The organism is Agrococcus lahaulensis DSM 17612 (assembly GCF_000425105.1).
Lineage (GTDB): Bacteria > Actinomycetota > Actinomycetes > Actinomycetales > Microbacteriaceae > Agrococcus > Agrococcus lahaulensis.
This window is the reverse complement of sequence record NZ_KE384304.1, coordinates 147,361-203,932: the sequence shown is the minus strand read 5'-3', so window position 1 is coordinate 203,932 and position 56,572 is coordinate 147,361. Positions and strand designations below refer to the sequence as shown.

Below are 56,572 nucleotides of genomic sequence, written 5' to 3'. Positions count from 1 at the left end.
AGAGCACGCCGGTGCCCTCCCAGTCGCCGACGAGCCACTGGAGCGGGCCGAGCTCCGCGGGCAGCGTGGGGTCGAGCTCGAGCACCGCGCTAGCGCTGGCCCTTGAAGAGGTTGCGGATCACCACGTAGGAGACGCCGAGGATCGCGACCATGGCGAGCCCGAGCAGGCCGAGGTAGAAGATCTCGAAGGCGATGATGGGGATGGCGTCCATGGCTCGATCCTACCCCCGCGCCCCGAGCGCGCGCGGGCGCTAGAGCAGGTGGGTGAGCGGCACGAGCACGGCGGAGGCGATCGCGAGCACGACGACCGAGCCGAACACCGCCGCCGAGAGCCGCGCGACGAGCCCGGGCTCCGTCGGCCCGCCGAGCTGGATCGCGAAGGCCGTGAGCGTGCAGAAGCCCAGCACGATCGGCATCCACACGATGCCGTCGGAGGGCTGCAGGACGCCGACCGCGATCGCGCCGATGGCCGCGAGCAGCCACACGGGCCACACGCTCCCCCACCGCCACGACGTGGCCCTGCTCGCCATGGCCTCATCATGCCGCAGTCGCCTGTGGCGGTCGAACAGGGGCCGGCCGGCGGCCGCGGCGGCGCCGTCGGGAGGCGCTCCGCGCAGACCCTAGGATCGGAACCGGCAGGAGGCTTGATGGCGCACGTCGTGATCTTCACCCGCCGCGATCGGGGAGCGCTGCCCAGTCTCGAGCTGCTGGAGCACCGCGTGACGACGCTCCCCGGCACGGCGGAGGCCGTCGCGCACGCGCCCGCCGCCGACGTGCTCGTCGTCGACGGCGCGGTCGAGCTCGCGAGCGCGAAGGCGCTGTGCCGGCTGCTCGACCGCGACGCGGCGCCCGTGCTGCTCGTGCTCTCCGAGGGCGGCTTCGCGGCCGTGAGCGGCGAGTGGGGCGTGACCGACGTCGTGCTCGACTCCGCCGGTCCCGCCGAGCTCGAGGCGCGCATCCGCCTCGCCCTGAGCGCCCGCGCCGAGGCCAAGCCCATCGTCGCGAGCGGGCTCACCATCGACGAGGCGAGCTACCAGGCGCGCGTCGACGGCCGCCCCGTCGACCTCACCTACAAGGAGTTCGAGCTGCTGCGGTTCCTCGCCGCGCACCCCTCGCGCGTCTTCACGCGCGAGCAGCTGCTGAGCGAGGTGTGGGGCTACGACTACTTCGGCGGCACGCGCACCGTCGACGTGCACGTGCGGCGGCTGCGCGCGAAGCTCGGCGACCTCGAGGGGCTCATCGGCACCGTGCGCGGCGTCGGCTACCGATTCGACCTGGAGACCGCATGATCGACATCGCCCGCGCCCTCGGCGCCGCGTGCGCCGCGCACGACGGCATGCCGCCCTTCAACGACCAGGCGCTCGTCGAGCTCGCCCGCGGGCAGCGGCGCGCCATCGGCGACGAGACCGCGCTCGCGGTCGTGAGCGACGCCGACCGCGAGGTCGAGCTCGCCGTGCACCCCGAGCACCGCGGCCGCGGGCTCGGGCTCGCGCTCGCCGAGCGCGTCGCCGCCGAGCTCGGCGACTTCGACGCGTGGGCGCACGGCGACCTGCCCGCGGCGCGCGCGATCGCCGAGCGGCTCGGCATGCGGCGCGTGCGCGAGCTGCTGCAGCTGCGCTCCCCCGTGCCGCCCGCCGCCGACGGCGCGGCGCCCGACCGCCTGCCCGACGGCGTGCGCGCGTTCGAGCCCGACGACGCATCCGCCCTGCTCGCCCTCAACGCCGCCGCGTTCGCCGACCACCCCGAGCAGGGGCGCATGAGCGCGAGCGACCTCGCCGACCGCATGGCCGAGCCGTGGCACGACGACGCGAACCTCGTCGTGCTGCCGGGCGTGGCGGGCCTCGACGGCTTCGCATGGGTCAAGCCCGACGGCGACGTCGCCGAGCTCTACGTGCTGGGCGTCGCGCCCGGGCGGCAGGGCGCGGGCATCGGGCGGAGGATGCTCGAGGCCGCGTTCGCGCGGATGCGCGCGGTGGGCGCGACGACGGCCCACCTGTACGTCGAGGGCGACAACGAGGCTGCGCTCGGGCTCTACCGGCGGGCAGGATTCTCGCAGTGGGCGATCGACGTGCGATGGCGGCGCCGGGCGACCACCCAGGACGATGGCACCTCGGGTTGAGAGGATGGCGCCATGACCGACAGCACCGCGACCAGCGCTCCCGCGAGCTCCGAGGCGCTCCGCGAGCGCCCGGCGCGCATGCTCGGCGAGGAGCGCAGCTTCCACGACGCCAACAAGGCGGACTTCGACGACTACGACGACGAGTCGAGCTGGTCGGCGGAGCTGCAGGGCACCGCGACCGAGGACGGCCTGCCCGCCGACCGCTTCCTCGACCGCGAGCTCTCCTGGCTCGCCTTCAACGAGCGCGTGCTCGAGATGGGCGAGGACCCGCGCGTGCCGCTGCTCGAGCGCGCCAACTTCCTCGCGATTTTCGCCTCGAACCTCGACGAGTTCTTCATGGTGCGGGTCGCGGGCCTCAAGCGCCGCATCGCGACGGGGCTCGCCGTGCCGACGAACGTGGGCCGCTCGCCGCAGGAGCTGCTGCACGCCGTCGTGCAGCGCGCGCACGAACTGCAGCTGCGGCACGCGCTCGCGGCGCGCGAGTCCTTCCAGGTCGACCTCGCCGAGGCCGGCATCCACGTCGTCACGTGGCGCGACCTCACCGACGCCGAGCGCGCGGCGATGTCGGCGCGCTTCGAGGCCGAGATCTTCCCCGTCCTCATGCCGCTCGCGGTCGACCCCGCGCATCCGTTCCCCTACATCTCCGGGCTCTCGCTCAACCTCGCGGTGCGCGTGCAGGTGCCGGGCGAGGACGAGCCGCAGTTCGCGCGGCTCAAGGCGCCGGCGGTGCTGCCGCGCTTCATCGAGCTCTCGCGCGCGCCCGACGGCGCGCAGCGCTTCCTGCCGCTCGAGGAGCTGATCGCGAACAACCTCGACGAGGTCTTCTCGGGGATGAGCATCATCGACCACCACGTCTTCCGCGTCACGCGCAACGAGGACGTCTCGATCGACGAGGACGACACCGAGAACCTCATCAGCGCGCTCGAGGAGGAGCTCTCGCGGCGCAAGTTCGGGCCGCCCATCCGGCTCGAGGTCGCGGAGGACATCGACGCAGACACGCTCGACCTGCTCGTCGACGAGCTCGGCATCACCGAGCACGAGGTCTACCGGCTGCCGGGGCTGCTCGACCTCACCGGGCTCTTCCAGCTCGCGGGCATCGACCGGCCCGACCTGCGCTACACGAAGCGCGTGCCCGTCACCGCGGCGCCGTTCCTGCCCGGCGACCAGGACGAGAAACCCGACCTCTTCGCGGCGATCACGCGCAAGGACGTGCTCGTGCACCACCCCTACGAGTCGTTCGCGACGAGCGTGCAGGCGCTGCTCGAGCAGGCGGCCGACGACCCGGACGTGCTCGCGATCAAGCAGACGCTCTACCGCACCTCTGGCGACTCCCCCGTCGTGGCGGCGCTCATCCGCGCGGCCGCGGCCGGCAAGCAGGTGCTCGCCCTCGTGGAGGTGAAGGCGCGCTTCGACGAGCAGGCGAACATCCGCTGGGCGAAGCAGCTCGAGCGCGCGGGCGTGCATGTCGTCTACGGCATCGTCGGCCTCAAGACGCACTGCAAGCTCATGCTCATCGTGCGCCGCGAGCAGGGGCGGCTGCGCCACTACTGCCACATCGGCACCGGCAACTACAACCCGAAGACGAGCCGCATCTACGAGGACTTCGGGCTCTTCACCGACAACGACCAGGTCGGTCGCGACATCACGCGGCTCTTCAACGAGCTCTCCGGCTACGCGAAGGAGAAGTCGTACCAGCGGCTGCTCGTCGCCCCGCGCCACTTGCGCAAGGGGCTGCTCGACCGCATCGAGCGCGAGACGGAGGCCGCCGAGGCCGGCCGGAAGGCGCGCATCCGCTTCAAGATCAACGCGATCGTCGACGAGCAGCTCATCGACGCGCTCTACCGCGCGAGCCGCGCGGGCGTCGAGGTGCAGATCTGGGTGCGCGGCATCTGCTCGATCAAGCCGGGCGTGCCGGGGCTGAGCGAGAACATCACGGTGCGTTCGATCGTCGGGCGCTACCTCGAGCACTCGCGGGTCTTCGCCTTCTGGAACGACGGCGCCGAGGAGGTCTTCATCGGCTCGGCCGACATGATGCACCGCAACCTCGACCGCCGCGTCGAGGCGCTCATCCAGCTCACCTCGACCGAGCACATGCGCGACATCTCGCAGCACTTCGACCGCGCGATGTCGCCGCAGACGGCGTCGTGGTGGGCGGAGGCCGACGGCACGTGGACGCGCCGCTTCTACGACGACGACGGCGCGCCGCTCGACGACCTGCACCGCGACCGCATGATCCAGATCCAGCGCCGCAAACGCGCGGGCAGCCGGTGAGCCCGGCTCCGGCCGGCCCGCCCGTGCTCGCCGCAGGCGCCCTCGTCTGGCGGCGGGGCGAGCACGGCGTCGAGGCGCTGCTCGTCGAGCGCACGCAGCACCGCGACCTGTCGCTGCCGAAGGGCAAGCTCGACCCGGGCGAGTCGCTGCCGGAGTGCGCCGCGCGCGAGATCGAGGAGGAGACCGGCTGCGCCGTGATCCTCGGCGCGCCGCTCGGCACGAGCGAGTACCGGCTGCCCGACGGCCGCGACAAGGTCGTCTACTACTGGCAGGCGCCGCTCGGCGACGCCGGCCCGGGGCCGTTCGAGCCGAACGACGAAATCATGGCGCTGCACTGGCTGCCGCTCGCCGAGGCGCGGCGGCGCGTGAGCTACGAGCACGATGCCGCGATCATCGCGCGCTTCGAGGAGCGCCTCGCGCGCGGCCAGGAGCGCACGTTCCCGATCGTCGCGCTGCGGCACGGGAAGGCCGCGGATCCCTACTCCTTCGACGGCGAGGATGCCGCGCGTCCGCTCACGTCGCGCGGCGAGCGCCAGTCGGCGTCGATCGCGCGCGGGATCGCCGCCTTCGGGCCCGAGCGCATCCTCTCGTCCGACGCGCTCCGGTGCCTGCAGACCGTCGAGCCGCTCGAGGCGGTGCTCGGGGTCGAGGCGAAGGCGCGGCACGAGCTGAGCCAGGAGTGGCCCGTCGGCCAGCGCGAGGAGATCGAGCGACGCATCGCGAAGGCGGTGCGGAAGCGGCGCGGCACCGTGCTCTGCAGCCACGCGCCGGTGATCGGCGACATCGTGTCGGCGGTCGTGCACGTGACGGATGCGGCGGAGACGGAGCGCACGCACCGCGCGTCGATGCTGCACACGGCCGAGTTCACGGTGCTCCACGTGAGTGCGGGCTCGGAGCCGTCGCTCGTCGCCCTCGAGACGCACGGCCCGCCGGCCGACTGACGGCCCGCTCCCCCGCGCTCAGCCGAGCGCAGAGTTCCGGCACTCTGCGTTCGCCGCGGCGGGCGAGGCGCAGAGTTCCGGCACTCTGCGGTTCTGCGCGCTCGGACGCGCAGAGTGCAGGCACTCTGCGGCGGGCGGGTGATCAGCCGAAGCGACCGGAGACGTAGTCCTCCGTCGACTGCACCGACGGGTTCGAGAAGATCCTGGTCGTCTCGTCGTACTCGATGAGCTTGCCCGGCTTGCCCGTGCCGGCGATGTTGAAGAACGCCGTCTTGTCGGAGACGCGGCTCGCCTGCTGCATGTTGTGGGTCACGATCACGATCGTGTACTCCTGCTTGAGCTCCTCGATGAGGTCCTCGATCGCGAGCGTCGAGATCGGGTCGAGCGCCGAGCACGGCTCGTCCATCAGCAGCACATCGGGGCTCACCGCGATGGCACGCGCGATGCAGAGGCGCTGCTGCTGGCCGCCGGAAAGACCCGAGCCCGGGATGCCGAGGCGGTCCTTCACCTCGTTCCAGAGGTTCGCGCCGCGCAGCGAGCGCTCGACGAGGTCGTCCTGGTCGCTCTTCGACATGCGGCGGTTGTTGAGCAGCACGCCGGCGAGCACGTTCTCGCGGATCGTCATCGTCGGGAACGGGTTCGGGCGCTGGAAGACCATCCCGATCTGGCGGCGCACGTTGACCGGGTCGACGCCCGAGCCGTAGAGGTTGGCGCCGTCGAGCAGGATCTCCCCGTCGACGTAGGCGCCGGCGATCACCTCGTGCATGCGGTTGATCGTGCGCAGCACGGTCGACTTGCCGCAGCCGGAGGGGCCGATGAACGCCGTGACCGAGCGGGGCTCGATCTCGAGCGAGACGCCCTCGACGGCCTTGAACGAGCCGTAGTAGACGTCGAGGTCGTTGATCTCGATGCGCTTGGACATGTGCGGGTTACCTTCCGGCCTTCGGAGCGAAGAAGTGGGCGATGAGTCGCGCCACGATGTTGAGGATCATCACGATGAGGATGAGGATGAGCGCCGCGGCCCACGCGCGGTCGAAGTACGCCTGCTCCTGGACACCGGGGCTGACGTACTGGTTGTAGGCGAACACGGGCAGCGTCATCATGCGACCCTCGAACACGTTGTAGTTCATGTTCGTCGTGAAGCCGGCGATGATGAGCAGCGGCGCGGTCTCGCCGATGACGCGGGCGACGGCGAGCGTCACGCCCGTCACGATGCCGGCGAGCGCCGTCGGCAGCACGACCTTCGCGATCGTCAGCCACTTCGGCACGCCGAGGGCGAGGGATGCCTCGCGCAGGTCGTTCGGGACGAGCTTGAGCATCTCCTCGGTCGAGCGCACGACGGTCGGGATCATGAGCAGGCTGAGGGCGACGGCGCCGCCGATGCCCGAGCGCACGCCCTCGCCGAAGAAGAGGGCGAAGAGCGCGTAGGCGAAGAGCCCCGCGACGATCGAGGGGATGCCCGTCATGACGTCGACGAAGAACGTGATCGCCTTCGCGAGCCTGCCCTTGGCGTACTCGACGAGGTAGATCGCGGTGAAGATGCCCACCGGCACAGAGATGATCGCGGCCCACAGCGTCACGAGCAGCGTGCCGATGATGGCGTGCAGGACGCCGCCGCCCTCGCCGACGACGTTGCGCATCGAGTAGGTGAAGAGCTCGACGTCGAAGCGCGCCATGCCGTTCGCGACGACCGTGATGACGAGTGAGACGAGCGGGATGAGGGCGAGCAGGAACGCGCCGGTGACGAGCCCGGTGACGAAGCGGTCGGTGGCCTTGCGCCCGCCCTCGATGAGCTGGCTCACGACGGTGATGGCGACGAGGTAGAGCACGAAGCCGATCACGGCGGTCGCGACGATGCTGAACTGGGTGCCCGAAGCGCCTGCGACGAGACCCGCGACGGCGGCGCCGACGAGGAGCGCGCCGAGCAGGGTCGCCCAGGGGCTCCAGCGCGGCAGCTGGCCGGCGGTGAGCGGGTTCTGCGCCTGTCGGGGCGCGCTGATCGTGGTGGTCATGGTCTAGCGACCTCCGTCGACGGTCGTCTTGGCGATGATCCAGCGCGAGAGCGCGTTGACCAGCAGCGTGATCGCGAAGAGCACGAGGCCGGAGCCGATGAGCATGTTGACGGTGATGCCGTGCGCCTCGGGGAAGCGCAGCGCGATGTTCGCCGCGATCGTCGAAGGGTTCTGCGAGCCGACCACGACGAAGGTGACCGCGCCGGCGGAGGCGAGCACCATGGCGACCGCCATCGTCTCGCCGAGCGCGCGGCCGAGGCCGAGGATCGAGGAGGCGATGATGCCCGAGCGGCCGTGCGGCAGCACCGCCATGCGGATCATCTCCCAGCGGGTCGCACCGAGCGCGAGCGAGGCCTCCTCGTTCAGGCGCGGGGTCTGCAGGAAGATCTCGCGGCAGAGGGCGGTGATGATCGGCAGCACCATGACCGCGAGCACGATCGCCGCGGTGAGGATCGTGCGGCCGGTGCCGGAGGCGGGCGGCGAGAAGAGAGGGATCCAGCCGAGGTTGTCGGCGAGCCAGGTGTAGGCGGGCTGCATGAAGGGGGCGAGCACCGCGATGCCCCACAGCCCGTAGATGACCGACGGGATGGCCGCGAGCAGGTCGATCGCGTAGCCGAGGATCGAGGCGAGGCGGCGCGGCGCGAAGTGCGTGATGAACAGCGCGATCGCGATCGCCATCGGCACCGCCATCACCATCGCGAGGAACGCCGACCAGAGGGTGCCGAACGTCAGCGGCCACACCCACGCCCAGAAGCTGTCGTCCTCCGGGAGCGGCCCGATGATCGCGGGCACGGCCTGCGCGACGAGGAAGATGGCGACGCCGGCGAGGGCGATGAGGATGAGCACGCCGGCGGTCGTCGAGACCGCCTTGAAGATGACGTCGGCCGGACGGTTGGGGGCGGATGCTCTCGTCGCGGCCGGTGCTGCGGTGGTCATGGGGCTCCAGCGAATCGGGATGGGCCGGTCATGGGTGACCGGCCGGGGCGACGAGCGCCCCAGCCGGTCGAGTGCGGCGTTGCCGCGGGGTCTGAGACCAGTATGACTACTGGATCGAGCCGACGACCGCGAGGATCTCCTCGCGCAGCTCATCCGAGATGGGGGCGTTGCCGGCGTTCGCCTCACCCGCCGCCTGGCCCTCCTCCGACGCGACGTAGGAGAGGTACGCCTTGACGAGCTCGCCCGCCTCGGCGTCCTGGTACTCGGTGCACGCGATCGCGTAGGAGATGAGCACGAGCGGGTAGACGCCCGCCTCGGTCGTCGTGCGGTCGAGCTCGACGGCGATGTCGCCGTCGTGGCGACCCTCGACGCGCGGCGACGCGTCGACCGCGGCGGCAGCGGCGTCGGCCGTGAACGGCACGTACTCCTCGCCGACCTTGAGCGCGACCGTGCCGAGGTCACCGGCGCGCGAGGCGTCGGCGTAGCCGATCGTGCCGGTGCCGTTCGAGACGGCGTCGACGACGCCCGACGTGCCCTGGGCGCCCTCGCTCGTGCTGTAGACCGACGACGGCCACGTCTCGAACACGCCCTCGGTCCAGTCGGCGGCGGCGGTCGCGGCGAGGTACTCGGTGAAGTTCTCGGTGGTGCCGGAGTCGTCCGAGCGGTGGACCGGCTGGATCGGGGTGGCGGGCAGCGTCACGCCCTCGTTCTGCTCGGCGATCGCCGGGTCGTCCCAGCTCGTGATCTGGCCCGAGAAGATCTTCGCGATCGTCGAGGCGTCCATGTTGAGCGAGTCGACGCCCTCGACGTTGAAGATGACCGCGATGGGCGAGATGTAGACGGGCAGGTCGACCGGCAGGGTGTCGGGCACGCACGCGCCGAACTCGCCCTCGAGCTCCTCGTCCTTCAGGTACGCGTCGGAGCCGGCGAACGAGACGCCGCCCGCGATGAACTGCTCGCGGCCCGCACCGGAGCCTGCCGGGTCGTACGTGACGTTGACGTCGGGGTTCTCGGTCTGGAAGCCGGCGATCCAGGCCTCCTGCGCCGCGCCCATCGACGAAGCGCCCGCGCCCGCGAGGTCGCCGGAGAGGGTCGAACCCGCGGCCTGCGTGCCCGCGGGGGCGCTCTCGTCGGCGGCCGGCTCGTTGGCGGCGCAGGAGCTGAGCAGGAGCGCGCCTGCTGCGGCGACGACCGCAGCGCGGCCGAGCTTCGTGAACTTCACGGTGTTCCCTTCGGAAGGTCGGTGCAGGGCTGGGGACCCTGGGACGGCGCGCAACCGCGCGCCTCGACCACGGTAGGAAGACCGGGTGGCGGGGAGCCGCCCGCGAGGTGAACAGCCGGTGAACTCGGCCGGGGCGCGGCGGCGCCCGGGAACGATGAAGCCGGGCCGCGAACGCCTCTCGGCGGAAGGCCGCTCGAAGCGGCGAATATTGGAGCCCGGGGTTACGCGGCCCGGCTGTACCAGCGTAGCGAGCGCGAGGTCGACACGCCTGGGCGTGCGCTCAGCGCGAACGCGATGGCGGGATGCGTCAGCGCACGTCGACGACGACGTCGTCGACCGCGGGGTACCCGTAGGCGGAGCGGAGCACCACGAGCTGGGGGTCGACACCCTCCGGCAGCTGGATGAGCGCCCTCGCGCCCGTGAACGCGTCATCCACCGCGAAGAAGATGTCGTTCTCGGCGGTCGCGTGCAGCGTGTCCTCCCAGGCGTACTGCTCGCCGTCGCTGCCGATCACCGAGATCCAGAACAGCGACGAGAAGTCGACCCCTCCCTCGACTCGCTCGCCATCGACGAGCAGCGCGATGAAGCGCGTGCCGCTCTCGGGCGAGCCGGCCTCCAGGGGCGGGTTCTCCTCGATGCCGGTCACGGCGAACGACCACGAGTCGCCCGCGTTGTCGTCGACCGTCACGGTCTCGCCGAGCGCCGTGTTCGCGTCGCCGGCGGGTGCGCTGGCGTCGGGGTCGACGGGCTGCGGGTCGACGGGCTGCGGGTCGGCGGGCTGCGGGTCGGCCGGCTGCGCGGGCGAGCTCGGAATTGCCGGCGGCTCGGGGATGCAGCCGGTGAGCACGAGCGCGCCGGCGGCCAGGACGAGTGCGGCTGCGAGCGGGCGACGTGCCATGGCGATCTCCGATTCCGGCCGCGCCCCATGCGCGGACCCGGTTCAGCCTACGGCGTCGATCGGATGCGTCGGGCGAGCCGGGCGGGTCATGCGAGCGAGTCGTCGCGCCACAGGCGCGCGCACACCCGCAGGTCGTCGGCGACGTCGGTGAGCGCCGCGGCGAGGCGGGTGCGCTCGCGCGCCCGCTCCGGGTTCGTCGGCTCGTCGACGTGCGCCGACTCGACCGCCCCCGCGGCCGTCACGACGGCGAAGGCGGCGGCGCGGTCGAGCGCGAGCGCGAAGTCGCCGGTGAAGACGCCGCGGAGGATCGTCTCGGAGAGCGAGCGCAGCTCCTCGGGGCTCGCCGGTGCCGGCACGCCCGCGACGACCGGCGCGGCCGTCTGGAGCGCATCCGCCCCGTGCTGGTAGAGCACCGCCGCCTCGGCGGCGCGCTGGGTCACGAGCGCGTGCAGCAGGTTGACGCGCCACAGCGCGCCGGGCAGCGAGTGCGGCCGGGCGTGCGACCAGAGCTCGGCGACCGTGTCGATGCCGTCCTCGCGCGCGAGGGTGAGGATGCGCTCGACCACCTCGGGATCGGCGCCGCCGCGCACGCGCGAGAGCAGCGCTTGCGCGGTGTCGGCCGCGAGCTGCAGCCGCAGCACCGGATCGACGTCGCCCTCGATCCGCTCGAACCAGTCGTTCGAGAAGCGGGTGGGGCGGTGGAAGTCGTCGGCCATCGCCCACCATCATCGCGGATGCCGCCTGTGCGCGGCAGGTGCGACTAGGTCGAGCGCACGATCGCGGGCGGCAGCTTCGGGGCGAGCCGGTGCCACACCTCGATGAGCCCGCTCGCGGCGAGGCCGATCGCGATCGACCACGCGATGATGGGCGTCGGCGGCAGCTGGAACTCGAAGAAGTCGCGCACGATCGGCACCGTCACGGCGGCCACGAGCCCCGCGATCATGACCGCGACGATGAGCGCCCGCACCGCCGTGAACGGCCGGCACGCGATGCCGAGCACCCACAGCCCGCCGACCGTGAGCGTGAAGACCGCTGCGGTCTGCACCTGGCGCTCGTCGAGCCCCGCCTCGCGCCCGAGCATCGTCGCGGCGACGACCGAGAGCGCGATCGTGATGCCGGAGGGCACCGTGAACCGGAGGCTGCGGAAGAGGAAGCCGGGCACGTAGCGCGTCGCGGCGGGCATGAGCGCGAGGAAGAAGGCGGGGATGCCGATCGTGAGCCCGTCGGTCGCGGAGAGCTGCCGCGGCAGGAACGGGTACTGCATGAGGAGCGCTCCGAACACGAGCGCCATCGTGAACGCGTAGGTCGTCTTGGTGAGGAAGATGCGCGAGACGCGCTCGATGTTCGCGATCACCTGTCGGCCCTCGTCGACGACGCGCGGCAGGTGCGAGAAGCGGCCGTCGAGCAGCACGAGCCTCGCGACGGCCTTCGTGGCCGCGGCGCCCTCCCCCATCGCGATGCCGAGGTCGGCGGTCTTGAGCGCGAGCGCGTCGTTGACGCCGTCGCCCGTCATCGCGACCGTGCGGCCCTGCGCCTGCAGCGCCTCGACGATGCCGCGCTTCTGGCCCGGCGTCACGCGGCCGAGCACGTGGTGCTCGGCGAGCACCGCCGCGAGCGCCTCGCGGTCGGCGGGCAGCTGCCGCGCGTCGAACGCATCGCCCTCGAGCGGCACGCCGACCTGGCGGGCGACGGCGCCGACGGTGCGCGGGTGGTCGCCCGAGAGGATGCGCACCTCGACGCCCTGCTCGCGGAAGTAGTCGAGCGTCGCGGGCGCGTCGTCGCGCACGTGCTCGCCGAACGCGAGCACGGCGACCGGGGTGAGCGGCGGCAGCTCGAGCCGCTCGGCGCCCTCGGGGTCGATGGGATGCGCGGCGTGGCCGAGCACGAGGGCGCGGCGACCGAGGGCGGCGATCTCGAGCGCGCGCCGGGCGGCCGGGCTCTCGCCGTCGTCGCCGAGCACCGACTCCGGGGCGCCGAGCACCCACGTGCCGAGCGCGGGCCCGTCGTCGAACGCGACGGCGCTCAAGCGGCGCGCCGAGGAGAAGCCGATCATCGCGCTCGGCCGCAGCGCCGGGTCGGGCAGCAGCGGCCGGATCGCGGCGGCGGTCGCGTTCGCGTTCTCGTCGTGGCCGAACCAGGCGAGCGCGAGCGGCCACGCGCCCGACGCGCGCTCGAGCGCGGTCGCCGGGACGGCATCCGCCACAGTGCCGTCGGGGAGGATCGGGGTCGCCTCGAGCAGCTCGATGTCGCCCTCGGTGAGCGTGCCGGTCTTGTCGAGGCAGATGACGTCGACGCGCGCGAGGCCCTCGACGGCCGCGAGCTCCTGCACGAGCACCTGGCTGCGGGCGAGCTTGACGGCCGCGACGGCGAACGCGATCGAGGTCATGAGGATGAGTCCCTGCGGCACCGAGGCGGAGATCGCCGCGATCGCGAGCACGACGGCGTCCTCCCACTCGCCGCTCGCGATCGCCGCCTCCCAGCCGCCGCGCGCCTGCATCTGGCCGTTGAGCACGATCGCGATGAGCGGCACGAGCGCGATCGAGATCCACTTGACGACCCGGTTGAGCGCGCTGCGCAGCTCGGAGTGCACGAGGGAGAAGCGGCGCGCCTCGGCGGTGAGCTTCGCGGCGAACGAGTCGCCGCCGACGTTCGTGAGCTGCACGGCGGCCGAGCCCGAGGAGACGGCCGAGCCCGAGAGCACCCCGTCGCCCGCGTGCTTGAGCTGCGGCTCCGACTCGCCCGTGAGGAGCGACTCGTCGAGGTCGATGCCGTCGGTCGCGACGATGACGCCGTCGGCGGGCACCTGGTCGCCGCGGCGCAGCAGCAGGATGTCGTCCTGCACGAGCTCCTCCATCGCGACGTCGCGCTCGGCGCCGTCGCGCAGCACGGTGCTGCGCGCGACGTGCAGGAGCGCGAGATCGTCGAGCTTGCGCTTCGCGCTGTACTCCTGCACGACGCCGATGAGCACGTTCGAGATCGCGGCGAACGAGAAGAGCGCGTCCTGCCAGCGGCCGAGCACGAGCAGCACGGCGGTGCACACCGCGATCACGAGGTTGAACAGCGTGAAGAGGTTCGCCTGCAGGATCGACACGAGCGAGCGGCTCGAGGCGTTCGCGAGCCGGTTGACGCGGCCGTCCGCGACGCGCTCGGCGACCTCGGCAGCGGTGAGCCCTCGCCCGGTGTCCGTCGTGGAGAGCAGCCGCTGGCGGTCGGGCTCGCCGACGAGGGTGCGGGTCTCGTCGATCTCGTCGTCGGTGCGGGTCGCGGTGCGCGCGGGCGTGTTCACAGGCTGCGGCTTCCATCGGGAGCGGGGACGCGACAAGACTGGCGGATGGTCGACCCGCACGACAGGGGGCGGGCCCGAAGATCCGCCTAGCGGTTGACCCTGCCCAGCGCGCGCTCGGCACCTCGAGCGCACCTATCCTTGAGGCGCGGGCCTGTAGCTCAGTCGGTAGAGCATCGGACTTTTAATCCGCTGGTCGTGGGTTCGAGCCCCACCGGGCCCACTCCCCTCGTCGAGGAGGACGATGCACGCCAAGGTCGACCTCAAGCGCGAGCTCGACGCGTACCGGGCCGCGCCGGGCGAGGTGCGCTTCGTCGACGTGCCGCCCCTGTCGTACCTCGCGATCGACGGGCACGGCGACCCGAACGGGCCGGCCTTCGCCGAGGCGGTCACGGCGCTCTACCCGCTCGCCTACGCGGTCAAGACGGCGAGCAAGCGGGAGCTGGACCGCGACTTCGTCGTGATGCCGCTCGAGGGGCTGTGGTCGGCGAACGACTGGTCGTCGTTCACGGATGCGCGCGACAAGACCCGGTGGGACTGGACGCTGCTCATCCTGCAGCCCGACTGGATCGACGAGGCGATGCTCGAGGCGGCGCGCGAGCGGGCCGACGCGAAGGGCGCCGCGGCCCGGCTCGCGGACGTGCGCCTCGAGCGGCTCGAGGAGGGCCGCTGCGCGCAGACGCTCCACGTCGGCGCGTTCGACGACGAGGGTCCGGTGCTCGCACGCGTCCACGACGAGATCCTGCCCGCCGAGGGCCTCCGCCCCCGCGGGCGCCACCACGAGATCTACCTCAGCGACGCCCGCAGGGTCGAGCCGGCGAGGCGGCGGACGATCCTCCGCCAGCCCGTCGAGCCCGCGTGACGCCTAGAAGGCGACCTCGATCGTCTCATTCGACTCGATCACCTCGCGCACCTCGTCGCTCGTGAAGGCCTCGATGAGCGCGGCGGTCGCCTCGGAGTCGGCGTCCTCCTCGCGCACGACGACGTTGAGCGCGAAGTGGTCGTCGAGCTCGGTGATGAGGCCGTCGTCCTCGGGGTTGAGCCCGAGTGCCGAGATGTGGGACGGCCACTGGAAGACGAGGTCCGCCTCCTCGTAGGCGGTGTTGAGCGAGCTGATCGGCAGCTGCAGGAACTCGAGCTGCTTCGGGTTCGCGGCGATGTCGTCGACGGTCGCCTCGTAGGGGTCGACCGCGGGGTCGAGCTCGATGACGCCCTCGCTCGCGAGCAGCTTGAGCGCGCGGCCGGTGTTCGACGCGTCGTCCGGGATGGCGACGGTCGCCCCGACCGGGAGGTCGGCGATGTCGTCGAGCGTCTTGGAGTAGAACGCGATGACGAAGTTGTAGACCGGCTGCACCCCGGTGAGCGTGCCGTCGTTCGCGGCGTTGAACTCCTCCATGTAGGGCACGTGCTGCGAGAAGTTCGCGTCGATCTCGCCGTCGTTGAGCAGCGTGTTCGCGGTGACGTAGTCCGAGACCTCGACGAGCTCGATCTCGAAGCCGTCGCCGATCGCCTCGGCCGCCGCCTCGACGACATCCGTCATCGGCGACGTGACCGCGGCGACCTGGATCGTCGTCGGCTCGGCGCCCGCCGCGTCGGTCGCGCCGGGGGCGGCCGACTGCTGGGCACCGCAGCCCGCGAGGAGGAGGGCGGAGGCCGTCGCGGCGGCGAGGAGGGCGGTGGAGCGGATGGTCGTGGAGGGCACGGTGGTCCTGCTTTCTTCAGTGGTTCGAGGTCGGGGCGGCTCAGCGGTGGTCGAGCCGCACGGAGATGCGGTGGCCGATGCCCTGCAGCGCGAGCACGCACACGACGATGACGGCGATGGTGATGTACATGAGCGCGTCGTTGTACTCCTGGTAGCCGTAGCGCATCGCGAAGTCGCCGATCCCCCCGCCGCCGACGACGCCGAGCACGGTCGAGTACGACAGCAGGCTGATCGCGGCGGAGGTCAGCGCGTAGACGAGGCCGGAGCGCGCCTCCGGCAGCAGCACGCGGAGCACGGCCTGCGGCACGGTCGCGCCCATCGTGCGCGCGACGAGCGAGATGCCGGGCGGGATCTCTCGCAGGATCTGCTCGACGAGCCGCGCGTAGATCGCGACCGCGACGAAGCACAGCGGGAGGGTCGCGGCCTGGGTGCCGAAGCTCGTGCCCATGACGGCTCGCGTGAACGGGATGAGGAAGACGACGAGCAGCAGGAACGGGAAGGAGCGGACGATGTTGATGTACATGTTCGCGATCGACCACACCGGGCGGTGCTCGGCGAGGCCGCCGCGGCCGGTGAGGAAGACCGTCATGCCGAGCGGGAGCCCGACGAGCACGGCCGCGAGGAGCGAGACGACGAGCATGTAGCCGGTCTCGGCGAGCGCCTCCGCCATCGCGTCGCCGTGCTGGGCGAGCAGCGCCGTGATCCACTCCACCTACATCAGCTCCCGGCGGACCTGCTCGCGGTAGCTCGGCATCGACCGGTAGTCGCTGCGCGCCACCGCGAAGAGCTCCCGCACCGCGCCGCGCTCGAGCAGCGCCGCACGATTGCACAGCGCCTTGACGACGTCGAGGTCGTGCGTGATGACGATGACGGTCGAGCCGAGCTCGTCGCGCGCCTTCTCGAGCACCCGCAGCACGTCGGCGGTCGTCGTGGTGTCGAGCGACGAGGTCGGCTCGTCGCACAGCAGCAGCGCCGGTCGTCCGACGAGGGCTCGCGCGAGCCCGACGCGCTGCCGCTCGCCGCCGCTCAGCTGTGCGGGGTAGTGGTCGGCGCGGTGGCCGAGGCCCACGAACTCGAGCATCTCGTCGATCGCCGTCGCCTGCGCCGCTCGTGCGGGCCGCTCGCTGCGGGGCCCGAGCTGCAGCGCGAGCCGGACGTTGTCGCGGACCGTGCGGCTGCTCAGCAGGTGGATGCCCTGGAAGACGACGCCGATCTCGCGCCGGAGCTCGCGGAGCCCGCGCCGGCCGAGCGCGCCGACGTCGCGGCCCGCGACCGTCACGCGTCCCGCGTCGGGCACGACGAGCCCGCTGAGCACCTGCAGCAGCGTCGACTTGCCCGCGCCGCTCTCGCCGATGACGCCGAAGATCTCGCCCCGGCGGATCGTCAGGTCGACGTCGTCGAGCGCCGGGCGCGGGTCGTCGGCACCGCGGTAGCGCTTCGAGACGGCGGCGAGCTCGACGATCGGCGCGCCGCTCGCTTGCATGGTCTGTCCGCTTCCCGTCACCGGCGGCGCCCGCCGATCGCTATTTCTGTACCGGGATCAACTATAGCCCCGCGGGCATGCGAGGGCCGCCCCGCTCGGTGCGGGGCGGCCGTGCGCGAGGATCAGACGCCGTCGACGCGGAGGATCGAGCCGTCCGTGATCGAGACGAAGACCTCGCCGCCGTCCTCGAACGAGACCTGCCACGCCTGCGCGTCGCCCTCGTCCTCGAGCGAGGCGTCGTCGAAGGCGCTGCTCTCGCCGATCTCGTCGGCCGCTGCCTCGAGCGCCTCCACGAGCGTGATGCCGGCAGCGTCGAGCGCGGCGCGGTCGTCGGCGTCGACCTCCTCGGCGTCGTCGGAGGTCGAGACGATCGAGGAGCCGTCGCCGCTGACGATCACCGTGATCTGGCGCGTGCCGTCGGCGATGTCGATCTCCCAGGCGCGGTCCTGGTCCTCGTTGTCGATCTCGTAGGCGACGCCGCCGGTCTCCTCCTCAGCACGCTCGATCGCGGCGATCGCCGACTCGATGCCCTCGATCCCGCGCCCGGTCTCGCTCGGCTCGGTGCTCGCCCCGCTCCCGCTCTCGCTCGCGTCGGGCACGGCCGACGTCGCGACGGGCTCGGCCGAGCGCGGCGGCTGCTGATTGCCGGCGCCGCCGGAGCACGAGGCGAGGGCGAGGGTGCCCGTCGCTGCGAGGGCGATGAACAGGGGGGCGCGGAGCTTCGAGTCGATGGCCATGCGGACGACGCTAGCCACGGCGGGTGGGAGCCGCGTGGGAGCCGACTGGGAGCTCCGATGCCGCCGACTCAGATGCCCACCGGCGCGATGCCCCAGCGGCCGCGCCACGACTCCCCCGGCTCGAGCCACACGAGCCCGTGGCCCGAGTTGAGCGCGTTCGCGGGCGCGCTCATCGGCTCGACCGCGACCGCGTGCCGGGGGCCGTCCGGGGCGGGGAACTCGCGCGGGGTGAAGACGACCGTGTACGGGTACGCGTCGTCCTGCCACAGCTCGACGCCGCGGCCGCGCTCGTCGAGCAGCGACGACGTCGCGACGCCGTCGACGAACTCGAGCCCGGCGTAGTTGTGGTCGATGTCGAGCTCCGACAGCCGGCGCCCTCCGCGCAGGTCGGGGGCCGACGCATCCATCGCGTCCACGAGCGTCTCGTCGGTCGGGATCAGGTCGACGGCGTTGAAGACGCGCTCGGCGGGCACCGTGAGGGTCAAGCGGTCGGCGGGCGTGCCGCCGACCGCGAGGAACGGATGCGCTCCGCACGCCCACGGGGCGCGCTCGGCGCCGCCGTTGATCGCCTCGTGCGTGACGACGAGCCCGTCGTCGGTGAGCTCGTACGAGACGAAGGTGTCGATGAGGAACGGGAAGCCGGCCTGCGGGTAGATCGTCGCCTGCAGCAGCACCCGCGATGCGGACTGCTCGAGCAGCCGGTAGGGCGCGAAGCGCAGCAGCCCGTGGCTCGCGTTGCCCTTGTCGCGCTCGGTGATCGGCAGCCGCTGGACCTCGCCGCGCAGCCGCCAGTCGCCGCCCGCGACACGGCCGCCCCACGGTGCGAGCACGATGCCCTGGGCCTTCGCCGGCCGGGCGTCCTCCGGGAACGGCTCGATGAGGTCGAGCCCCTCGATCGTGAGCTCGCGCAGGCCCGCCGCGACCTCGGTGACGGTCGCGCGCATCCGCTTGCCCTCGACGTCGTGGGCGATCGTGAACTGCTGTCCGGTGGGAGGCCGCATGCCGCGAGCATAGGAGATGGGGGACGCGACTTCTCGGGTGTCCCCCACTTCTCCAGCCGAGCCGGTGTATGTTCCGACCAACGAGCGGCCCGGCATGGGTGCCGGACCGCCCCCTTCGCGGGGATCGGTCGAAAGGCATGAGGATGACGAGCAGAAGGTTGGGTGCGGGTGCTGCGGCGCTCGCGGCGACGCTGGCACTGACGGCGTGCGGCGGCGGAGGCGGCAGTGACGCCGCGGCCGCGGAGTTCTCGACCGAGTACTCCGGCACGGTGAGCGCGTGGGGCTTCGAGAACGCCGACGACGTCGGCCAGTCGCGGCTCGATCACGCCGAGGAGGTGCTCGGCGCCTCCGACACGACGATCGAGATCGATGCGACGTCGTTCGACGCGCAGAAGTTCACGACCCTCGCGGCCTCGGGCCAGGTGCCCGACGTCGTGCAGATGGACCGCAACTTCGTCGCGACCTACGCGGCGCAGGGCCTCATCATGCCGCTCGACGCGTGCTTCGAGGCGCACGGCGTCGAGCCCGACGACCGCTGGTACGAGCAGGTCGTCGACGACGTCGAGTGGGACGACCAGGTCTGGGGCGTGCCGCAGTTCTACCAGCCGCCGGCCGTGCTGCTGAACATGCGCGTGCTGAACGACGCGGGTGTCACCGAGGAGGAGATCGACCCCTCGAACCCCGACGCGCTGCTCGCCGCTGCCGAGCGGATGACGGTGCTCGAGGGCACCAACCCCACCCGCATCGGCTTCGACCCGCAGGGCGTCTCGAAGGCGGCGCTGTGGATGATGAGCTTCGGGGGCGGCATCGTCGACGACGAGGGCCGGCCGAGCCTCGACCGCCCCGAGAACGTCGAGGCGGTCGAGTTCCTGCAGGAGCTCTACGACGCGCAGGGCGGCTACGCGAACGTCAAGAGCTTCGTCGACTCCTTCGACGTCTTCGGCGACGGCAACACCTTCGTGAACGACACGGTCGGCGCCGCGATCTGGGACCAGTGGTACCCCAACGTGCTGACGCCCTACGCGGGCGAGATCGAGATCGCCGCGGTGCCGATGATGGCGCAGGACGGCGAGCCGATCACCGCCGCCTCCGGCCAGGCGTTCGTCATCCCGGCGAACGCGCAGAACCCCTCGGCCGGTTGCGCGTGGGCGCTCGAGCTCACCTCCCCCGAGGCATGGCAGGCCGCCGGCGAGGCGCGCGCGGAGACGACCGCGTCGAACCCGGAGCGCCAGGGCATCAACACCGGCCTTTTCACGGGCTCGCCCGACGTCGATCAGGACCTGCGTGAGCAGTTCGCCGACGCGGCGGGCTTCGCCGGCTTCGACGACGTCATCTCGACCTACTACGAGGTGGCCGAGGATGGCGAGTCGTTCGGCGCCTCGCCCGCGGGCCAGCAGATCCAGTCGGAGCTGCAGAACGCCGTGACCTCGGCGCTCCTCGGCGAGTCGAGCCCTGAGGAGGCGCTCGCGCAGGCGCAGGAGGCCGCGATGCGCGCGCACGACCAGGTGGTCGGCGGCCAGTAGGTCGCTCGCACCGCGAGAGGGGCGCGCGACCTGACGGTCGGGCGCCCCTCTCGCGTGCTCGAGCCGAGCGACGAGGCGCGGCGCGAGACGGCGCCGACACGTCATCGACGCGCGCGCTGGGTGGTACCGAAGTGTCGCCCGCCGGCCGCGCGACCGACCATCCGGTGCCACCTCGCACGCTGGGTGGTACGGAAGTGTCGCCCGTGGACCGCGCGAGCGACCATGCGGTACCACGCTCGGCAGGCCGGGTCGGGTCGGCCTCGCGCGAGCAGCGCGAGCCGGCTCTGCTCAGCCCTTGCGCCCGGTCGTCGCGATGCCGGTGATGAAGGAGCGCTGCCCGAAGGCGAACAGGATGAGCATCGGGATCGTGACGAGCACCGCGGCCACCATGACGTACTGGTAGTCGCCCTGGCCGCCGGCCGTCGGGCTGTACTTCGTCATCGCGCTCGCGATGCCGAGCGGCACGGTGTACCCCTCCTGCGACCCGGTGTTGAGGTAGATGAGCGCGGCCTGCAGGTTGTTCCAGCTCGCCTGGAACTCGAACAGCAGGATGATGACGAACGACGGCACCGACAGCGGCATCGCGATGCGCCAGAACTGGCCCCACGCGCTCAGCCCGTCGAGCTTCGCGGCCTCGAACAGCTCCCGCGGCAGGCCGAGGAAGAACTGCCGCTGCAGGAAGATGTAGAACGCCGAGCCGAAGAGGTTCGCGCCCCACAGCGGCACGTGCGTGCCGACGAAGCCGAGCTGGTTCCAGATGAGGTACTGCGGCACGAGCGTCACCGCGCCCGGCAGCATCATCGTCGCGAGCACGATCCCGAAGAGGATCCCGCGACCCGGGAAGCGGTAGTAGGCGAAGCCGAAGGCGACGAGCGAGCTCGACACGGCGACGAGCACCGCCGCGAGCACGGCGATGAAGATGCTGTTGCCGATCCAGTTCGCGAGCGGCATCTCGTCGAACGCGACGAGGTAGTTCTCGGGCACGAAGGTGTTGGGGATGAGCCGGTTGTCGAAGACCTCGCCGCGCGGCTTGAGGCTCGCGGCGAGCAGCCACGCGAGCGGGTACATGAACAGCGCCGCGAACAGCAGCAGCAGCACCCAGCGCACGATCTGGCCGACCCAGCCCATGGGCGTGAGCGACTGGCCCCGCGCATCCCCGAACCACTTCCTGCGCCGGCGCACCTGCACGTCCTCGGGCGGCACCTCGGCGATCGCGCCGGCCGCCTGGACGGTCTTGATCGACGTCTGCGTAGCCATCTCAGCGCTCGCTCTCGTAGTAGACGAATCGGTTGCCGACCTTCACCTGGATGAGCGAGATCGCGACGATGATGACGAACAGCAGCCACGCCATCGCCGAGGCGAAGCCGAAGTCGAACTGCCGGAACGCCTGCTGGAACAGGTAGATCGCGTAGAAGAGCGACGCATCCGACGACCCCTGCACCTGATCTCGGTGGAAGAGCAGGAAGGCCTGGTCGAAGACCTGGAAGGCGGCGATCGTGAGCACGAGCACGTTGAAGAACACGGCGCCCGAGATCATCGGCAGGGTGATGTTCCAGAAGCGCCGGAACGGCCCGGCGCCGTCGACCTCGGCGACCTCGTAGAGCTCCGTCGGCACGTTCTGCAGCGCGGCGAGGAAGATCACCATCGTGCCGGCGACGCCCCACAGCGTCATGAGCACGATCGACGGCTTCACCCAGTCGGGGTCGAGCAGCCACTGCGGCCCCTGGATGCCGATGGCCGCGAGCCCGCGGTTGATCGCGCCCTGGTTGCCGTTGAGGAGCAGCAGGAACATGGATGCGGTGGCGACCGTCGGCGTCATCTTCGGCAGGTAGAAGACGGTGCGGAAGAAGCCCGCGCCCCGCCGGACGCTGTTGAGCAGCATCGCGAGGCCGAGCGCGAGCACGATCTCGAAGGGCACGGCGAGCACGGCGTAGAAGAGCGTGTTGCCGAGCGAGCCCATGACCTTCGGGTCCTCGAAGAGCCGCTCGTAGTTCGCGAAGCCCGCCGGCCGCGCCGTGTCGGTCGCGAGCTGGTAGTAGCTGAACGAGATGACGAGGCTGTAGACCATCGCGCCGAGCGTGAAGATCAGGAAGCCGATGATCCAGGGCGAGATGAACAGGTAGCCCGCGACCGCCTCCTTGCGGCGGAGCGACCCCATCTTCTGCTTGAGCGGCTTGGTGGCGCGCGCCTTGCGCTTGCCGGTGCCGGCGTCGGCGATGGTCGACATCGATCCCCTTCCGTCCGGGGGTCGATCGCAGGACTGGGATGGTCCCCCTGAGAAGCGGTTCTACTTCACTTCTCTGGGAGGAGCAACGTTCTGGGGCCACGTTGTGGCGAGCGATGCTCAGGTCTGTGAGCACTTCTCCAGGGATGACCGCCCAGGATGCTGTGCATGCGGGAGCTCGGGATGACAGCGGTGCCGTCGGCAGGAACGCGGAGCCGAGAGCGTTGACGGGCTCGCCGTCGACCGCTGCGGCCGCGAGCGCGCTGCGCGAGGACCGCCGCACCATCCGCGTCGCGTCCGTGCCGGCGTCGCACGTGTACGTGCAGCACCTCGCGCCCGTGCACGACGCGGACGACGTGCCGCGCATCACGCGGCTCGAGGACCCCGACCCCGACGATCCCGCGAGACCCGCCGGCGCCAAGTGGTGGCCGCCGACGATGCTCGAGCCGGCGTGGGTCCGCGCGAATCCGGGCTTCGACGTCATGCACCTGCAGTTCGGCTTCGACGCGCGCACGCCGGCGCAGCTCGAGCAGCTCGTGCAGGCGCTGCGCGAGACCGGTCGCCCGCTCGTCTACACCGTGCACGACCTCCGCAACCCGCACCACGAGAGCCGCGACGCGCACGACGCACAGCTCGACGTGCTCGTGCCGGCCGCCGATGCCCTCGTGACCCTCACGCCCGGCGCGGCAGAAGAGATCCGTCGCCGCTGGGGTGTCGAGGCGCGAGTGCTGCCGCACCCGCACGTCGTCGACCTGGAGACGATGCGCAAGGCATCCGCTCGCCGACCGCGCTCGGACGGCGACCCGTTCCGCGTCGCGGTGCACGTCAAGAGCCTGCGCGCGAGCATGAACCCGCTGCCGGTGGTGCGCGCGTTGAGCGAGATCGTGCGGGAGCTGCCCGGCGCGGTGCTGCAGGTCAACGGGCACACCGACGTGCTGCGCCCGGGCGAGCGGTACGACCGACCGCTCGCCGAACTCCTCGAGCAGCAGGCGGCAGCGGGGCTGCTCGAGCTGCACGTGCACGACTTCCTCGACGACGCCGCGCTGTGGGCGTACCTCTCGTCGCTCGACGTGTCGGTGCTGCCCTACCGCTTCGGCACGCACTCGGGCTGGCTCGAGGCGTGCCGCGACCTCGGCACGGCCGTCATCGCGCCGGATTGCGGCTACTACCGCGAGCAGGGCCCCGTCTTCGAGTACCGCAACCGCGACGACGACTTCGATCCCGACTCGCTCCGCGCCGCCGCGCTCGCGGCCTACGCCGCCGGCTCGCCCGCGCCGGCGAGCATCGAGGACCGCATCGCCGAGCGCGACGCGGTCGCCCGCGCGCACGCGCAGCTCTACGAAGAGCTCGTGCGGTGAGCGGGCTGCGCATCTGCCTCATCGCCTCGAGCCGCTTCCCGGTCGCCGAGCCGTTCGTGGGCGGGCTCGAGGCCCACACGCACGCGCTCACCCGCGCGCTCATCGAGCGCGGGCACTCCGTGACGCTCTTCGCCGGCGAGGGATCCGACCCCGCTCTCGGCGCCCAGACGCTCGTCGCCGAGCGCTTCGAGCCCTCGCCCGGCGCCCGCCGAGACGTCGGCGCCCCGCCCCTGCAGTGGATGCAGGAGCACCACGCCTACCTCGCCCTGTGCCTCGAGCTCGCGGCCACCGGCGCCGACCGCTTCGACGTCATCCACAACAACTCGCTCCATCACCTGCCGGTCGCGATGTCGAGCGCGATCGAGGTGCCCATGCTCACGACGCTCCACACGCCGCCGACGCCGTGGCTCGAGTCGGCGCTCCCCTATGCCTCCGAGCGCTCTCGGTTCGTCGCGGTGAGCGGCTTCACCGCGCGGCAGTGGCAGCACTCGGTGCCCGCGTCGGTCGTGCTCAACGGCGTCGACACCGCGCGGTGGCGGCCGGGGCCGGGCGGCGGGCCCGCGATCTGGTTCGGCCGGCTCGTGCCCGAGAAGGCGCCGCACCTCGCGATCCGCGCGGCGCAGCTCGCGGGCATGCCGCTCGACCTCGCGGGGCCCGTGCTCGACGAGGCGTACTTCGAGGCGGAGGTCGCCCCGCACCTCGACGCTCAGCTCGGCCCGCGCATCCGCTACATAGGCCACCTCGGCTCCGACGCCCTCGCGGAGGCCGTCGGCCACGCATCCGTGACCGTCGTGACGCCGTCGTGGGACGAGCCGTACGGCCTCGTCGCGGCTGAGTCGATGGCGACCGGCACGCCGGTCGCGGCGCTCGCGCGCGGCGGGCTGACCGAGGTGATCTCCGCCGAGAGCGGCCGCTTGTGCGCGTCGGAGGACGTCGCCGAGCTCGCGCGCGCGATGCGGAAGGCGAGCGGGCTCTCGAGGGAGCAGACCCGCGCGCACGCGCTCGCCCACTGCTCGATCGAGGCGATGGTCGACGCCTACGAGCGCTGCTACGAGTCCCTCGCGAGCGAGCGGCGAGCGGCGTGATCGGCTACTACGTGCACCACCACGGGCGCGGCCACCTCTCGCGCGCGACCGCGATCGCCACCGCGCTCGGGAGGCCCCTCACCGGGCTCTCGAGCCTGCCCGCGCCACCCGACTGGCCCGGCGACTGGGTGCAGCTGCCCGCCGACGACGCCGACGCGCCGGTCGTGGACGCCGAGGCGCGCGGGCGCCTGCACTGGGTGCCGCTCGACCACTCGGGCCTGCGCGCCCGCATGGCGCGCATCGCGCAGTGGATCGACGAGCACCGCCCCGACGCGATCGTCGTCGACGTGTCGGTCGAGGTCGCGCTCCTCGCGCGGCTGCACGGCGTGCCGGTCGTCACGATCGCGATGCCCGGCGATCGCCGTGACCCGGCGCACGAGCTCGGCTACGCCATCGCCGCCGAGATCATCGGCGCGTGGCCGCCGGAAGCGGGCCTGCTCGGCGGCGCGCCGGGGCTCGCGGGCCGCGTGCACGCGGTCGGGGCGATCTCCCGGTTCGCGCCGAGAGCGCCGGCGCCGCTTGACGCCCGCCGGCGCGTCGTCGTCCTCGGCGGCGCGGGCGGCGACACGTTCACGGCGGATGCGGTCGCTCGCGCCCGCGAGGACGCTCCCGGCTGGGAGTGGACCCACCTCGGCGCGAACGGATCGTGGACGGACGACCCGTGGTCGGCGCTGCTGGGCGCTACCGTCGTCGTCACGCACGCGGGCGAGAGCGCGATCGCCGAGGTCGCCGCCGCGCGGCGCCCCGCGATCGTCATCCCGCAGGAGCGGCCGCACGACGAGCAGCGCTGCACGGCCGCGGTGCTCGCCGACGAGCGCTGGCCCGCGCTCGTGCAGGCGGAGTGGCCGACGACCGGGTGGTCCGCGCTGCTCGAGCGCGCGGTCGCGCTCGACGCCGGCGGCTGGCAGGCGTGGAACGACGGCCGCGGCGCCGAGCGCGCCGCCGCGGTCATCGCCGCGGTGAGCGATCGGGGCGGCGCCCGATGACACGCGTCGCCGTCATCACGATCGCCCACGGCCGGCATGACCACTGGGCGCTGCAGGAGGCTGCGCTCGCGCGCTCGGAGCGGCGGCCCGACGAGCGGATCCTCGTCACGATGGACGACCCGGCGCTCGCGAGCGCCGCGCGAGCGCGGGGCGACGTGCGCGTCGTCGAGACGAGCGGCGACGAGCGGGGCCTCCCGCTCGCGCGGGCTCGGAACCTCGGTGTCGAAGCGGCGCTGGACGCGGGCGCCGACGTGCTCGTGCTGCTCGACGTCGACTGCCTGCCGGCGCCCGGCCTCGTCGGCGCGTACGCGCGCGCCGCGGCAGCGCCCGAGACGCGCGAGAGCCTGCTCTCCGGCCCCGTCACCTACCTCGACCCCGCGCCGCCGGAGGGCTACGAGCTCGACCGGCTCCCCTCGCTCGACCGCCCGCATCCGGCACGTCCCGCGCCCGCGCCCGGCGAGACCCTGCTCGGCGGCTCGCACGACCTCTTCTGGTCGCTGTCGTTCGCGCTGCACGCGGACCTCTGGCGCCGCATCGGCGGCTTCCACGAGGGCTACGTCGGCTACGGCGGCGAGGACACCGACTTCGCGTGGCGAGCGCGCGAGCTCGGCATCCCGATGGCGTGGATCGGCGGCGCGCGCGCGTTCCACCAGCACCACCCGATCGAGGACCCGCCGCGGCGCCACCTCGACGCGATCCTGCGCAACGGCGCGCTCTTCCGCGGCCGCTGGGGCGAATGGCCGATGCGCGGCTGGCTCGACGCGTTCGCCCGGGAGGGGCTCGTCGAGCGCACCCAGAGCGGCGACTACCGCCGCAGCGTGCCCCCGCTGGGGTTCGAACCCAGACTGGGCGGAGTTTAAGTCCGCTGCCTCTGCCGGTTGGGCTACGGGGGCGCGGGCGCCGCGCGCCCGCTCCAACGCTAGTCGGCGCCCCGGTCGAGCAGTGCCGCGAAGCGCTCGGGCAGCAGCACGTTGTCGCCCGCGCCGCGGAAGAGCGGCGCGATCTCCTCCGGCGTGAACCCGGCGATGCCGCAGCCGATCTCGGTGACGAGGAACTCGAGCTCGGGATGCTCGGCGGCGAAGCCCAGGAACGTCGCGACCTCGCGCTCGATCACGCCGAGCCCGCTCATCGTGTCGATCGCGTACGACTGACCGTGCAGCCCGTGCCCCTCGCCCCACACGGCGCCGAAGCGCTCCATGGCCGTGCGCGCGGCACCGGCCCCGTGCATCCCCTCGGCATTCGAGCCGAAGACGAACACCTGCTGCGGCTCGAGGGACTCGACCCTCCTCGGCGACGTGCGCATGCCCCTACGGTAGCCGCGTAGCCTGGCGCCATGACCGTCCACGAGCGCGCCACGATCATCCCGCTGCCCGACCGCGAGCCGCACGTGCCGCCGAGCGCGCTCGTGATGCCCGGCGCGGTCATCGCCGGGGCCGTCTCGCTCGGCGAGCGCGTCGGCATCTGGCCCGGCGCGTCGCTGCGCGCCGAGGAGGAGGCCGTCACGATCGGCGACGACTCGAACGTGCAGGACAGCTGCTCGCTGCACGTCGACAAGGGCTCGCCCCTCACGATCGGCGCCCGCGTCTCGATCGGCCACAACGCGGTCGTGCACGGCTGCACGGTCGAGGACGACGTGCTCATCGGCATGCACGCGACCGTCATGAACGGCGCGGTCATCGGCTCCGGCACGATCATCGCCGCGGGCGCGCTCGTCACCGAGGGCACCGTCGTGCCCGCGAACTCGCTCGTCGCGGGCGTGCCGGGCAAGGTGCGGCGCGAGACGACGGAGGACGAGCGGCGCGCGATCGCGAGGAACGCCGCGACCTACTCGGACCGCATCCGCCTGTACGTCGACGCGATCGGGCAGTAGCGGCTCTGGCGTGCGGTGGGGCGGATGCGTAGGCTCGGCCCGACCGGAGGGAGCCGCATGGCGATCGAGGCGACGGGCATCGTGATCGAGCACGGCGAGTCGGGCGAGCTCGTGCTCGAGCGCCGCGTCGCGCACGACGCGCTCGCCGTCTGGCCCTACTTCGCGGAGTCGCGCGAGCTCGGGATGTGGTTCGGCGCCTACGCGGGCGACCCCGACTCGGGCGAGGTCGTCGTCGCGATGAGCGCCGAGGAGGGCGACGCCACGATCGCGGTCGAGATCCTCGACTGCGCCGCGCCCGAGCACCTCGCGGTGCTCACGAACGACGAGCACGGCTCGTGGAGCCTCGAGGTCGAGCTCGTCGACGGCGGGCACGAGCAGGGCTCGGGCACGACGGTGCGCTTCACGCACCACGACGTCGCGCTCGCGGCGCTGCCCGAGGTCGGGCCGGGGTGGGAGTGGTACCTCGACCGGCTCGTCGCCGCCCTCGATGGGCGGCCGATGCCCGAGTGGGACGACTACTACCCGGCGCTGCGGGCGGCGTACACGCGCTGAGCGGCCCCTTCCTCCCGTTGGTCGAGCAGCCGCCGCCCCACCCCGTCGGTCGAGCAGTCCCCGCCCCACCCCGTTGGTCGAGTAGCCCGACCGCAGGTCGGGCGTATCGAGACCAGGTCGCTCCCGTCTCGATACGCCCGCTCCGCGGGCCACTCGACGAACGGGAGGGGCCTACGGCCCTACTCGACGGGCGGGGGTCAGCGGGAGCGCACCGCCTTCTCCGCCATCTGCACGACGTTGTCGAGCAGCATGACGCGCGTCATCGGGCCGACGCCGCCCGGCACGGGCGAGATCCAGCCGGCGACGTCGCGAACGCCGGGGTCGACATCGCCGAGCAGCTTGACCTTGCCGGTCTCGGCCGAGAGGCCGCGCGTGATGCCGACGTCGAGCACGGCCGCGCCGGGCTTGACCCAGTCGGCCTTGATGAGCCCCGGCACGCCGACCGCCGCGACGACGATGTCGGCCTCCCGCACCTGCGCCGCGAGATCCGGCGTGCGCGAGTGGCACAGCGTCACGGTCGCGTCGATGCCCTTGCGCGTGAGCAGCAGCCCGAGCGGCCGGCCGACCGTGAGGCCTCGGCCGACGATCGCGACCGTCGCGCCCGCGATCTCGATGTCGTGCCGTCGCAGCATCTGCACGATGCCCGCGGGCGTGCACGGCATCGGCGAGTCGATCGGGCCGTCGACGCCGAGCACGAGCCGCCCGAGGTTCTCGGGGTGGAGGCCGTCGGCATCCTTCGCCGGATCCATGAGCCCGAGCATCGCGTGCTCGTCGTGCCCCGCGGGCAGCGGCAGCTGCACGATGTAGCCGGTCACCTCGCGCGCGCTGTTGAGGTCGCGGATCGCGGCCTCGACGTCGGCGCTCGACGCGCTCGCGGGCAGGTCGACGCGGATCGACTCGATGCCGACCTCGGCGCAGTCGCGGTGCTTGCCCTTGACGTACGACTGGCTGCCCGGGTCGTCGCCGACGAGCAGCGTGCCGAGCCCCGGCGTGACGCCCTTGCCGCGCAGCGCGTCGACGCGCTCCCGCAGCTCGTCCTTGATCGCGGATGCGGTGCGGTTGCCGTCGAGGAGCTGCGCGGTCATCGGTCGACGCTCGAGCCGAGCTCGTGCACCGCCTCGGGCTGCCCGGAGGGACCGACGCCCGGGTAGAGCGGGAACGCGTCGGCGAGCTTCGCCACCCGCGCGCGCAGCGCATCCAGGTCTGCCCCCGGCAGCAGCGCGAGCGCGATGATGTCGGCGACCTCGGTGAACTCCTCGTCGCCGAAGCCGCGGGTCGCGAGCGCCGGCGTGCCGATGCGGAGCCCCGACGTCACCATCGGCGGGCGCGGGTCGTTCGGCACCGCGTTGCGGTTGACCGTGATGCGGATCTCGTGGAGGAGGTCCTCCGCCTGCTTGCCGTCGATGGCCGCGTCGCGGAGGTCGACGAGCACGAGGTGCACGTCGGTGCCGTCCGAGCGCACGGTGATGCCCGCATTCCGCACGTCGTCCTGCATGAGGCGGTCGGCGAGGATGCGCGCGCCGCGGAGGGTGCGCTCCTGGCGCTCCTTGAACGCCTCGGAGCCGGCGAGCTTGAAGGCGGTCGCCTTCGCCGCGATGACGTGCATGAGCGGGCCGCCCTGCTGGCCGGGGAAGACCGCGGAGTTGAGCTTCTTCGCGATGTCGGCCTCGTTCGTGAGGATGAAGCCCGAGCGGGGGCCGCCGATCGTCTTGTGCACGGTCGAGGAGACGACGTGCGCGTGCGGCACCGGGTTCGGGTGGAGGCCAGCGGCGACGAGGCCCGCGAAGTGCGCCATGTCGACCCACAGGAGCGCGCCGACCTCGTCGGCGATCTCGCGGAAGGCGGCGAAGTCGAGCTGGCGCGGGTAGGCCGACCAGCCGGCGATGATGACCTTGGGCTTGTGCTCCTGCGCGAGGCGGCGCACCTCCTCCATGTCGACGCGGCTCGTGGCCTCGTCGACGCCGTAGGCGACGATGTCGTAGAGGCGGCCCGAGAAGTTGATCTTCATGCCGTGCGTGAGGTGGCCGCCGTGGTCGAGCGAGAGGCCGAGGATCGTGTCGCCGGGGCGGGCGATCGCGTGCAGCACGGCCGCGTTCGCGGTCGCGCCCGAGTGGGGCTGCACGTTCGCGTACTCGGCCCCGAAGAGCGCCTTCGCGCGCTCGATCGCCAGCGACTCGGCGACGTCGACGTGCTCGCAGCCGCCGTAGTAGCGGCGTCCCGGGTAGCCCTCGGCGTACTTGTTCGTGAGCACGCTGCCTGCCGCCTCGAGCACCGCGACGGGCACGAAGTTCTCGCTCGCGATCATCTCGAGGTAGTCGCGCTGGCGGTCGAGCTCGAGCTGCAGCACCGCGGCGATCTCGGGATCGACCTCCGTGAGCGGCGAGTTGAACGTGGAGGGCAGGCGGTCGGTCACGGTTGCTCCTTCGCTGGGGCGCTGGCGCGCTTCGCTGGTTCGGATGCCCAGGCGCGCGGCGGCTGCTCGGCCGCTCCCCGGTGGTGCTCCACCATTGCGCCAGTCACGGCCGCTCCCATCGTACCCGCGCGCGGATGGCGACGACGGATGCGTGGGCTGAGGGAAGTTCATTGACAAGGCAGTGCTCGCGGCCGGATGCTGGCGCTCGACCCGTTCGACGAAGAAGGAGCACTGCATGAGCGTCATCGACCTGACCGGCAAGGTCGCCGTCATCACCGGCGGCGGCAGCGGCATCGGCCGCGCCACCGCCCAGCTGTTCGCCGAGCTCGGCGCGAAGGTCGTGGTGAGCGACATCGCCCAGACCGCCGACGAGACCGTCGCGAGCATCGAGGGGGCCGGGGGCACCGCATCCGCCTTGATCGGCGACATCGGCGACGTCGCCGTCGCCGACTCGGTCGTCGCAGCGGCAGTGGAGCGCTACGGGCGGCTCGACGTGCTGGTCAACAACGCGGGCATCATGGACCACTTCGCGGGCGCCGCGAACGTCGAGGACGCGCTGTGGGACCGCATCATGCGCGTCAACCTCAACGCGCCGTTCTACCTGACGCGCGCGGCGCTGCGGGTCATGCTGCCGCAGAACTATGGCTCGATCGTCAACGTCTCGAGCGCCGCGGGCATCCGCGGGGCGGCGGCGGGCGCCGCCTACACGGCCTCGAAGCACGGGCTCGTCGGCCTCACGCGCAACACCGCCTACATGTACGGCAAGCAGGGCATCCGCGCGAACGCGATCTGCCCGGGCGGCGTCGCGACCAACGTCATGACCGAGGACGTGCAGCGCGGCATCGACCACGATGGCCTCGCCGCGCTCGGGCCGATCCACCAGGGCGCGCTCCGCAACGCCGAGCCGATCGAGCAGGCGAACCTCGCCGCGTTCCTCGCGTCCGATGCCGCTTCGAACGTCAACGGCGCGATCATCCCGAACGACGGGGGCTGGGCCGCAGGCTGAGCCGGCCGGCTGCGCTCGAGCGCTCCGCGGACCCCGTCCCGGCAGCGGGACCCGGGATCACGGGTCCGGCTGCCGAGATGGGGTCCGTAACGGTTCGCGGCGACGGCGCCAGTCGCGCGGGCGGATGCGCAACGGCGGATGCGCAACGGCGGATGCGCGCTGGCGGATGCGCGCTGGCGGACACTCGGGCGTGCTTGGATCGGCGCATGGACGACGGCGACCGCTCCCGCTCGCTGCTGCTCGGCGCGCTCGACGCACAGCGGCGGCACGTGCTCGCCGCGGTCGACGGGCTGACCGACGCCCAGCTGCGGGCGGCGGTGCTGCCGTCGGGCTGGTCGCCGATCGGGCTCGTGCGCCACCTCACGCTCGGCGGCGAGCGCTACTGGATCCACACCGTCATGGCCGGCGAGCCGCTCGACTACTGGCCCATCGATCGGCCCGAGCTCGACGAGGGGAGGCCCGCCGACTGGCGCGTCGAGCCGCACGAGTCGACGGATGCCGTGCTCGACGAGTACCGCGACGCGATCGCGCGCTCCGACGGAATCCTCGCGGCGCTGCCGCTCGATGCTGCGCCGCGGCACCGCGAGCCCGACTGGCAGGCGGAGCGGTTCGCCGACCTCGAGGCGGTGCTGCTGCACGTGATCCTCGACGCAGCGACGCACGCGGGCCACCTCGACGCGGCCCGCGAGTTGCTCGACGGCCGCCAGCACCTCGTGCTCTGACGGGGCTGCTCGCCACAGCCGCGAAGCCCTCGCGCGACTCGACCGCTTCTCGTCGACAGGACCTGCTGCAACGGATCGAGTGGGCGAGAACCGGTCGAGTCGCCGCGGGAACCGGTCGAGTCGCCGAGACCGGGTCGAGTCGCCGAAAGCGGGTCGAGTGGAGTCGCTGCGGACCCGAGATCGGCAGCGGACCCGAGATCTCGGGTCTCGCTGCCGATGTGGGGTCTGGGTCGCCGGTCAGCGGCGCGCGAGGCCGCACTCGCCGCTGACCGGCGCGCCCTAGATCAAGTGGTCGGTGAGGTGGTTCGGCGTGCCGAAGCGGTGCGCCGTGATCGCGATCGCCTGCTCGCGCAGGAAGGGCAGCAGCTCGACGCGGCCCGCCTCCGTCACGGGGTGCGACACGATCGCGAGGTCGGGGCGGCCCTCGACCGCCTCGGCGAGCGACCGCACGCCGGCGGCCACCGCGTCGTCGGCAGCGAGGTAGCGGATGCGGCCCTGCTCGAGCCGCTGCGCCGAGCGGCGGAACGCCGCGTCGTCCTCGACCGTCACCGGCACGCCCGCCGCCGCGAGCGCCGCCCGCACCGCGGGCGCCGACTCGATCGCGGTCGAGACCCGCACCTCGGCACCCGCGCGGAGCGCCGCGACGACCGAGCGCGCGAGCTGCGCGACGCGGCCGCCCTCCGCGAGCCGGATCGTCACGCCCGGCATCGGCAGGTGCCGCAGGATGTCGCGCTCGGCCGAGAGCCCCTGCACGTCCTTCGCGACCCCGAGCTCGGTGGCCCACACGTGCTGGTCGGAGCCGGCCGCGCGCGCGAGCGCCGCCGCCTCGGCGGCCGTCACCGACGCATCCGTCGCCTTCACGAGCGACTCGACGGCGTCGACGATCGCCTGCACCGCGGGCAGCTCGATCGGGGCGGTCTCGCGCGCCTCGGCCGTGCGCCAGTCGACGAGCGGGAAGAGGTAGCTCGGGCCGCCCGCCTTCGTCGTCGGGCCGACGACCGAGCGCTTCCAGCCGCCGAAGGGCTGGCGCTGCACGATCGCGCCGGTGATGCCGCGATTGACGTAGAGGTTGCCCGCCTGCACGGTCTCGAGCCACAGCCCGATCTCGTCGGGGTCGAGCGAGTGGATGCCCGAGGTGAGCCCGTAGTCGACGTCGTTGACGAGCTCGATCGCCTCCTCGAGCGTCTCGACGCGCATGATGCCGAGGATCGGCCCGAAGTACTCGGTGCGGTGGTACTCGCTCCCCCGCTGCACGCCGGCGCGCAGGCCCGGGCTCCACAGCTTGCCGCTCTCGTCGAGCTGCTTCGGCTCGACGATCCACGACTCTCCCTCCCCGAGCGTCGTGAGCCCCTCGAGCAGCTTGCCCTCCGCCGGCGCGATGATCGGCCCCATCTGGCTGTCGGCGTCCCACGGGTAGCCGACGTCGAGCGAGCGCACGCCGTCGACGATCTGGCTGTGCAGGCGCTTCGAGCGGCCCGCCTGCCCGACGAGGATCGCGAGCGACGCCGCCGAGCACTTCTGGCCCGCGTGGCCGAACGCGCTCGCGACGATGTCCTTCGCCGCGAGGTCGAAGTCGGCCGAGGGCGTCACGATGATCGCGTTCTTGCCGCTCGTCTCGGCGAGCAGGTCGAGGTCGGAGCGGATGCGTCGGAAGGCCTGGGCGGTCTCGAACCCGCCCGTGAGGATCACGCGGTCGACGCGCTCATCGGCGATGAGCCGGTCGCCGAGGCTGCGGTCGGCGAACTGCACGAAGTGCAGCACCTCGCGCGGGACGCCCGCCGCCCACAGCGCGTCGAGCATCACGGCGCCCGTGCGGGCGGTCGCGCGCGCGGGCTTGACGATGACGGATGCGCCGGAGGCGAGGGCCGCGAGCGTCGAGCCCGCGGGGATGGCGATCGGGAAGTTCCACGGCGGGGTGACCGCGATGAGCCGCGACGGCACCGCGACGGCGCCGTCGACGCGGTCGAGGTCGCGCGCGCGCTCGGCGTAGTAGTGCGCGAAGTCGATCGCCTCCGAGACCTCGGGGTCGGACTGGTCGAGGGTCTTGCCCGCCTCGGCGGCCGCGACCTCCATGAGCTCGGCGCGGCGCGCCTCGAGCTCGCGGCCCGCGCGGTGCAGGATCGCGGCGCGCTCGTCCCCCGAGAGCGAGCGCCACGCGGCGTTCGCCTCGATCGCGGCCTCGATCGTCGCTTCGAGCTCGGCCGCATCGCGCAGCGTCGCCGCCTCCACGAGGTCGACGCCGAGCTGCGAGGTCTTCGCGCGCTCGCGGATGCCCGCGGCCCACGCCTGGTTCGCCGGCAGCGACGGGTCGGAGTCGGGAGCGTTCCGGAACCCGCGCTCGGGGGCGTCGACCGCATCCGCCGTCGTCACCGCCGTGCGGTCCTGCGTCCGGTGCGTCGACGGCGCCGGCGCCGCGAGCGCGTCGAGCGAGGCGAGGAAGCGGTCGCGCTCGCGCTCGAAGAGCGCCTCGTCGCTCGCGAGCTCGAACACCGCCGACATGAAGTTCTCGCGGCTCGCCCCCTCCTCGAGGCGGCGGATGAGGTAGGCGATCGCGACGTCGAACTCGCTCGGGTGCACGACGGGCGTGTAGAGGAGGAGCCCGCCGACGTCGCGGCGCACGACCTCCGCCTGGCCCTGCGCCATGCCGAGCAGCATCTCGAAGTCGAGGCCGCGCTCGATGCCGCGCTCCTTCGAGAGCAGCCACGCGAAGGCGACGTCGAAGAGGTTGTGGCCCGCGACGCCCAGCTCGACGTTCGCGATGCGCGAGGGCGTGAGCGCCCACGAGAGCACGCGCTTGTAGTGGGTGTCGCTGTCCTGCTTCGTGTGCCAGGTCGCGAGCGGCCAGCCGTGCAGCGAGGCCTCGACGCGCTCCATGGGCAGGTTCGCGCCCTTCACGAGGCGCACCTTCACCGGCGCGCCGCCCGCAGCGACGCGCTCGGCGGCCCACGCCTGCAGGCGCTGCATCGCCGGCAGCGCGTCGGGGAGGTAGGCCTGCAGCACGATGCCGCCGCGGTACTGCTCGAGGCCGGGGGTCTCGAGGATCCGCGTGAAGACCGCCATGGTCATCTCGAGGTCCTTGTACTCCTCCATGTCGAGGTTGATGAAGGTGCCGGTCGCGGCCGCGCGGCGGTAGAGCGGCAGCAGCCGCTCGATGACGTGCTCGACGGCCTCCTGGAACGCCCACGGCTGGTGCGGCGCGGTCGTCGCCGAGACCTTGATCGAGACGTAGTCGACGTCGGGGCGCTCGATGAGCGCGAGCGTGCCCTCGAGGCGGCGCTTCGCCTCGCGGTCGCCGAGCACGGCCTCGCCGAGGAGGTTGACGTTCAGGCGAGCGCCCGTGGCGCGGATGCGCTCGATCGCCTTCCCGAGGCGGGCGTCGGTCGCGTCGATGATGAGGTGGCCGACCATCTCGCGCAGCACGCGCCGCGCGATCGGCACGACGACGTGCGGGGCGAGCGGCGCGACGCCGCCGCCGAGCCTCAGCGCCTGGCGCATGGGCCAGGGCAGGAAGCCGGGCGCCATGCCGCCGATCTCGCGCAGCGTCTGCGCAGCGACGTGCACGTCCTCGGGGCGCACGACGCCGTCGACGAAGCGCACGGCGAAGTCGAGGCCCTTCGGGTCGCGGAGCACGCCCGCGAGCTGCTCGGCGCTCGCGTCGGCGGGGATGCGCTCGGCCTCCTCGAGCCAGGAGCGCACCTGCGCGACGATCGCGGGAGCGAGCGCGCGCATGCGCTCGAGCTCGGCGGCGTCGAGGCCCGTGCTCGGCCCGACCGCGTCGTGCCGCTCGGCGGTCGTCTCGGCGCTCGTGATCGCTGTCGTGTCGGTGGCTGCTGCGCCCATGCGGCTGCCCTCCCTCTGCCATCGTGCGGCTCGCGTCGTCGTCTGCGTGCGATGGCACGCCGCGGCCAGTATGCGCTCGCGCACCCGTCGCGTACAGTGACGGTTCACGACGGATATCCGTCGCGATCAACGATGGTTGCTGGAGGCCCCATGCTCGACGTCCGCCGCTTGCGACTGCTGCGCGAGCTGCGGCTGCGCGGCACGATCGCGGCCGTCGCGACCGCGCTCGCCTACGCGCCGAGCGCCGTCTCGCAGCAGCTCTCCGCGCTCGAGCGCGAGGTCGGCGTGCCGCTCACGCGCAAGCAGGGCAGGCGGCTCGCGCTCACCCCGCAGGGCGAGCTCCTCGCCCAGCACGCCGAGGGCATCCTCACGGGCCTCGAGGCCGCGGAGCGCGCCGTCGCGGCATCGCTCGGCCGCCCGGTGGGCACCGTCCGCATCGCCGTGTTCCAGTCGGCGGCGCTCGGGCTCGTGCCCGGCATGCTGCGGATCCTCGCCGATGAGGCGCCGGAGGTGCGGGTCGAGATGGTGCAGCGCGAGCCCGAGACGGCGCTCTACGACACCTTCGTCGGCGACTTCGACCTCGTCGTCGCCGAGCAGTACCCGGGGCACGCCGCGCCGCAGCACGCGGGCCTCGATCGGCAGCTGCTCACGACCGACGCGCTGCGGCTCGCCGTGCCGCCCGAGTCCCGCATCGAGCGGCTCGCGGATGCCGCCGGGCACGCGTGGGTCATGGAGCCCGTCGGCGCCGCCTCCCGGCACTTCGCCGAGCAGCAGTGCCGGGTCGCGGGCTTCGAGCCCGACGTGCGGTTCGCGACCGCCGACCTCCAGGCGCAGATGCGGCTCATCGAGACCGGGCACGCGGTGGGCGTCGTGAACGACCTCACGTGGGTCGGCACCGAGGTCGGCTTCCGGATCGTCGAGCTCCCGGGCGCCCCGCGCCGCGAGGTCTTCACCGCCGCCCGCGCCGCCTCCGAGGGCAACCCCGCGATCGCGGCCGTGCGCTCGGCCCTCGCGGCCGCCGTGCCCGCCGGGCTCTGAACCGGGCGTCAGCCGAGCCGCGCGAGGTCGCGCCGGTGCAGCGCCACGTCGCTCGAGACGAGCACGAGCGCGATCGAGAGCCCGACGAGCAGCGCCCACGGCAGCGCGCCGACGCCGATCGCGTCGAGCACGAAGGCACCGAGCAGCGCTCCCGCGCCGATGCCGACGTTGAAGCCGGTCGTGTACCAGGCGGTCGCCTGCTGCAGCAGCCGCTCGGGGGTCGCCTGCAGCTGCCGGGTCTGCAGCAGCGCCGGGAGCGCGCCGAGCGAGAACGCCCACAGCATCACCGCCGCGACCGTGAGCACGACGTGCTGCGAGAGCCCGAGCGCGAGCATCGCGGCGATGCCGGCGACGAGCATCGCGAGCGTCGCGGCCGTCGGCCGCTTGCCGAGCCACAGCGCGATCGCGAGCACCGCCGCGATGCCGACGACGCCGTAGCCGAACAGCGCGCCCGAGAGCCACGACTCGGGCACGCCCGCGTGATCGACGAGGAACGGCGAGACGTAGGTGTAGAGCGCGTAGTGGCCGAGCATGACGACGGTCGTCGAGAGGATCGCGAGCGCGACGCCGCGCACGCTCTTGCCAGGCCCGGGGTCGGGCAGCGCGATCGATCCGGTCGAGGTCGTCGCGCGATCGCGCAGGTGGTCGACGGGCGGCAGCAGCCGCCACACCGCGACCGCGACCGCGAGGCACACGGCGCCGAACAGCGCGAACGACCAGCGCCACCCGATGAGCTGGCCGAGCAGCGTCGCGAGCGGCAGCCCGAGCACGTACGCGAACGAGCCGCCCGCCGAGGTGATCGCGACGGCGCGCGCGAGCTGGTGCGGCTTGACGAGGTAGGCGGCGTAGGCGCCGACGACCGTCCAGAAGACCCCATGCGCGATGCCGCCGATGACGCGGAAGGCGACCGACCACGCGTAGTCAGGCGCGAGCGCCGAGCCGAAGCAGCTGAGGCCGAACACCACGAGCACCGAGATGACGAGCAGATGACGGGGGATGCGTCGGGTCAGGCGGACGAGCGTCGTCGACGACGCGACGACGGTGAAGGCGAAGATGGTCACGAGCAGCCCGATGGCGCCCTCGCTGACGCCGAGCTCGCGGCTCATCGGCAGCAGCAGGCCCATCGGCAGCATCTCGACGGAGATGTTCGTGAAGACGGCGAGCGCGAGCACCGCGAGCGCGGCGGTCGGGAAGCGGTCCGCTGCCTTCCCCGCCTGGGTCGTCGACTGCTCGCTCACGACCGGCAAGCCTATGCCGCCGATAGCATCGGCCCGTGCTCACCGCCGATGACGTCATCGCCGCCGCGTTCGCGACCACCCGCTTCGGCCCGGGCTACGACATGGACGCGGTCGACGGCTTCCTCGACCGCGTCGCGCGCACGCTGCGGGCCTACGCCGAGGGCGCCGGCGACGGCATCGAGGTGCTCGCCGAGGACATCCCGGCCCAGCGCTTCGCGGTCACGACGTTCCGCGAGGGCTACGCGCAGCTCGAGGTCGACGACTTCCTCGATCGCGCCGAGACGGCGCTGCGATCGCTCGAGGCCGCGGCACTCCGGGGTCCCGCGGGCGCGTAGCGCCCCTACGCTTGCCCTGTGCTGACCTCCGAGGCGATCACCGCCCTGCCCCTGCACTTCGCGAGCGCGTGGCAGCCCGGCTACCCCGCTCCGGCGGTCGACGCGTGGCGCGCACGCGTGCTCGCCTTCGCCGCCGACCCCGAGTCCGCGGGCGGCGAGGCCGCGCTCGCCGAGGTGATCGCGGGTGCCGTCTCGCTCCCCTCGACGATCGCGCTGAGCGGCGCGCGCTACCGCCCCGCCGACGTCGACGCGCTCCTCGACCTCGTCGCCGACGCGCTGCCCGAGCCGGAGTGGCCGGAGGGGTCGCGGCCGGAGTGAGGTGCGATCGCTCGTAGGATCGAGCGGATGAGCGCCAACCACTGGATCCTCTCGATCGTCTGCGACGACCGGCCCGGCATCGTCCACGCCATCACCGGCGCGATCGTGGCGTGCGGCGGCAACATCACCGAGTCGCAGCAGTTCTCCTCCGCCGACACCGACCGCTTCTTCATGCGCCTGCAGGTCGAGGCCGAGGCCGAGCGCGGCGACTTCGAGGTGCAGCTCGCGCCGGTCGTCGAGCGCTACGGCATGCAGTGGCAGCTCGACGACGTCGCCCGGCCGCTCAAGACGCTCGTGCTCGTGTCGAAGGCCGCCCACTGCCTCAACGACATGCTCTTCCGCCAGCGCGCCGGGCAGCTCTCGGTCGACATCCCGCTCGTGATGTCGAACCACCCCGACCTCGCGGGCCTCGCCGCGTTCTACGGCGTGCCCTTCGAGCACGCGCCGGTCGTCGACGCCGACTCGAAGGCCGCGTTCGAGCGACGGATGCTCGAGGTCGTCGAGCGGGAGGGCGTCGAGCTCGTCGTGCTCGCCCGCTACATGCAGATCCTCTCCCCCGAGCTGTGCGAGGCGCTCGAGGGCCGGCTCATCAACATCCACCACTCCTTCCTGCCCGGCTTCAAGGGTGCGAACCCCTACCGGCAGGCGCACGCGCGCGGCGTGAAGCTCATCGGGGCGACCGCGCACTTCGTCACGAGCGATCTCGACGAGGGCCCGATCATCGAGCAGAACGTCGAGCGCGTCGACCACACGCAGAGCCCCGCGCAGCTCGTCGCGATCGGCCAGGACGTCGAGTCGCGCACGCTCTCGCGCGCCGTGCAGTGGTTCGCCGAGGACCGCGTGCTGCTCGACGGGCAGCGCACGATCATCTTCCGCTGACGCGTCGCGGGCGGCGTGTCACCCGCTGTTCACCTCGCAACGGTGCGCATGTCGCCGGGTGCGGCTAGGTTCAGGAGCACCCTGCACCTCAACGGAGTGGATCTATGCGCGCACGCACGATGCTCGGCACTGGAACAGTCGCCGCGCTGGCCCTCACGGGCCTGGTCGCCTCCCCGGCTGTCGCCGCGGAGCACCCTGTCATCAACGAGTTCTCGGCTGACGTCAACGGGACCGACACGAACGCTGAGTTCGTCGAGATCCACGCGGCCCCGGCCACCGACCTGAGCGGTCACATGATCGTCCTCGTCGAGGGCGACTCGAACAGCAACCAGGGCAAGGTCATCCGGGCCGATGCCGCGCCGGCGATCGACGCGAGCGGCTTCGGCGTGCTGCGCTACGCGACCAACGGCATCCAGAACGGCTCCGCCTCGATCCTGCTCGTGCAGGGCACCGCGACCGGCGGCCAGGTCGTCGACGCCGACAAGGACGGCGTGATCGACGAGGGTGTCGGGTTCACCGTGATCGACGCGGTCGGCGTCCTCGACGCCGACGCCGGCGATCTCGCGTGGGGCACGATCCTCGACCGGGGCTTCGACGGGGGCTCGACGACCGTGGGCGGCGCGAGCCGCGTGCCCGACGGCACGGACACCGACAGCGCGGCCGACTGGGTGCGCAACGCCTTCAACGGCGCCGGCATCGCCGGCTTCGAGGGCTCGACGCCCGACGCCGGACAGGCGTGGAACACCCCGGGCACCGCGAACCGCGTCGTCGAGGTGCAGGAGCCCCCGACCGACATCACGTGCGAGTCGGATGCGGTGACGATCGGCTCCGTGCAGGGCGCGGGCGAGACCACGCCCGTCGCGGGCCAGCTCGTGACCGTGCGCGGCACGGTCGTCGGCGACTGGCAGGAGGGCGGCTTCGACGGCTTCCACCTGCAGGACGCCGGTGACGGCGACGCCACCACGAGCGACGCCGTCTTCGTCTACGGCCCCGGTGCCACCGACGTCGCCGAGGGCGACCTCGTGACCGTCACGGGCACCGCGGGCGAGGCCTTCGGCCAGACGCAGCTCTCGAACGCCTCGATCCTCGACTGCGGCGAGGGCACGATGCCCGCGCCCGTCGCTCTCGAGCTGCCGATCGCCGACGAGGAGCGCTTCGAGGGCATGCTCGTGACGCTCCCGCAGGAGCTCTCGATCCTCGAGTACTTCAACTTCGGCCGCTACGGCGAGGTCGTGCTCGGCACCGATCGCCAGATGCAGCCGACCGCGGTCGCCGCGCCCGGCTCGGCCGAGGCCGCCGCCGTGCGCGCCGCGAACGCCGAGAACCGCATCACCGTCGACGATGGCCGCTCGTCGCAGAACGCCGACCCGGCGATCCACCCCGGCAACCTCGAGGAGTTCACGCTCGAGAACGACTTCCGCGGCGGCGACACGATCACGGGCCTCACGGGCGTGCTCGACTTCCGCAACTCGGCGTGGAAGCTCCAGCCCACCGAGCCCGGCACCTACACCCCGGTGAACGAGCGCCCGGCTGCGCCCGAGATCGAGGGCGCCTCGCTCGAGATCGCCTCGTTCAACGTGCTGAACTACTTCACGACGCTCGACGACCGCGGTGCGGTCACGGCCGAGGAGTTCGAGCGCCAGGAGGCGAAGATCGTCGCCGCGATCGACGAGCTCGACTCGGCGATCGTGGGCCTGCTCGAGATCGAGAACAACGACGGCGTCGCGCTCGAGACGCTCGTCGCGGCGCTCAACGAGGTCGCGGGTGACGAGCGCTGGGCCGGCATCGACACCGGCACGCTCGGCACCGACGCCATCACGACGGCGCTCATCTACCAGCCCGCGCTCGTCGAGCCGGCCGGCGCCTTCGCGGCGCTCGACGAGTCGATCGACCCGCGCTTCGACACCGCCTACAACCGCCCCGCGCTCGCGCAGTCGTTCCGCGACCTCGAGACCGACCGCATCCTCACCGTCGCGGTCAACCACTTGAAGTCGAAGGGCTCCGCGTGCCCCGGCGATGTGGGCGCGCCCGAGCAGGGCAACTGCAACGACGTGCGCACCGCGGCAGCCGCGGCGCTCGCCGACTGGCTCGAGGGCGACCCGACGGGGCAGGGCGCCGAGGGCTCCCTCATCATCGGCGACCTCAACGCCTACGACCACGAGGACCCGATCACGACGCTCGAGGCGGCCGGCTACACGGATCTGCTGGAGGAGTTCCAGGGCGAGGAGGCGTACACGTACGTCTTCGACGGCCAGCTCGGCTACCTCGACTACGGCCTCGCCGACGCCGGGCTCATGCCCTTCGTCGCCGGCGCCGCCGCGTGGCACGCGAACGCCGACGAGGTGAGCCTCATCGACTACACGATGGCGTTCAAGCAGCCGGCGCAGGACGCGCTCTTCGCGCCCGACCCCTACCGTGCGAGCGACCACGACGCCGTCGTGATCGGCCTCGCGTGGGAGGCGCTGCCGCCTGTCAAGGCGACCGTCGTCGACTACGCGGGCGATGACCGCTACGAGACGAACGCGCTCGTGTCGGCCGACACGTTCGAGCCGGGCACGGATGTCGTGCTCGCGTCGGGCCAGATCTTCGCCGACGCGCTCGCCGCGGGTCCCGCAGCCGCTCGCGCCGGCGAGAGCCTGCTGCTCACGCCGGGCGGCCGACTGCTCGACGTGACCGCCGAGGAGCTCGAGCGCCTGCAGCCCGAGCGGGTCACGGTGCTCGGCGGCCCCTCGTCGGTGTCGTCGGCCGTCGTGCGGAGCGTGCTCGACATCGTGCCGGGCGCGACCGTCGAGCGCATCGCCGGTGCCGACCGCTACGAGACGGCGGCGCTCGTCGCCGAGCGGTACTTCGGCACGGCCGAGCACGCGTTCATCGCGAGCGGCCAGCTGTTCGCCGACGCCGTCTCGGCGAGCGGCACGGCCTCGGCCATCGGCGACGTGCCGGTGCTGCTGACGCCGCAGGCCTCGGCGAGCCCGTACACGGTCGCCGCGCTCGAGTCGCTCGAGGTCGACTCGGCGACGGTGCTCGGCGCACGCGCCTCGGTGAGCGACGCCGCGGTCGTCGGCTACCGCGGGGTGACGGCGGTCGAGCGCTTCGCGGGCTCCGACCGCTACGCGACGAACGCCATGCTCGTCGAGCGCTTCGTCGCGGGAGGCGACGACCAGGCGATCGCGATGGCGACCGGGTTCAACTTCCCCGACGCCCTCTCGGCCTCGATGGTCGCGGGCGCGCACGACGCCCCGGTGCTGCTCGCAGCTCGCTCGTGCGTGACGCTCGACGTCGCGGAGCGCATCGCCGAGCTCGAGCCGACGACGGTCTACAACGTGGGCGGCCTGCCCTCGCTGTCGCCGGGGGCGTGGCGCACCGGCTGCTGAGCCGCTGAGCAGCCGCGGACAGCGGCTGCGACGAGGGCCCGCGCCCGAGCCACCGGCTCGGCGCGGGCCCTCGTCGTCGCGGTCAGGAGAAGTCGCGCGAGCCGGGGCTCGGCACCTCGAAGCGGTCGAGCCGGTCGGCGAGCACCGCGATGACGCCCTCGGGCGTGCGCTGCAGCATGCCGCGCACGATGAGCGCGGGCGAGTGCCGCGCGACCTGCCGCGAGTGCGCCCACAGCCCCTTCGAGATGATGACGTTGAGCATCCCCGTCTCGTCCTCGAGGTTCATGAAGGTCACGCCCTGCGCGGTGCTCGGCCGCTGCCGGTGCGTGACGATGCCCGCCGTCTGCACGCGCCGGCCGGGCTCGGCGTCGGCGAGCCGCGCGATCGGGAGCACGCCGCGCGCGTCGAGCATGGGGCGCGCGTGCCGCACCGGGTGGTCGTCGGTCGCGACGCCCGTCGACCAGATGTCGAGCGCCACCTGCTCGGAGGCCGAGAGCATCGGCAGCAGCGGCGGCTGGATGACGAGCTGCGAGCCCTCGAGCTGATCCTCCCGCTCGGCCGAGGCGGGGCCCGCGAGCCACAGCCCCTCTCGGCGGCTGACGCCGAGCCCGTCGAGCGCGCCGGCGGTCGCGAGCGCCTCGAGCTCGCCGCGGTCGAGGTCGGCGCGGCGTGCGAGGTCGTGGATGCCCTGCAGCGGCGCCGCCTCGCGCGCGGCGACGATGCGCTCGGCCGCCGCCTCGCCGACGCCCGCGACGCTCGCGAGCCCCATCCGCACCGCGAAGCCCGCGTCGCGGCGGTGCCCGTCGCGCGCGGCGAGCGACTCGGTCGCGACGGGCGGCACGGGCGGCTGCTCCCGCTCGAGGCACGCGTCGAGCCCGGGTCGGCGCTCGCCGTGCCGCTCGAGGCCCGCGACGGCGGCCGAGCGCACCACGCACGGGCGCAGCGTCTCGACCCCGTGCCGCAGCGCATCCTTCACGAGCGTCTGCGGCGACCAGAACCCCATCGGCTGGCTGCGCAGCAGCCCCGCGAGGAACGCCGCCGGGTAGTGCAGCTTGAGCCACGAGGAGGCGTAGACGAGCTTGCCGAACGCGAGCGAGTGCGACTCGGCGAAGCCGAAGCCCGCGAACGCCTCGATCTTGCGGTAGATCGACTCGGCCGTCGCGTCGTCGACGCCGTTCGCGGCCATGCCGGCGAAGAGCTTCGCCTTGAGCGCCTCGATGCGCTCGCGCGAGCGCTTCGAGCCGATCGCGCGCCGCAGCTGGTCGGCCTCGGCGGCGTCGAAGCCGCCGACCGCGACCGACATCTGCATGAGCTGCTCCTGGAACAGCGGCACCCCGAGCGTGCGCTCGAGCACCGGCACGAGCAGCTCGTGCGGGTAGCTCACGGGCTCGGCGCCCGTGCGGCGGCGGATGTAGGGGTGCACCGCGCCGCCCTGGATGGGGCCGGGGCGGATGAGCGCGATCTCGATCACGAGGTCGTAGAAGCAGCGCGGCTTGAGGCGCGGGAGGGTCGCCATCTGCGCGCGCGACTCGACCTGGAACACGCCCACCGCATCCGCCTCGCACAGCATGTCGTAGACGCCCGCCTCCTCGGCGGGGATCGACGCGATCGACCACTCCTCGCCGAGGTGCTCGCGCGCGAGCTCGAGCGTGTGCGAGATGGCGCCGAGCATGCCGAGGCCGAGCAGGTCGAACTTCACGAGGCCCATCCACTCGCAGTCGTCCTTGTCCCACTGCAGCACCGTGCGGCCCGGCATGCGCGCCGGCTCGATCGGGCACACCGAGCCGACTGGCTCGTCGGTGAGCACCATGCCGCCCGAGTGGATGCCGAGGTGGCGCGGCGCGTGCAGGAACTCGGCGGCGAGCAGCGCGACGTCCTCGGGCATCCCGTCGACGTCGGGCTTCGAGTACGACTCGACCGACTTCGACCACGCGTTCTGCTGGCCGACGGCGTAGCCGAGCGCCTTCGCCGCGTCGCGCACCGCCGACTTCGGCCGGTAGGTGATGACGTTCGCGACCTGCGCGGCGTTGCGGCGCCCGTAGCGCTCGTAGACGTGCTGGATGACCTCCTCGCGCCTGCCGGCGTCGAAGTCGATGTCGATGTCGGGCTCCTCCTCGCGCATCATCGAGATGAAGCGCTCGAACGGCAGCTTGTAGCGGATGGGGTCGACGGCGGTGATGCCGAGGATGAAGCACACCGCGCTCGCGACCGCGCTGCCGCGGCCCTGGCAGAGGATGCCCTGCCGGTGCGCGAAGTCGGCGATCTCGAAGACGATGAGGAAGTAGCCGGCGAAGCCCTTCCGATCGATGAGCCCGAGCTCGTGCTCGAGCCGCGCCTCGACCTCGGGGCTCGGGCGGCCCGCGCCGTCGACGTCGTAGACGCGCGGCAGCCGCTCGGCGACGAGCGCGCGCAGCCAGCTCATGGGCGAGTGCCCCTCGGGCACCGGCACCCGGGGAAGGCGAGGGGATGCGGCGCGCAGGTCGAAGGCGAGCTCGCGACCGAGGGCGGCGGCGGTGTCGATCGCGCCGGGGAAGCGCCGGAAGCGGCGGGCCATCACGTCGCCCGCGCGGAGCGACGGGACGCCACCGGCGGGCAGCCACGCGTCGAGCTCGTCGATCGAGCGGCGCGCGCGCACCGCCGCGACCGCGTCGCCGAGCCGCTGCTGCGCGGGGCTCGCGATGTGCGCGTTCGTCGTCGCGATCACCGGCAGGCCGCGCGCCTCGCCGAGTGCCGCGAGCGCGCGGTTGCGCTCGAAGTCGCGCGGGTCGCCGATGTCGCTCAGCTCCACCACGACGCGGTCTCGGCCGAAGAGCGACGCGAGCCGGTCGAGCTCGCGGCCCGCCGCATCCGCCCCATCCGGGTCGGCGTCGCCGAGCGCCTGGCGGACGGCGCCCTTGCGGCACCCCGAGAGGATCATCCACTCGCCGCGCGCCGTCTCGGCGAGCCGCTCGAGCTCGAAGACGGGCCTGCCCTTCTCACCCGGCGCGCCCTTCGCGTCGGTCGCGAGGTAGCCGTCGGTGAGCGCGGTCGCGAGCGCCGTGTAGCCGGCCGGGCCGGTCGCGAGCGCGACGAGGTGGCTGCCGCCCGGGTCGGGCACGCCGTTCTGCGGCTCGTCGAGGCCGATCGAGAACTCGGTGCCGAAGACGGTCGGCAGCTCGGCCTCGGCGGCCGCCTCGGCGAAGCGCACCGCGCCGTAGAGCCCGTCGTGGTCGACGAGCGCGAGCGCCTCGAGGCCGAGCCGGCGCGCCTCGGTGACGAGCTCTGCGGGGCTCGCGGCGCCGTCGAGGAACGAGTAGTGCGAGTGGGCGTGCAGCTCGGCGTAGGGCGTGACGGCGCCGGGCTGCGGCACGCGCACGCGCCGGCGCCGCGCCTCGTCGAGGTCGCGCGCGTGCGGCGTGCGGCCCGCGCTGACGTCGCGGTCGGAGAGGATGCCCTCGAGCTCTCGCCACGGCATCGCGGGGTTGTTCCAGCCCATCGCCTCGCCTCCTTCCCGCGTGTCGTCGAGGCATCGGCCTCATTCGAACGTATATTCGAATGCTACCCGTCGCCGCCCACTCGCGCCACAGCTCCCACCGGTCGCCCGATCGCCCCGCCCTAGGCTTGCCGCATGTCTGCCACGCGCGCTCCCGGCCGCTCCGACGCCGGCCGCGACGGTGCGCGGTCGGTGGGACGCGGCTCACGGCGCGGCACGATCCTCCGCGTCGCCGCGCTCGTCGCGGTCGTCGCGGCGATCATCTGGGTCGCGGCGACGGTGCGGCTGCCCGACCTCGACGACCTCCGCGCGCAGATCGAGGGCTTCGGCTGGTGGAGCTGGCTCGTCTTCGTCGCCGCCTACGCCGTCGTGGCGCTCACGCCCATCCCGGTGACGATCATGGCGCTCGTCGGCGGCCTGCTGTTCGGCGTGCTGGCGGGCAGCCTGCTCTCGGTCGTCGGCGCCGTCATCGGCAGCGTCGGCGCCTACTGGATCGCGCGCGCGGTCGGGCGCACGACCGTCATGCGCCTGCTCGGCCGGCACGCCGAGAAGCTCGAGGATCGGCTCGACGAGAGCAGCGGCTTCGCGGCCGTGTTCACGCTCCGGGTCATGCCGGGCATGCCCTACTGGCCCGTCAACTACGGCGCCGGCGCGCTCGGGGTGCCGAGCCGCGTCTTCTCGATCGCGTCGCTCGTCGCCTCCGTGCCCGGCCAGGTCTCGCTCGTCTCGATCGGCGCCTTCATCGCCGCGCCGTCGTTCTGGGCGGGCGCGATCGTCGTCATCGCGTGGGGCGTCGTGCTCGGCTTCACGATCTGGGCGTGGCGCTCGTGGCGCGGCAAGGCCGAGCACTCGCTGCCGGGCGAGCCGGATCCCTCCGACACCTCCGCTGGTTGAGCCGCTCCGCCGCCGCAGGCGGCTGAGCGAGTCGAAACCATTCGCCGAGAGCCGTCAGGCGTAGCGCCCCTCCGCGAGCCACGACCCATCGGCATGCAGCAGCACCCACGCCTCCCCCTCGCCGTCGAGGATCTGCACGCGGTGCACGACGTCGCCGAGCTCGCGGCGCCGGATCGGCCACGGCCCCGCCCACGCGACCACGCGGCGGCGGGCGGATGCGGGAGGCGAGAAGGCGGCCGGGCTCCCCTGCCGCTCGTCGAGGGCGGCGGCGTCGACCGATTCGCCGGCCGCGTCGAGCAGCCGCACGGGCAGCGGCGGCCGGAACACGACCGCGGGCCGCGGCGGCGGGAGCGCGCCAGGCCACGGCCCCGCCGCTTGCGGCGCGGGCGCGTCGCCCCACGGCGTGAGCACGCCGCGCTCGGCGAGCAGCCGCCCGCCGCCGGGGCGCGCGGTGAGCACCGCCTCGCGGCCGAGCATGCCCTGCAGCCGCTCGAGCGCGTGCTTCGTGCGGTCGTCGATGTCGCCGCCGCCCCACAGGCCCGGCATGTGCTCGACGTCGGCGTCGAGCCGCTCGGGCAGCGCCTGCACCTCGACGAGCGCCGAGCCGAGGTCGCTCTCCCCCAGCTGCCACCGCATCCGGTCGACGATGTCGCCCGCGCGGAGGAACCCCGGCTGCCGCCAGAGCCGCTCGCTCACGCGGCCCTCCTCGCCGCGCATGACGATGCGGATCTCGCTGCACACGAGCCGCTGCTCGGCGAGCTGCCGCACGAAGCGCTCGACCGGCTCGCGCACCGCGAGCGCGAGCTCGTGCACGCCCTCGATGCCCGGCTCGAACGCGAGCCGCAGCACTCGCTCCTCGCCGAGGCCACTGTCGTCGACGCGCCGGTCGTCGAGGCCGCGCGCCCTCGCGAGCGCGACGAGCCCGGCCTCGCCGAAGCGGTCGCGCACGCTCGCGTCGGGCAGCTGCGCGAAGCCGCCGAGGGTGTGCACGCCGAGCCGGTGGAGCATGCTCGGCAGCTCGTCGTCGCCGAGCACCCCGACGGGCAGCGAGGCGAGGAACTCGCGGCTGCGCCCCGCCGGCACGATCGTCTCGGCACCGGCGCCGGCGGCGAGCTCCGCCGAGAAGCGGTCGTCGGCGACGCCGAAGGCTGCCGTCAGCCCGAGCGGGGCGAGCGCGCCGCGCACGGCCTCGATCGCGCGCGACTCGGAGCCGTAGAACCGGCTCGCCCCGCGCATCCGGAACGCGAGCGCGCCGTCGCCGATCGGCTGCGCCGTCGGCACGACCGCGAGCACCGCACGCACGACGCGCTCGAAGGCGAGCGCCTCGCCCACCGGATCGGCGGGCGCGAGCGCGAGCAAGGGCGATGCGCCCTGCGCGTCGCGCACCCGCATCCCCACTCGCACGCCGTCGGCGCGGGCCTCGGCGTCGCACGCGACGATGCGCAGCGCGTGCACGATCGCGCCGGGCGATCCCTGCTCGCCGCCCGCGGGCAGCGCGCCGGTCTGGCGCGCGACGACGACCGACCAGTCGGGCACCTTGAGCACCCCGATGCGGCCGCCGCGCACTCGCGCTCCGGCCTCGCCCTTCGCCTCGATCGTCACACCTCATGATCGAACACACGTTCGATCAGCGTCAAGCGGATGCGGTGTGTCGCGATCGCGCGCGAGCGCGGGCATGCAGGGGCGCGGGACGCGACTCGCGCGCCCCACACCCCTGCCCGATTCAGCTCACCATGCGCGAGCGACGGCGCAGCAGCAGGAGCGCGCCGGCCGCGAGCAGGGCGAGCGCCGGGAGCAGCACCTCGCCGGCACTGCCGCCTGTGCGCGGCAGCATCGCCGCCGACGCCTCCGCGGCGGCATCCGTCGTCACCGGCAGCGCACGATCCGTCTTGGCGTCGTCCGCGGCCTCGTCACCCGGGATGTCGCCCTTGTCGATCGGGGCAGGCTCACCGGGCGCGCCAGGCTGACCCGGCTCACCGGGCTCACCAGGCTGGCCAGGCTGGCCGGGCTGGCCGGGCTCACCAGGCTGGCCGGGCTCACCAGGCTGGCCGGGCTCACCAGGCTGGCCGGGCTCACCAGGCTGGCCGGGCTCGCCGGGCTCGCCGGGCTCGCCGGGCTCACCAGGCTGGCCGGGCTCACCAGGCTGACCGGGCTGACCGGGCTCACCCGGCTGACCGGGCTGACCGGGCTCACCCGGCTGACCCGGGGCCGCCTCCGCGCATCCCGGCGAGGCGACGCCGAGCAGCGACAGGGCGACGCACACGTCGGCGTCGATGAGCGGCGGGTTCGACGTGCCGTCGGATCCCGAGTCACCGCCCGTCGCGCACCCGGCGGGCGCAGCGCCGAGCAGACCGAGGCGGAGGCACACGTCCGCGTCGATGAGCGACGGCTGCTCCGGGCGATCCGAGCCCTCACCGGCACCCGGCGCCACCGCCGGAGCGCACGAACCCGACGTCGAGCCGAGCAGACCCAGGTCGAGGCAGACATCCGCATCGATGAGCGACGGCGAGCCGGGCTGCTCACCCTCACCCGCACCGGCACCCGGCGCCGCTGCCGGCGCGCACGAACCCGACGTCGAGCCGAGCAGACCCAGGTCGAGGCACACGTCCGCGTCGATGAGCGACGGCTGCTCGGGGCGGTCCGAGCCCTCACCGGCGCCCGGCGTCACCGCCGGAGCACACGAGCCCGAGCCCGAGCCGAGCAGCGCCACGTCGGCGCAGACATCCGCGTCGATGAGCGACGGCGAGCCAGGCTGCTCACCCTCGCCAGCGCCAGCACCCGGCGCCTCCGTCGGAGCGCACGAGCCCGAACCCGCGCCGAGCACCGCGACATCGGCGCAGAGATCGGCGTCGATGAGCGTCGGCTCCGTCGGCTGCGCGACGCCGGGACCGGCGCCGGGCGCGGCGGGGAGGCCGCACGAGGGCCAGCTCGAGCCGAGCACCGCGACGTCGATGCACGCATCCGCGTCGATCAGCGTCGGCTGGTGCGGCCGGTCGGCCTCCTCGCCGACGCTCGGCGCGGGGGCGGGAGCCGGCGCGTCGCACGTCGGCGGCGTGCCGCCGAGCGAGGCGACGACGCACGCGTCGGCGTCGACGCCGACGAGCTCACCGACATCGGCGACGACATCCGCGTCGACGACGACATCGGTGCCCTCGGGCACCGCATCGCCGAGCACGTCGCCCACGATGCCGCCGAGGTCGACGGCCGCGTCCACATCGGCATCCGTCACCACGCCGGCGCCGTCCTGCGCGCCGTCGCCGACGAGGTCGACGACAGCGTCGACGTCCGCCACGACCTCGGCAGCCGAGCCACCCAGGTCGACGACCACATCCGCGTCGACGACCGCCTCGGCACCGCCGAGCAGCCCGTCGGCGACGCCGCCGACATCGACGACCGCATCGACGGTCGTGTCGAGGAGTCCGCCGACGACCGCGGTCACGTCGGCGTCCGCCGACACGAGCCCCTCGTCGCCCAGCAGGTCGACGTCCGCGATGGCGTCGACCTCGATCCCGGCGAGGTCGATCGGCACGGCTGCCGTCGCCACCGCCAGGTCCTGCGAGCCGACGCTGATCGTCGCGTCGGCATCCACCGCACTGGCGATGCCAGTGCCTGCGGCCCAGAGGCCGCCCGCGAGCGCTGTGGTCGCCAGCGCTCGCCATGCGAGCTTGCGCATAGTTCTCTTGCCCTTCTGATTGAAGTGATCCGCCGGCCCGCTCCGGGACGGCTGCGTGCCGCGCGCAGGGCGCGGCCTCGGATCGCTCAATCAGGGCTTGCGGTGTGCTCCTCCACCGGGGCGTCGGGCAGGCGGTCATCCGCTGCCGCGCGGAGCTCGCCCTCGGCGAGCTGCGGCAGCCGGTGGCTGTCGGTGACGGCGAGCGGCTGGGCCGCGCCGCCGGCGGCGGCGCCGCTCGCTCCCCCGGCCAGGACGGCCGAGGGCTCGGCGCCGATCGGCGCGTGGGGCGCGGCCGGCTCGGCGGCGAGCGGCGCGGCGGGCACGGCCTCGACGGGCGCGACGGCCGGCGTCGGCACGGAGTCGAGCGCGTCGGCGACGAGGCGCTCGAGGGTCAGGGGCGCGCGCTCGCCGGGCGGCGCGGGGGCGGATGCGTCGGCACCGGCGGCCGCGTCGCCGAGCGCGGGTGCCTCGGCGACGATCTCGCCGGGCTGCTCGCCGACCGCGGGTCCGGCGCCCGGCGCGGGGGTGGGGCCGGCGCCGGGCGCCGGGGTCAGGCCGGGAGCGGGGCTCGGACCGGGGACGGGGGCGGTGCCCGGCTCGGGCTCAGCACCCGGTCCGGGCGCCGGAGCGGGCGCGATGACGTCGACGACCGTCTCGTCGATCGCGTCGACGACGGGGTCGACGATGCCCGCGACGGGGCGCTCGCCGAGCAGCTCGTCGACGACGGGCAGCTCGGCGACGGTCTCGTCGACGGCGCCGATGACCGGCGCGAGCACGTCGCCGCGGACCGTGTCGATGAGGACGGTGTCGACGAGTCGCTCGACGGGCTGCGTGACGGGCGCGAGGGGCTCGAGCACGGGCTGGAGGGCGCCGGTGACGGGTGCGACGACGGGGCTCGCGGCCCCGACGACCTCGCCCGGGAGCTCGACGACGGCGCCCACGACCGGGGCGACGGGCGCGACGACGGGTTCGACGAGCGCCTCGACCGGATCGGTCACGGGCGCGAGCCCGCCGACGAGCGCGTCGACCGGCTCGGTGACGAGCCCGACGGCGCCGCCCACGAGGTCGCCGACGTCGCCGAGGAGTCCGGTGGTGGCACCGCGATCGTCGTCGTCGGCGTGGGCGGCCGAGCCGCCCAGCAGCACGGAGAGGCCGACGGCGCCGAGCGATGCGGCGCCGGCGGCGAGGGCCAGGCGCAGCACGCGGAGCCGTGCCCCTGCTCTGCTCGCCGCCATGGCTGCTCCTCGAAGTCGTGACCTTCGGGTCTCCTGCTCGCCACCGTACGGAATGCCTGCGCGAACGGCAAGGATTTCTCAGTGCTTTCCCAGGCGGGAGGCATCACGCCGCGGGCAGGCGCAGCGACTGCTCCTCCTCGAGCTCGACGGCGGGCCGGCCGGCGATGGGGATGCGCGCCCGTCGGGGCGCGCCGCCCGCGGCCGCCTCGACGAGCAGGCTGCCCGCGGCGATCCGCCCGTCGCCGTCGGCGAGCCCCTGCCACTCGGCGCGCACGCTCCGCACGACGGTCGCGGCGTTCGGCCACGCGCCGACGACGAGCAGGGTCGAGGAGGCCTGCCGCAGCCGCGCCGCGAGCCGCGCGGCCTCGGTGGGCGTCACGCGAGCCGGTGAGGCGGCGAGCACGACCGGCATCGCCTCGGCGAGGCTCGCGACCGCGTCGAGCCACGCGCGACCCGGCTGCGGCACGAGCGCGATGCGGTCGATCGGCACGCCGAGGTCGCGGGCCGCCTCGATGCCGAGGTCGGGCATGCCGACGATCGCGCCCCACGCGCCGGCCGGCAGCGCCGCGCCGAGGCACGCGAGTGCGAGGCTGCGCGACTGGATGCTGTGGGCGGCACCGGGGCGGAGGCTGCGGACGACCTCGTCGAGCCCCGCGGGCGCCGCGTCGTCGACCGTCGGCGCCGCCGCGGGCACGGCCTGCTGCATGCCGCGCAGCCGCTCGCGCAGCGCCTCGATCGTCGCGGTGCGCTCCTCGCCCGAGCGGCGCTCGAGCCTCGTGGACGCCATCCTCATCCCCCCATTCTCGAACGTGTGTTCGAACCGGTCAACCGCCTCCGGCGTGTCGGCGACCGCGCTCCATGCGAAGATCGGTCCGAGTCCGCTGAGCCCTGCGACCGCGACGAGGAGGCCGGATGGCGACCGACGCTCCCCACCCCGACGACGCATCCGAGACCCTCGCACCGACCGCCGACACCGACCGCTCGACCGGCGCCCACGTGCTGTGCGTCACGACGAACCCCGCGATCGACATCACCTACACGATCGACGACCTGCGGCCCGGCTCGAGCCACCGCGTGCCGACGGGCCTCGCCCGCGCGGGCGGCAAGGGCGTGAACGTCGCGCGCGTGCTGCACCAGCAGCGGGGCCGCGCGATCGTCGTCGCGCCCGTCGGCGGCCCGGTGCAGTCGCTGTTCGTGCACGACCTCGATCGCTCCGGGATCCCGCACCGGCTCGTCGAGGTCGCCGCGCCCACGCGGCGCACGACCGCGATCGTCACGCCCGCCGGCACCACCAACCTCAACGAGACCGGCGAGCCGATCGAGCACGGCGACTGGGCGCGAGTGCTCGAGATCGTGCGCGCCGAGGCGCCCGCCGCGCGCGTCGTCGTCTCGTCGGGATCGCTCCCGCCGCTCACCCCCGACCGCTTCTGCGCGACCGTCGTCGACATCGCCCTCGCCGCCGGCCGCCCCGTGATCGTCGACGTCGGCGGCGAGCAGCTGCGGCACGCGATGGCCTCGGGCGCGACGGCCGTCAAGCCCAACCGGCACGAGCTCTTCGACGCGATGGGCGGCACCGACCCGCTCGACGCCGCCCGCCGGCTCGCGGCGCTCGGCACCGGCACGGTCTTCGCGTCGCTCGACATCGAGGGGATGCTCGCGGTGCTGCCCGACGGACGCGCGTGGCACGCCGCGCTCGACCACGTGCTCGACGGCAACCCGACCGGCGCGGGCGACGCCGCCGTCGCGGCGCTCGCGCAAGCGCTCGGCGAGGGCGCGACGCTCGAGGAGCAGCTCGCGCGCGCGACCGCGTGGTCGGCGGCCGCGGTGCTCGACGCGCAGGCAGGCTCGATCGCCGACCCCGCCGAGCTCGCCGAGCGCATCCGCATCACGCCGATCGGCTGAGCGTCCAGCCGACTCCGAGCGTTCATCCAACGCCCATTCGGCCCCCGGCATCGCGCTGGTACGGTGTGCGCATGACGACACTGCGCCTCGAAGAGCTCAACGCCGCCAACATCGTCGCGGCGAACGGCATGACGCTCAAGCGCGGCCAGGAGGCCTTCCTCGCCGCCAACGCGCGCCTCGAGGAGTTCGTCAACACCCAGAGCGCGTGGCAGCGCGTCGTCTTCGACGGCGACGAGCCCGTCGCGTTCGTGATGGCGAACTTCGACCCCGAGGTCGACCGCGAGGAGTACCGCTCGAGCATCCTGCGCATGTACGTCGCGGGCGAGGCGCAGCGCCGCGGCGTCGGCAGCTTCACCGTCGAGCAGGTCGCCGAGGAGGCCAAGCGCCTCGGCTTCGAGCACCTCTTCGCGGTGTGGGAGGAGGGCGACCTCGGCCCCGGCAAGTTCTTCCAGGCCGTCGGCTTCGAGGTCATCGGCGAGAACGAGTACGGCGAGGCCATCGGCCGCAAGACGCTGTAGCCGACTCGAGCGAGTGCCGCTCGTGCGACGCCTGGCCGCCCTGGTCGCCACCGCGGCCGTGCTCGCGGTCGCGGGCTGCGCATCCGCCCCGCCCGAGCGCCGCGACGCGGGCGTCGCGATGTTCCAGTGGACGTGGGACGCGATCGCCGCGGAGTGCCCCGCGCTCGGCGACGCGGGCGTCGCGTGGGTGCTGACCTCGCCGCCCCAGGAGCACGTCGATGGCGCGACGGCCGGACTGCCCGGTGCCGATGGCACCGAATGGTGGTGGAGCTACCAGCCCGTCTCGTACGCGGTCGAGTCGCGGCTCGGCACGCGCGAGGAGTTCGCGGCGATGACCGCCGCGTGCGACGAGGCGGGCGTCGACGTCTACGCGGATGCGGTGATCAACCACATGGCGGGCGTCGAGTCGGGCACGGGCTGGGCCGGCACCGCGTTCGAGCACTACGAGTACCCGGGCCTCTACGACCGCGCCGACTTCCACGACTGCAACCGCACGCCTGACGACGACATCGACGCCTACCGCGAGCCCTTCGTCATCCAGCACTGCGAGCTCGAGAACCTCGCCGACCTCGCGACCGAGTCGGAGTCCGTGCGCGCGACGATCGTCGCCTACCTCGAGGACCTGCTCTCGCTCGGGGTGACGGGCTTCCGCATCGACGCCGCCAAGCACATCGACCCCGACGACGTCGCGGCGATCGTCGCGGCGCTGCCCGAGGGCACCCCCGTCATCAGCGAGGTGATCCGCGGTGCGGGCGAGCCCGTGACGCCCGAGCAGTACACCGGCTTCTCGACCGTGTGGGAGTTCGGCTGGGCCGAGCGCGTCGGCGCCTTCGTGCGCGGCGGCCAGGCGCGGGCGCTCGCCGACCTCTCCCCCGCCGGCTACGGCCTGCTCGAGGAGGGCCAGCGCACGTTCGTCGCGAACCACGACACCGAGCGCAACGGGCAGACCCTCTCCTACCGCGACGGCGGGGCGTTCGCCGCGGCGACCGCGGTCATGCTCGCGAGCGACTACGGCCCGCCGACGCTCTACTCGGGCTACGCCTTCGCCGATCGCGACGCGGGGCCTGTGCTCGAGGCGGACGGGTCGGTGGCGGATGCGTCGTGCACGGCGGATGCGCGACCGGACCCCGAGGGCGGGTGGCAGGACGGCGAGTGGGTGTGCCAGCACCGTTGGCCCGGCATGCTCGACCTCGTCTCGTGGCGCACGCGCGTCGTCGACGCGCCCGTCACCGAGCAGTCGTCGATCGACTCGGTGTTCGTCTCGCTTCGCGGCGAGACGGGGGCGTTCGCAGTGCAGCTCGACGACGAGCCGACCTCGGTCGAGGTGCCGGTCGGCCTGCCCGACGGCGACTACTGCGACGTCGTCGTGCCCGACTGCGCATCCGTCGTCGAGGTCGCCGGCGGCGTCGCCGCGCTCGAGCTCGGCCCGTGGCAAGCGGTCGCGCTCGACCGCTTCACCCGGCCCTAGCCGACCCGCTCGTCGACCCCACTCGCTCGTCGAGTAGCGGCCGC

The 56,572-nt window shown here is 73.3% G+C and carries 50 protein-coding genes, 2 tRNA genes and 1 riboswitch (1 of these 53 cut by a window edge); of the genes, 24 read left to right on the top strand and 28 right to left on the bottom strand.

The features are described from left to right. The 3 genes in view from H508_RS0112580 to H508_RS0112570 are tightly spaced (at most 39 nt apart) and all read right to left on the bottom strand, a layout consistent with a single transcriptional unit that may run on beyond the window. Positions 1–85 carry the start of a heme-binding beta-barrel domain-containing protein gene (locus H508_RS0112580; protein WP_026374311.1) on the bottom strand. Its footprint begins 533 nt before the window's first position, so the window shows 85 of its 618 coding nt (coding positions 1–85); its start codon is at positions 83–85; its stop codon lies off the left edge, out of view. 4 nt (positions 86–89) lie between these two features. Continuing rightward, positions 90–212 (bottom strand): hypothetical protein, encoded by a 123-nt coding sequence (locus tag H508_RS17965; protein WP_035255022.1) that lies wholly within the window; start codon positions 210–212, stop codon positions 90–92. 39 nt (positions 213–251) lie between these two features. Then, positions 252–530, bottom strand: a complete 279-nt coding sequence (locus H508_RS0112570) for a hypothetical protein (protein ID WP_026374309.1) — start codon at positions 528–530, stop codon at positions 252–254. A gap of 117 nt (positions 531–647) precedes the next feature. Between H508_RS0112570 and H508_RS0112565 the strand changes: the two genes are divergently transcribed. From H508_RS0112565 to H508_RS0112550, 4 genes are all read left to right on the top strand, one after another. Further along, positions 648–1,289 (top strand): winged helix-turn-helix domain-containing protein, encoded by a 642-nt coding sequence (locus H508_RS0112565; RefSeq protein WP_026374308.1) that lies wholly within the window; start codon positions 648–650, stop codon positions 1,287–1,289. Then, positions 1,286–2,119, top strand: coding sequence for a mycothiol synthase (gene mshD, locus H508_RS16335; RefSeq protein ID WP_051223425.1), 834 nt, complete (start codon positions 1,286–1,288; stop codon positions 2,117–2,119). Before H508_RS0112565 ends, mshD begins: the two co-directional genes overlap by 4 nt. Before the next feature lie 78 nt (positions 2,120–2,197). Continuing rightward, entirely contained in the window at positions 2,198–4,390 is a 2,193-nt protein-coding gene (locus tag H508_RS0112555) for an RNA degradosome polyphosphate kinase (protein ID WP_026374307.1), read from the top strand. Next, positions 4,387–5,331, top strand: a complete 945-nt coding sequence (locus H508_RS0112550; protein ID WP_026374306.1) for an NUDIX hydrolase — start codon at positions 4,387–4,389, stop codon at positions 5,329–5,331. The genes H508_RS0112555 and H508_RS0112550 overlap by 4 nt, the downstream gene beginning before the upstream one ends. A 142-nt stretch (positions 5,332–5,473) precedes the next feature. On the opposite strand, the gene pstB is transcribed toward H508_RS0112550, so the two are convergent. The 7 genes from pstB to H508_RS16325 all read right to left on the bottom strand — a co-directional run bounded on the left by pstB (position 5,474) and on the right by H508_RS16325 (position 13,685). Then, complete coding sequence (gene pstB / locus H508_RS0112545) at positions 5,474–6,253, bottom strand: phosphate ABC transporter ATP-binding protein PstB (RefSeq protein ID WP_026374305.1); 780 nt, start codon at positions 6,251–6,253, stop codon at positions 5,474–5,476. A 7-nt stretch (positions 6,254–6,260) separates the two neighbouring features. Further along, on the bottom strand, positions 6,261–7,343 hold the full coding sequence (gene pstA / locus H508_RS0112540) for a phosphate ABC transporter permease PstA (protein WP_026374304.1): 1,083 nt from the start codon (positions 7,341–7,343) through the stop codon (positions 6,261–6,263). Between the two features lie 3 nt (positions 7,344–7,346). Further along, the gene (gene pstC / locus H508_RS0112535) at positions 7,347–8,279 is read right to left on the bottom strand and encodes a phosphate ABC transporter permease subunit PstC (protein WP_026374303.1); all 933 of its coding nucleotides are present in this window, start codon (positions 8,277–8,279) and stop codon (positions 7,347–7,349) included. A gap of 106 nt (positions 8,280–8,385) precedes the next feature. After that, on the bottom strand, positions 8,386–9,501 hold the full coding sequence (locus H508_RS0112530; protein ID WP_026374302.1) for a phosphate ABC transporter substrate-binding protein PstS: 1,116 nt from the start codon (positions 9,499–9,501) through the stop codon (positions 8,386–8,388). 307 nt (positions 9,502–9,808) lie between these two features. Next, entirely contained in the window at positions 9,809–10,399 is a 591-nt protein-coding gene (locus tag H508_RS0112525; RefSeq protein WP_026374301.1) for a hypothetical protein, read from the bottom strand. 86 nt (positions 10,400–10,485) lie between these two features. Further along, a complete protein-coding gene (locus H508_RS16330; RefSeq protein WP_035255019.1) occupies positions 10,486–11,115 on the bottom strand; it encodes a hypothetical protein in 630 nt (209 codons plus the stop codon). A 44-nt stretch (positions 11,116–11,159) separates the two neighbouring features. Further along, positions 11,160–13,685, bottom strand: coding sequence for an HAD-IC family P-type ATPase (locus H508_RS16325; protein ID WP_245569529.1), 2,526 nt, complete (start codon positions 13,683–13,685; stop codon positions 11,160–11,162). 147 nt (positions 13,686–13,832) lie between these two features. Between H508_RS16325 and H508_RS0112510 the strand changes: the two genes are divergently transcribed. Next, positions 13,833–13,905, top strand: a tRNA-Lys gene (locus H508_RS0112510). A gap of 21 nt (positions 13,906–13,926) precedes the next feature. Beyond that, a complete protein-coding gene (locus H508_RS0112505) occupies positions 13,927–14,544 on the top strand; it encodes a GyrI-like domain-containing protein (RefSeq protein WP_026374300.1) in 618 nt (205 codons plus the stop codon). Positions 14,545–14,547: 3 nt separating this feature from the next. On the opposite strand, the gene H508_RS0112500 is transcribed toward H508_RS0112505, so the two are convergent. The 5 genes from H508_RS0112500 to H508_RS0112480 all read right to left on the bottom strand — a co-directional run bounded on the left by H508_RS0112500 (position 14,548) and on the right by H508_RS0112480 (position 18,605). After that, the gene (locus H508_RS0112500; RefSeq protein ID WP_026374299.1) at positions 14,548–15,384 is read right to left on the bottom strand and encodes a MetQ/NlpA family ABC transporter substrate-binding protein; all 837 of its coding nucleotides are present in this window, start codon (positions 15,382–15,384) and stop codon (positions 14,548–14,550) included. A 40-nt stretch (positions 15,385–15,424) separates the two neighbouring features. Then, positions 15,425–16,096: a methionine ABC transporter permease gene (locus H508_RS0112495; RefSeq protein WP_245569528.1), complete on the bottom strand. Its 672-nt coding sequence runs from the start codon at positions 16,094–16,096 to the stop codon at positions 15,425–15,427. Then, positions 16,097–16,867, bottom strand: a complete 771-nt coding sequence (locus tag H508_RS16320) for a methionine ABC transporter ATP-binding protein (RefSeq protein ID WP_051223424.1) — start codon at positions 16,865–16,867, stop codon at positions 16,097–16,099. Positions 16,868–16,989: 122 nt separating this feature from the next. Continuing rightward, a complete protein-coding gene (locus H508_RS0112485; protein WP_026374297.1) occupies positions 16,990–17,604 on the bottom strand; it encodes a PepSY domain-containing protein in 615 nt (204 codons plus the stop codon). A gap of 68 nt (positions 17,605–17,672) precedes the next feature. Then, the gene (locus H508_RS0112480) at positions 17,673–18,605 is read right to left on the bottom strand and encodes an aldose 1-epimerase family protein (protein WP_026374296.1); all 933 of its coding nucleotides are present in this window, start codon (positions 18,603–18,605) and stop codon (positions 17,673–17,675) included. A gap of 143 nt (positions 18,606–18,748) precedes the next feature. Between H508_RS0112480 and H508_RS0112475 the strand changes: the two genes are divergently transcribed. Beyond that, complete coding sequence (locus H508_RS0112475) at positions 18,749–20,128, top strand: ABC transporter substrate-binding protein (protein WP_026374295.1); 1,380 nt, start codon at positions 18,749–18,751, stop codon at positions 20,126–20,128. 288 nt (positions 20,129–20,416) lie between these two features. On the opposite strand, the gene H508_RS0112470 is transcribed toward H508_RS0112475, so the two are convergent. Together H508_RS0112470 and H508_RS0112465 are read right to left on the bottom strand one after the other, a co-directional pair. Continuing rightward, positions 20,417–21,385 carry a carbohydrate ABC transporter permease gene (locus tag H508_RS0112470; protein ID WP_051223422.1) on the bottom strand — a complete coding sequence of 323 codons (969 nt, stop codon included), beginning with the start codon at positions 21,383–21,385 and terminating at the stop codon, positions 20,417–20,419. A 1-nt stretch (position 21,386) separates the two neighbouring features. Further along, positions 21,387–22,286, bottom strand: coding sequence for a carbohydrate ABC transporter permease (locus H508_RS0112465; RefSeq protein WP_425393467.1), 900 nt, complete (start codon positions 22,284–22,286; stop codon positions 21,387–21,389). A gap of 290 nt (positions 22,287–22,576) precedes the next feature. On the opposite strand from H508_RS0112465, the gene H508_RS0112460 reads away from it, so the two are divergent. From H508_RS0112460 to H508_RS17960, 4 genes are read left to right on the top strand one after another with little or no spacing between them, the layout of a single operon-like run. Beyond that, a complete protein-coding gene (locus tag H508_RS0112460) occupies positions 22,577–23,710 on the top strand; it encodes a glycosyltransferase family protein (RefSeq protein ID WP_245569527.1) in 1,134 nt (377 codons plus the stop codon). After that, on the top strand, positions 23,707–24,795 hold the full coding sequence (locus H508_RS0112455) for a glycosyltransferase family 4 protein (RefSeq protein WP_026374291.1): 1,089 nt from the start codon (positions 23,707–23,709) through the stop codon (positions 24,793–24,795). Before H508_RS0112460 ends, H508_RS0112455 begins: the two co-directional genes overlap by 4 nt. Continuing rightward, a complete protein-coding gene (locus H508_RS0112450) occupies positions 24,792–25,781 on the top strand; it encodes a glycosyltransferase (protein WP_026374290.1) in 990 nt (329 codons plus the stop codon). Before H508_RS0112455 ends, H508_RS0112450 begins: the two co-directional genes overlap by 4 nt. After that, on the top strand, positions 25,778–26,641 hold the full coding sequence (locus H508_RS17960) for a galactosyltransferase-related protein (protein ID WP_051223459.1): 864 nt from the start codon (positions 25,778–25,780) through the stop codon (positions 26,639–26,641). Before H508_RS0112450 ends, H508_RS17960 begins: the two co-directional genes overlap by 4 nt. On the opposite strand, the gene H508_RS0112445 is transcribed toward H508_RS17960, so the two are convergent. Both H508_RS0112445 and H508_RS0112440 read right to left on the bottom strand, forming a co-directional pair. After that, positions 26,601–26,674, bottom strand: a tRNA-Leu gene (locus tag H508_RS0112445). The genes H508_RS17960 and H508_RS0112445 overlap by 41 nt on opposite strands. A gap of 26 nt (positions 26,675–26,700) precedes the next feature. Continuing rightward, complete coding sequence (locus tag H508_RS0112440; RefSeq protein ID WP_026374289.1) at positions 26,701–27,084, bottom strand: A1S_2505 family phage non-structural protein; 384 nt, start codon at positions 27,082–27,084, stop codon at positions 26,701–26,703. Positions 27,085–27,114: 30 nt separating this feature from the next. On the opposite strand from H508_RS0112440, the gene H508_RS0112435 reads away from it, so the two are divergent. Together H508_RS0112435 and H508_RS16315 are read left to right on the top strand one after the other, a co-directional pair. After that, positions 27,115–27,651 (top strand): gamma carbonic anhydrase family protein, encoded by a 537-nt coding sequence (locus H508_RS0112435; protein ID WP_026374288.1) that lies wholly within the window; start codon positions 27,115–27,117, stop codon positions 27,649–27,651. A 57-nt stretch (positions 27,652–27,708) separates the two neighbouring features. Further along, a complete protein-coding gene (locus tag H508_RS16315) occupies positions 27,709–28,203 on the top strand; it encodes an SRPBCC domain-containing protein (protein ID WP_035255011.1) in 495 nt (164 codons plus the stop codon). Positions 28,204–28,400: 197 nt separating this feature from the next. Here the strand turns inward: H508_RS16315 and H508_RS0112425 are convergent, their stop codons facing one another. Together H508_RS0112425 and glyA are read right to left on the bottom strand one after the other, a co-directional pair. Further along, positions 28,401–29,288: a bifunctional methylenetetrahydrofolate dehydrogenase/methenyltetrahydrofolate cyclohydrolase gene (locus H508_RS0112425; protein WP_026374287.1), complete on the bottom strand. Its 888-nt coding sequence runs from the start codon at positions 29,286–29,288 to the stop codon at positions 28,401–28,403. Continuing rightward, complete coding sequence (gene glyA / locus H508_RS0112420) at positions 29,285–30,616, bottom strand: serine hydroxymethyltransferase (RefSeq protein ID WP_026374286.1); 1,332 nt, start codon at positions 30,614–30,616, stop codon at positions 29,285–29,287. Before glyA ends, H508_RS0112425 begins: the two co-directional genes overlap by 4 nt. A gap of 38 nt (positions 30,617–30,654) precedes the next feature. Continuing rightward, positions 30,655–30,733: riboswitch (ZMP/ZTP riboswitch) on the bottom strand. A gap of 118 nt (positions 30,734–30,851) precedes the next feature. Between glyA and H508_RS0112415 the strand changes: the two genes are divergently transcribed. Together H508_RS0112415 and H508_RS0112410 are read left to right on the top strand one after the other, a co-directional pair. Continuing rightward, positions 30,852–31,622, top strand: a complete 771-nt coding sequence (locus H508_RS0112415) for an SDR family NAD(P)-dependent oxidoreductase (protein ID WP_026374285.1) — start codon at positions 30,852–30,854, stop codon at positions 31,620–31,622. 206 nt (positions 31,623–31,828) lie between these two features. Then, positions 31,829–32,344: a DinB family protein gene (locus H508_RS0112410; RefSeq protein ID WP_026374284.1), complete on the top strand. Its 516-nt coding sequence runs from the start codon at positions 31,829–31,831 to the stop codon at positions 32,342–32,344. Between the two features lie 279 nt (positions 32,345–32,623). Here the strand turns inward: H508_RS0112410 and H508_RS0112405 are convergent, their stop codons facing one another. Continuing rightward, positions 32,624–36,184: a bifunctional proline dehydrogenase/L-glutamate gamma-semialdehyde dehydrogenase gene (locus H508_RS0112405; RefSeq protein WP_026374283.1), complete on the bottom strand. Its 3,561-nt coding sequence runs from the start codon at positions 36,182–36,184 to the stop codon at positions 32,624–32,626. A gap of 150 nt (positions 36,185–36,334) precedes the next feature. On the opposite strand from H508_RS0112405, the gene H508_RS0112400 reads away from it, so the two are divergent. Continuing rightward, positions 36,335–37,222 (top strand): LysR substrate-binding domain-containing protein, encoded by an 888-nt coding sequence (locus tag H508_RS0112400; RefSeq protein WP_026374282.1) that lies wholly within the window; start codon positions 36,335–36,337, stop codon positions 37,220–37,222. 8 nt (positions 37,223–37,230) lie between these two features. Here the strand turns inward: H508_RS0112400 and H508_RS16310 are convergent, their stop codons facing one another. Continuing rightward, positions 37,231–38,460 (bottom strand): MFS transporter, encoded by a 1,230-nt coding sequence (locus H508_RS16310; protein WP_035255008.1) that lies wholly within the window; start codon positions 38,458–38,460, stop codon positions 37,231–37,233. A gap of 35 nt (positions 38,461–38,495) precedes the next feature. Here H508_RS16310 and H508_RS16305 point away from each other — a divergent pair, with 35 nt between their 5' ends. The 4 genes from H508_RS16305 to H508_RS16925 all read left to right on the top strand — a co-directional run bounded on the left by H508_RS16305 (position 38,496) and on the right by H508_RS16925 (position 43,366). After that, positions 38,496–38,795 carry a DivIVA domain-containing protein gene (locus tag H508_RS16305; protein WP_051223419.1) on the top strand — a complete coding sequence of 100 codons (300 nt, stop codon included), beginning with the start codon at positions 38,496–38,498 and terminating at the stop codon, positions 38,793–38,795. Between the two features lie 18 nt (positions 38,796–38,813). Further along, positions 38,814–39,113, top strand: coding sequence for a hypothetical protein (locus H508_RS0112385; protein WP_026374281.1), 300 nt, complete (start codon positions 38,814–38,816; stop codon positions 39,111–39,113). Positions 39,114–39,140: 27 nt separating this feature from the next. After that, a complete protein-coding gene (purU, locus tag H508_RS0112380) occupies positions 39,141–39,992 on the top strand; it encodes a formyltetrahydrofolate deformylase (protein ID WP_035255006.1) in 852 nt (283 codons plus the stop codon). A gap of 104 nt (positions 39,993–40,096) precedes the next feature. Further along, the gene (locus H508_RS16925) at positions 40,097–43,366 is read left to right on the top strand and encodes an ExeM/NucH family extracellular endonuclease (RefSeq protein ID WP_051223417.1); all 3,270 of its coding nucleotides are present in this window, start codon (positions 40,097–40,099) and stop codon (positions 43,364–43,366) included. An 82-nt stretch (positions 43,367–43,448) separates the two neighbouring features. Here H508_RS16925 and H508_RS0112370 read toward each other — a convergent pair whose 3' ends face one another. Then, the gene (locus tag H508_RS0112370) at positions 43,449–46,841 is read right to left on the bottom strand and encodes an error-prone DNA polymerase (protein ID WP_026374279.1); all 3,393 of its coding nucleotides are present in this window, start codon (positions 46,839–46,841) and stop codon (positions 43,449–43,451) included. 132 nt (positions 46,842–46,973) lie between these two features. On the opposite strand from H508_RS0112370, the gene H508_RS16295 reads away from it, so the two are divergent. Next, the gene (locus H508_RS16295; RefSeq protein WP_035255004.1) at positions 46,974–47,732 is read left to right on the top strand and encodes a TVP38/TMEM64 family protein; all 759 of its coding nucleotides are present in this window, start codon (positions 46,974–46,976) and stop codon (positions 47,730–47,732) included. Positions 47,733–47,786: 54 nt separating this feature from the next. On the opposite strand, the gene H508_RS0112360 is transcribed toward H508_RS16295, so the two are convergent. The 4 genes from H508_RS0112360 to H508_RS16285 all read right to left on the bottom strand — a co-directional run bounded on the left by H508_RS0112360 (position 47,787) and on the right by H508_RS16285 (position 53,433). Further along, the gene (locus H508_RS0112360; protein ID WP_051223415.1) at positions 47,787–49,334 is read right to left on the bottom strand and encodes a Y-family DNA polymerase; all 1,548 of its coding nucleotides are present in this window, start codon (positions 49,332–49,334) and stop codon (positions 47,787–47,789) included. 121 nt (positions 49,335–49,455) lie between these two features. Further along, positions 49,456–51,405, bottom strand: a complete 1,950-nt coding sequence (locus tag H508_RS17715; RefSeq protein WP_051223413.1) for an LPXTG cell wall anchor domain-containing protein — start codon at positions 51,403–51,405, stop codon at positions 49,456–49,458. Positions 51,406–51,491: 86 nt separating this feature from the next. Further along, entirely contained in the window at positions 51,492–52,640 is a 1,149-nt protein-coding gene (locus tag H508_RS0112350; RefSeq protein ID WP_156906080.1) for a hypothetical protein, read from the bottom strand. Positions 52,641–52,743: 103 nt separating this feature from the next. Continuing rightward, positions 52,744–53,433, bottom strand: a complete 690-nt coding sequence (locus H508_RS16285; RefSeq protein ID WP_051223412.1) for a hypothetical protein — start codon at positions 53,431–53,433, stop codon at positions 52,744–52,746. 119 nt (positions 53,434–53,552) lie between these two features. On the opposite strand from H508_RS16285, the gene H508_RS0112340 reads away from it, so the two are divergent. The 3 genes from H508_RS0112340 to H508_RS16280 all read left to right on the top strand — a co-directional run bounded on the left by H508_RS0112340 (position 53,553) and on the right by H508_RS16280 (position 56,528). Further along, entirely contained in the window at positions 53,553–54,542 is a 990-nt protein-coding gene (locus H508_RS0112340; RefSeq protein ID WP_051223410.1) for a 1-phosphofructokinase family hexose kinase, read from the top strand. 71 nt (positions 54,543–54,613) lie between these two features. Then, complete coding sequence (locus H508_RS0112335; RefSeq protein WP_026374275.1) at positions 54,614–55,060, top strand: GNAT family N-acetyltransferase; 447 nt, start codon at positions 54,614–54,616, stop codon at positions 55,058–55,060. 22 nt (positions 55,061–55,082) lie between these two features. Continuing rightward, entirely contained in the window at positions 55,083–56,528 is a 1,446-nt protein-coding gene (locus tag H508_RS16280) for an alpha-amylase family glycosyl hydrolase (protein WP_156906079.1), read from the top strand. The last annotated feature ends 44 nt before the right edge of the window (positions 56,529–56,572 follow it).

What these genes read in the sequence shown, in the direction of transcription:
- H508_RS0112570 (WP_026374309.1), bottom strand. Translation starts at nt 530, where the DNA reads ATGGCGAGCAGGGCCACGTCGTGGCGGTGGGGGAGCGTGTGGCCCGTG.
- H508_RS16925 (WP_051223417.1), top strand. Translation starts at nt 40,097, where the DNA reads ATGCGCGCACGCACGATGCTCGGCACTGGAACAGTCGCCGCGCTGGCC.
- H508_RS0112505 (WP_026374300.1), top strand. Translation starts at nt 13,927, where the DNA reads ATGCACGCCAAGGTCGACCTCAAGCGCGAGCTCGACGCGTACCGGGCC.
- H508_RS0112410 (WP_026374284.1), top strand. Translation starts at nt 31,829, where the DNA reads ATGGACGACGGCGACCGCTCCCGCTCGCTGCTGCTCGGCGCGCTCGAC.
- H508_RS0112400 (WP_026374282.1), top strand. Translation starts at nt 36,335, where the DNA reads ATGCTCGACGTCCGCCGCTTGCGACTGCTGCGCGAGCTGCGGCTGCGC.
- H508_RS0112405 (WP_026374283.1), bottom strand. Translation starts at nt 36,184, where the DNA reads ATGGGCGCAGCAGCCACCGACACGACAGCGATCACGAGCGCCGAGACG.
- H508_RS0112555 (WP_026374307.1), top strand. Translation starts at nt 2,198, where the DNA reads ATGCTCGGCGAGGAGCGCAGCTTCCACGACGCCAACAAGGCGGACTTC.
- H508_RS0112465 (WP_425393467.1), bottom strand. Translation starts at nt 22,286, where the DNA reads ATGGGGTCGCTCCGCCGCAAGGAGGCGGTCGCGGGCTACCTGTTCATC.
- purU (WP_035255006.1), top strand. Translation starts at nt 39,141, where the DNA reads ATGAGCGCCAACCACTGGATCCTCTCGATCGTCTGCGACGACCGGCCC.
- H508_RS0112485 (WP_026374297.1), bottom strand. Translation starts at nt 17,604, where the DNA reads ATGGCCATCGACTCGAAGCTCCGCGCCCCCCTGTTCATCGCCCTCGCA.
- H508_RS0112435 (WP_026374288.1), top strand. Translation starts at nt 27,115, where the DNA reads ATGACCGTCCACGAGCGCGCCACGATCATCCCGCTGCCCGACCGCGAG.
- H508_RS0112350 (WP_156906080.1), bottom strand. Translation starts at nt 52,640, where the DNA reads ATGGCGGCGAGCAGAGCAGGGGCACGGCTCCGCGTGCTGCGCCTGGCC.
- H508_RS0112475 (WP_026374295.1), top strand. Translation starts at nt 18,749, where the DNA reads ATGACGAGCAGAAGGTTGGGTGCGGGTGCTGCGGCGCTCGCGGCGACG.
- H508_RS17965 (WP_035255022.1), bottom strand. Translation starts at nt 212, where the DNA reads ATGGACGCCATCCCCATCATCGCCTTCGAGATCTTCTACCTCGGCCTG.
- H508_RS16320 (WP_051223424.1), bottom strand. Translation starts at nt 16,867, where the DNA reads ATGCAAGCGAGCGGCGCGCCGATCGTCGAGCTCGCCGCCGTCTCGAAG.
- pstA (WP_026374304.1), bottom strand. Translation starts at nt 7,343, where the DNA reads ATGACCACCACGATCAGCGCGCCCCGACAGGCGCAGAACCCGCTCACC.
- pstB (WP_026374305.1), bottom strand. Translation starts at nt 6,253, where the DNA reads ATGTCCAAGCGCATCGAGATCAACGACCTCGACGTCTACTACGGCTCG.
- pstC (WP_026374303.1), bottom strand. Translation starts at nt 8,279, where the DNA reads ATGACCACCGCAGCACCGGCCGCGACGAGAGCATCCGCCCCCAACCGT.
- H508_RS0112470 (WP_051223422.1), bottom strand. Translation starts at nt 21,385, where the DNA reads ATGGCTACGCAGACGTCGATCAAGACCGTCCAGGCGGCCGGCGCGATC.
- H508_RS16285 (WP_051223412.1), bottom strand. Translation starts at nt 53,433, where the DNA reads ATGAGGATGGCGTCCACGAGGCTCGAGCGCCGCTCGGGCGAGGAGCGC.
- mshD (WP_051223425.1), top strand. Translation starts at nt 1,286, where the DNA reads ATGATCGACATCGCCCGCGCCCTCGGCGCCGCGTGCGCCGCGCACGAC.
- H508_RS16295 (WP_035255004.1), top strand. Translation starts at nt 46,974, where the DNA reads ATGTCTGCCACGCGCGCTCCCGGCCGCTCCGACGCCGGCCGCGACGGT.
- H508_RS0112425 (WP_026374287.1), bottom strand. Translation starts at nt 29,288, where the DNA reads ATGACCGCGCAGCTCCTCGACGGCAACCGCACCGCATCCGCGATCAAG.
- H508_RS0112415 (WP_026374285.1), top strand. Translation starts at nt 30,852, where the DNA reads ATGAGCGTCATCGACCTGACCGGCAAGGTCGCCGTCATCACCGGCGGC.
- H508_RS0112480 (WP_026374296.1), bottom strand. Translation starts at nt 18,605, where the DNA reads ATGCGGCCTCCCACCGGACAGCAGTTCACGATCGCCCACGACGTCGAG.
- H508_RS0112440 (WP_026374289.1), bottom strand. Translation starts at nt 27,084, where the DNA reads ATGCGCACGTCGCCGAGGAGGGTCGAGTCCCTCGAGCCGCAGCAGGTG.
- H508_RS17715 (WP_051223413.1), bottom strand. Translation starts at nt 51,405, where the DNA reads ATGCGCAAGCTCGCATGGCGAGCGCTGGCGACCACAGCGCTCGCGGGC.
- H508_RS0112370 (WP_026374279.1), bottom strand. Translation starts at nt 46,841, where the DNA reads ATGGGCTGGAACAACCCCGCGATGCCGTGGCGAGAGCTCGAGGGCATC.
- H508_RS16315 (WP_035255011.1), top strand. Translation starts at nt 27,709, where the DNA reads ATGGCGATCGAGGCGACGGGCATCGTGATCGAGCACGGCGAGTCGGGC.
- H508_RS0112335 (WP_026374275.1), top strand. Translation starts at nt 54,614, where the DNA reads ATGACGACACTGCGCCTCGAAGAGCTCAACGCCGCCAACATCGTCGCG.
- H508_RS0112525 (WP_026374301.1), bottom strand. Translation starts at nt 10,399, where the DNA reads ATGGCACGTCGCCCGCTCGCAGCCGCACTCGTCCTGGCCGCCGGCGCG.
- H508_RS17960 (WP_051223459.1), top strand. Translation starts at nt 25,778, where the DNA reads ATGACACGCGTCGCCGTCATCACGATCGCCCACGGCCGGCATGACCAC.
- H508_RS0112565 (WP_026374308.1), top strand. Translation starts at nt 648, where the DNA reads ATGGCGCACGTCGTGATCTTCACCCGCCGCGATCGGGGAGCGCTGCCC.
- H508_RS0112340 (WP_051223410.1), top strand. Translation starts at nt 53,553, where the DNA reads ATGGCGACCGACGCTCCCCACCCCGACGACGCATCCGAGACCCTCGCA.
- H508_RS16330 (WP_035255019.1), bottom strand. Translation starts at nt 11,115, where the DNA reads ATGGCCGACGACTTCCACCGCCCCACCCGCTTCTCGAACGACTGGTTC.